Raw genomic sequence first — 57671 nt, 5'->3', positions numbered from 1 at the left:
CAACGTGTAAAGACGGTCATGACTTTCCTGCAAGACCTGACGGCTTCGCTGAGCCGTCTCACCGGTGAGCGTCGGGCCACCATCGATACGCCGACCGCAGCACCGTCACCTCTACGCCCGATCGATCTGACCGACGATGCGTCGGTCGCGGAGGTTCTGGATCTCGCGGTTCGCGTCGGCGAGGTGTTGTTGGCATCAGGCACTTCGGCGGTGGATACGGCGACGCAGGTGCAGTTCATCGCGGCGACGTACGGCCTCGCGCGCTGCGATGTCGACGTCACGTACAACTCGATCACTCTGAGTGCACATCGCGGCCCGACGCGTCCTCCGGCGTCGACGATGCGCATCGTGCATTACCGCTCGATGGACTTCACGCGTCTGGCCGAGGTGGACCGTCTCATTCGCGCGGTCCGGGTGAAGATGGTGCCGCCGAGTGCGGCGCTCGATCGACTCGACGAGATCACCAAGGCCCCGCACCCCTACAACCGCTGGATCGCGACCCTTGCCTGGTCCGGTATGGCCGCGGCCATCAGTGTGCTGCTCGGCGGTGGCCCCCTTGTGGCTGTGATCAGCTTCCTGACGACGATGGTGATCGACCGCATCGGACGAGTGCTCAACCGCGCGGGCTTGCCGTTCTTCTTTCAGCAGGTGGTCGGCGGCTTCGTGGCCGCGACACCGGCGATCACGCTGTACAACTTTCAGGATCAGCTCAACATCAACATTTCGCCGTCGCAGATCATCGCGGCCGGTGTGGTCGTGCTGCTGTCGGGTCTCTCGCTCGTCGGCTCGGTGCAAGACGCGATCACCGGTGCCCCGATCACGGCGTCGGCGAGATTCTTCGAAGTGTTGATGATGACCGGCGGCATCATTGCCGGTGTCGCTACCTCGCTGCGGATCGCGGCGCTTATCGGTAGCGATCTGCCCCAGATCAGCAACTTGGCACCGCCGGACATTCTGCAGGTCCCCACGAAAGTGCTCGCAGGCGCAGCAGCGTCGTTGTTCTATGCGCTTGCCTGCTACGCCGAGCGACGTGCGTTGACGGCCGCCTTCATGGGCGGTTTCGCAGGCTCCCTCGTCTATCTGCTGTCGCAGACGCTCAATGTGGGGCCGATCATCGCCTCGGCCATCGCCGCCGTCGTCGTCGGATTCGCCGGTGGTCTGCTGGCCCGTCGTGCGCTCATTCCGCCGTTGATCGTGGCCGTTGCCGGCATCACGCCGTTGCTGCCTGGTCTATCCCTGTACCGCGGCCTGTACGCGATCCTGAACGACCAACTACTGCTCGGAATCAGTTCGCTGTTCGCTGCGTTCGGCGTCGGCTGCGGCCTGGCCGCCGGCGTGACCCTGGGTGAATGGGGTGCCCGCACCCTGCGCCGGCCGCGCATCCTGGCGCGCACCGAGGAACTACTGCGACCGACGCTTCGCCGCAAAGAAGAACCGCGCCGACCGACGGTTCGTCGGCGGCGCGGCACGGGTACTTCGTAACGCGGAGGTCAGGCCTCGGTGCTGGGGGTTCCCTCGGCAGAGGCGCGTGCAGCAGCGTCGGCTTCCATGGCCTCACGCAGGCTACGCGGACGCATATCGGTCCAGTTCTTCTCGACGTATTCCAAGCAGGCGGCGCGGGTGTCTTCACCGAAGACGACACGCCATCCCTGGGGGACCTCGGAGAACGTCGGCCACAGCGAATGCTGGTCTTCGTCGTTGACCAGCACGAAGAAGCGTCCGTCTTCGTCATCGAACGGGTTGGTACTCATCTCGCCTCACTCGTCGCAAACGTTTGATTGGTACGTGCTGCACCGTGAAGTGCACCACGACACTAGCAACGCGGGTACCTGCCCGGTGCCGTCAGGCCTTCAGAAAGCCGAGCAATTCCGCATTGACGGCCTCGGGGCGCTCGAGATATCCGTAATGGCCGGCATCTGCAATTTCGACGTACCGGGCACCTGGAATGGCGTCGGCCAGCTCCTTGCCCAGGTAGGCGGGGATCATCCGATCGTCGGCGAACCCCACCGACAGGCACGGCACCGACACCCCTCGGTAAGCCGAAGTTCGATCGAAATCGTCCTCCATCCCCAGCTGAGCACGCACCCCGGCCGTCGGCGACGACGCCGAGAACTCGAACAAATCCAGCCAATCGCGGGCACTGCGTCCGTCACGCAACGTCGCAGGCGACAGGTTCATCACTGCCGTCACCGCCGCCGAGTACGTGCCGGGGAGCTCGACCCGCTTGTCGTAGAGGGCCCGCTCACCGTGGGCGAGGGTCTTCTGAAACTCGTCCACTCTGGCGTGCCCGGCGAGGAACACGGCCTTGCGCACCAGATCAGGCCTGGCCAACGCCAGCTCCTGCGCGACGCGTGAGCCCATCGACGTACCGACGACGAAGGCCTTCTCCTCGCCGTTGCGCACGAGTTCGATCAGGCCGGCGGTATCGGCGACCATGGATTCGATCGTGATGCCGTGAGTGCTCTCCGACGACGGCGCGATGCCGCGATTGTCGAACGTGCACACCCGGTACCCCGCCGCTGTGAGAGCGGGCACCTGATGCAGCTCCCACACACGGCCGGGGCTGCCGGTACCCATAACGAGAACCACCAGGTCTCCACTGCCTTTGACCTGGTAATTGATGTCGATGCCGTTGATCTTGGCGATAGGCATAGGTCTCCTCACTGCTGATGCGTCCGTCGGGGATCGTATCGTTCGGCACCGACACGGGGTTACTCGAACAGCCAGTGGGTACCTGCAGTTACATGACTGACGAGAACGTAGCGGGCGAAGCACGCAAGGGATTGCTCGACGGAATCAAGGGCAAAGCCAAAGAGGTCGCGGGCGCGGTGACCGGCAACGACTCGTTGACGGCAGAAGGTCAGTTGCAGGCCGCCCAAGCACGCGAACGCAAGGAGGCCCAGGCCACGGAGCGGGTAGCGGAGGCTCAGGCCACCGAGGCCGGGGAAGAACTTGCCGACGTGCGCACTGCGGCCGAGAGTCGCAGGGAGGCCGCGGAGGAAAACGCCGCGGTGACCGAGGCTCAGGCAGCTCGAGTTCGGGAGACACAGGTGGCCGCTGCCGAGCAGAACAAACGAGAGGCCGTGGCACAGGAGCGCGCTGCCGCTGAGGTCGACGCGACCGCCGAGCAGATCGAGGCCGACGAGGACCGACGCATCGAGCAGGCAGCGGCGGACTCCGACGAGATGGTGGCCGCACAGAAGCACCAGGAGGCACTTCGCCAAGCCGAAGCCGACCGCAAGAAGGCCGAAGAGCTCCGCAACCAGGCTTGACCCACTACCGCACAACAGGAGTTTCGCTACATGAGCGTTTTGGCAATACCACTGACCATCCTTCGCATTCAATACAGGATCGCTCGAATTCCGTTGCAGCTCATCGAGACCAACGTCGTCGAGAAGATGGACGCGGAAGCCCCCGCCCGCCTGGTCTACGAACACACCCTCGGCTCGCTCGACCGCGCTGTCGGAAACCTGTTGGGAGACAAGGGCCTCGCCAACCGCGGTGAGACCCTCGTCGACAGCACCGAGAATCGTGCCGAGGCCGCGCGCCTCGACGCCGAGGCGCGGGCAAAGAAGACCGCAGCGGACGACGAGTTGAAGGTGGCTCGCGAGACGGCCGAGAAGGATCGCAGGGCCGCCGACGCCGCTGCCCAGGAAGCAGCACGTGACGCCCGCCAGGAGGCAGAGCAACGCAAGCGCGAAGCTGCTCAGGATGCCGAACGCAAGGCTGCTGCGGAGAGGAAGAAGGCGGACGAGCAGGCCGCTGCCACCGCGAAGGCTGCCGAGGACCGCAAGAAGGCTCAGCAGGCACAGGTCGACAAGCAGGAGAAGCTGGCCGCCGCGCCGTCCGAGGCCCAATTGGCCGAGGCAGCAGAGCGTTCCGACGAAGCCGCTGCCAAGAAGGACGAGGCGGAGCGCATCGAGAAGCTGTTCATCGCGGAGAAGAACAAGGACTGACAGCTCGAATCAGTTCACCTTCCAATCTCTTCCAGCCCCGCGCCGTGTTCTCGGTGCGGGGCTGGGTTTTTTCCAGGGGTTCACGCGATGTGGGGGCCTGCTCGGGCATGGGATTGTCGGGGTTGTCGGTAGGGGTCCACTGATGCCGGCGGTACGAACCACGGGTGGTTGTCGGTGCCGATGAACACTTCCCAGTCGGAGTGGTGCATGAGTCGGTGGTGGAATCCGCAGAGTAGGACGAGGTTGTTCATGTCGGTGGGGCCGCCGTCGGCCCAGTGCCAGATGTGGTGGCCTTCGGTCCAGGCGGCGGGTTTTCCGCAGCCGGGGAAGGCGCAGCCGTGATCGCGGGCGGTGAGGGCTTTGCGTTGTGTGGCGGTGACGGTGCGGGCGGTGCGGGCAAGGTTCAACGGGTTACCGTTCTCGTCCATCACGATGGCAGTGAGGACACAATCGCAGGCCAACTGGCGGGAAGTATGGCGGGAGAGCGGTCCCATCCAGGGTAGCCACCCGACCGAAGTGCCGTCGCCGAACAAGTCGCGATACGCGCCACGCTCAGCGGCAGGTGGTTCATCGGATTCGGCTGCAGCGCGGGTGTTCTCGTCGTCGGTGATGTCGTCGGCATCGGCACTGTCAGCACTGTCGCGGAGGTCGGTGAGATCGCGCAGGCCGATGTGCAGGTTCAGGTGCGGGCGTTCACCGCCTTCGATGGGGCGGTTACTGGAGGCGAGGTATTGGTCGAGGATGTGTCCGAAGGCGTCGGCTCTGCGCTTGGCGGGGCTGCGGTCGTCGTGGGTGCCGTCAGCGGCGGGTCGCGGTTCGGTCAACGGTGATAGTGCGGTGAGGAGTTTCTCTCCGGTGATCGCATCGAAATCACCTTTCAACACCAGCCGCCCGTTCAACGTTGTGGAGGCGAAGAGTTCGTTGCGGTCGGTGTCCTCGGCGGGTGGTTTCTTGTTGCCGAAGCTGTCTTCGAGTCTGGTGATCGCTGCACGAATCCGGCCGGTGCGTGCTTCGGGCCCGGTGGCGGCGGCGATCAGAGCTTGACGCGCGACATCGCGACCCTCGTCCGGCAGGTTCTTCGGGGGTGTTTCGGCGAAGGTCAGGATCAATGCGGCGTGATCGATGGTCATGACGCCGGTGTTCACGGCGTCGGCGATGTCGGGGAACGCAGCCATGCCGCGGGCGAGGGCGACGATCTTGTTTGCTTTGGACGGTGACAGCAGGGTGGTGGAGGTCAACCATCCGGCGGGTCCGGGGAAGCCGAGTTTCTCGCGGCTCACGCGGGTGTCGATGTCGGCGACGAGGGCGATACGACGGGCTTCGAGGAGCTGGATCTGGTGGGAGACCGCGGTGGCGTCGGCGAGGAGTTCACTCTCGCTCAGTTGCCAGATCGCGGTGGTCATGGCAGCAAGTGTATCGAACGTGCGTTCGATGCACAAAGGTAGTCGAATCGAAAACTATTGCCCTGCATAACGATTCACAGACAGCAACTTGTCAGTAGCTTATGATAGGCGGGTCAACCGCCCACTCTGAACGTCGCCCGGTATGCGCTGGGTGAGACCCCCAATTCCGCAGCAAGCTGGTTTCTCAACGATGTGGCGGTGCCGAATCCAGTGTCGTGCGCGATGCGTTCGATGGTCAGGTCTGTATTCTCGAGTAACTCTCGCGCTCGCTGCACCCGCTGCGCCACGATCCAACGGGCCGGGGAGACACCGACTTCGGCCATGAATCGGCGAGAGAACGTCCGGACACTCATCGACTGCCGTCGCGCCAGGTCTTCCACCGACAGGGGCGCACCCAAATTGCTCAGCGCCCACTCCTGCGCGTCCGCCGTCGATGTGCCGTGCGTCTGCGGTACCGGGGTGTCGATGTACTGCGCCTGACCACCGCTGCGATGGGGTGGTACGACGGTTCCCCGGGCCACCCGGTTGGCCACCGCCGCACCGAAATCCTGACGAATCATGTACAGGCACAGATCGATTCCCGATGCTTCCCCTGCCGCAGTAAGTACGTTGCCGTCCTCGGTGTAGAGCACGTTGGGATCGAGTAGTACCTGTGGATACAGCTCGGCGAACCGGGAGGCCGACTTCCAGTGCGTGGTGGCCCGTTTGCCGTCGAGCACGCCCGCCGCAGCCAGGACGAACGACCCTGTACAGATAGACGCCAATCTCTGGGTCGACAACGTATCGAACAAGGTGGAAACAGCGCCATTCGACGTGTAGTCGGCGTCGGAGGCAGGAACGATGACGGTGTCGGCATCGGCCACGGCGTCGAGCCCGCGTTCGACGAGGATCCGAACGTCGGAGTCGGTACGAACCGGACCGGGCACGTCGGTGCAGGTGAACACGTCGTAGAGCGGATCGCCGGAATCGGATTGCGCCTGCCCGAACAGGCGATGCACGATGCCCAACTCCATGGCGAGGAGGCCGTCGCGCACATAGACAGCAATGCGATGCGTCATGGCCGAATCCTGTCACGTGCGATTTCGTCGTGCGCGTTTTGCGTATCTCCAGCTACGCAAACACGCACGAGGGAACGCAGCGAATAACCTCGACCCATGAAGGACAAGCGCACACTCTCGCCGATATTCGCGACCCTGGTGATCTTCGGCGTTCTTGCCGTCCCGCGGCTGGACTTGCCCTGGGCCGGCATCACAGGCTGGGGAATCGCCATCGTCGCTGCAGCGGCCTGGCTCTTCATGACGCTACGGCCGCAACGATCGAGCCGACGTAGTTGAACTCGGGTCGTGCGCGTTTTGCGTAGGCCTGGATACGCAAAACGCGCACGAGGGAGCGCACGAGGGAGCGCAGCGACCCTCTTGGCCGATATCTTTCACATGTTGGCTTTCAGGCCACTGGTTCCGAACAGCGACGTGGCCCACGATCGAGAGCATGAACATCCTGTGGGTCTACGCCCATCCAGACGCCCGATCACTCAACGGCTCCCTGCGCGACGCAGCCCTGAGACAACTCCACACTGACGGCCACACCGTCGAGCAATCGGATCTCTATGCAATGCAGTGGAATCCGGTTGTCCGGCCCGAGGACTACGACCACGATCCGACCGAGCGATTCCAGGTGGCAACCGCATCCAGCACCGCCCTCGCGTCCGGCACACAGACCCCGGACATCGTGGCCGAGCAACAGAAGTTACTACGTGCCGACGCCGTCGTTTTGCAGTTTCCGCTGTGGTGGTTCTCGATGCCCGCGATCATGAAGGGCTGGGTGGATCGCGTGCTCGTCGAGGGATTCGGATACGGCATCAGAACATCCGACGGCCGCTCGCGGCGCTACGGCGACGGCATGCTCGCCGGAAAGCGCGCAATGGTCGTCGTCAGCATGGGCGGCAGCGAACACACCGTCTCCCCACGCGGCATCAACGGCGATCTGGACGAGATGCTGTACCCCATCCAGCACGGCATCCTGTTCTACACCGGGATGTCCGTACTGCCGCCGGTTCTCGTGGCAAGTGCTGACCGGATGACCGAAACCGATTACGCTGCAGCAGAATCAGAGCTACTACAGCGTGTGAAGGGCCTGCCCACCGACAGGCCCATCCCCTACCGCACCCAGAACGGCGGCGACTACGACAGGCAATTCGTGCTGCGTGACGACGTCGAGCCCGAAGACACCGGAATCCGAGTACACACCATCAGTTGATCAGTCGAGGACGCGGCCGAGAAACGCAGCGACGTTGTCTTCGACTGCCGCGGTGCGGGTCTCGACATCGAAATCTTCCTTGAACTGACGACCCAACGCCGGGGTCTTCTTCTTTCGCGCGTAGAGCGAGCAGGCAAGGTCCGAGCAGATGTAGGTACCCACCGTGTTGCCGCGCCTGCCGGATTCGCCCGCCTTGGCGGCAGCCATCAGCGACACTCCGCCGTTGGCATGCGTCGTGAGGCAGATGCTGCACATCTGCGCAGTACGGGGCCCACCCGGCTTGTAGCGCAACGCGATTCCGCGCAGACCATCCCCCGAAGGAACGACGATATAGCTCCTGCCGGCGAGCTTGGGGTCGGTCCAGCCGAGAAAGTCGAGGTCGTCCCACGGCACCGCGTCGAACATCTCGGGAAGGGAGAGCCGACCGGCGTCACCCTTGGACGAGTTGACGAACGACGACCTGATGTCGCGTTCGGAGATCGGTTCCATGATCACTGCCTCCAGTGCTGTAAGAGTGTGTCGATTCCGTCGAGGATGCGTGTCCACGACTGCTGCGAGTCGGGTGCACTGTGCGCGAACGAGCCGGCCGCATCGAGGCTGGCGTAGCCGTGAAAGACACTGCCGAGCAATCGAACTGCGTGCACCTGATCCTCTTCGCCGAGGTCGTACCCTCGCAGGATCGCCTTCATCATCGCCGAATGACGCACCCCAGCGCTGTTGATCGCGGTCTGGTGATCGAGCGGAAACTGCGTCGCCGCATAGCGACCCGGGTGCTCGCGCGAGTAGTCGAGATATGCGTTCGCGACGGCCACCAATGCGTCTCTGCCCGCCCGGCCTGCGAGAGCCTCCGACACCCGGTCGGCCAGTTCCTCCAACGCCAGCAACGCGATTCCGACGTTCAACTCGTGCGAGTTCTTCAGATGCGAATACAGGCTCGCCACCTTGACGTCGAAGCGTCGCGCCAACTCGCTGGCAGTCACGCGATCGAAGCCGACCTCGTCGGCCAGATCCGCTCCTGCTGCAACGATGCGCTGCGCGGTCAATCCTGCGCGTGCCATGCCGGCCTCCTCCTCCGTTCGAGAAGACCGTAACCGAAACTAATACCTATAGGCAAATGACTAATGCCACTCCGCGCGCGCCCGGCAGCAAGGAAGCCCTGTCACACCGGTCCAGGGCTTCGGTATCAGACTCGGACCATAGGTCGGCGTGAGACTCCACGGGTCCGCCGCCTGTTCGCAACCCATAACGAAATCGGAGCACCGCTGCCCGGAGCCTTATCGAGAATTTTCCGGGCTCGTTCGCGATACTCCCCTGCCAGACGATCGAGTCGAATCGCGCGACGTTCGACCAAGTAGCCGATCGACACGATGCCGAGCAAAGCCATAGGCACCGCCACGGAAGCAGGCGACCGACCCGGATCAGCCATCCAAATGAACGAGGTTGCAATGAAACCAACAATCGGAAGCGGAATCCAACGCCCCACAATCGACAGGGAACCTGATCGATCATCGGCTGCGTCAGCGAAACGGATGGCAGCGTCCGACCGCACGATGGACTGTGGATTGACCCAATCCGGCCCAAGCTTTTTCCACATTGAACTGTCTGTGGCGCTGTCGGGCCGCCCGGAGAGAATTCCATCGACGAACAGGGGCGGTGCGCTCATCGCTCTTCTGTGTGTCTTTGACAACCCGCGCGTGCTCCGATACCCACACCACAGACCCGTAACGGTTGCGATAGCCAAAACTGAAAAGTCGACAAACCAGAAGGACTGCGTCCCCACACCCTTTGCACAGACGGCGCACACCATCAGCGATACCAACCATCCCAACGTCGAGGAACCCCACCGTGATCGGAGAGCTTCCGATGGAATTGTGGTCACGCCGACGCGCGACAGCTTCATCACCTCCAAGCTCTGCAGATACAGAAGCCACGTCAGTGTCACCACGAGCACCACCGCCGACATCGGCAAAAGTGGTCCGAAATCGAGTACTTTCTGGGCAACGTCGCTGTTACCCGTGGCCAAGATCAGCAGTACCGCTCCAACCACAAGGGTAGATCCGAAAACTCCCACCCATCCGATCAGAGTCACGAGCCACAGGGTGATGAAAGTCGACGCCGGCAAAGACAGTCTGGTCCCCGACCTTGTTTGGTACATGCTCTCCCCGTCTGTCCTGGCTCCCCGACGATTCGAGGAACTTGATCACACGAAGAGATGATGCGTTGCACCACCGACAAGTTCGGAAGCTTCGGCTCAGCGCCCCTGCCACGCCTCCCACAGCTGTGCGTACCGTCCACCGGCCGCGACCAGCTCCTCGTGCGGACCCTGCTCCAGAATTCTGCCGTGTTCGAGAACCACCACGCGATCGGCCGCAGCGGCCTGCGTCAGGCGGTGCGCGACGATCAACGTGCTGCGTCCCTTCGTGGCCGCCTCGGCGGCGGCCTCGAGATCACGTGCACCGGAACTGCCCGCTTCTGCGGTGGCCTCGTCCAGCACGGCGACGGCGGGATCGGCGAGAACCAAACGCGCCAAGGCCAATTGCTGCGATTGTGCCGCGGTCAACTGGTGGCCGCCCTCGCCGACGGCGGTATCGAGTCCGTCTTCGAGCGCCTCGACCCACCCCCACGCCCCGACGGTTCGCAACGCTGATTCGACGTCGGCGCGTTCGGCGTCCGGCGCGGCCAACCGCACGTCGTCTATCAACCGGCCGGCGAAGACGTGCACTTCCTGACTCACGATTGCGACGTGTCGCCGTAGGCCCTCACTACCGAGCGCGTCCAGCGTTGCGCCGCCGACGCGGACCGCCCCCGACGTCGACGCCATCGAACCGGCCGCGATAGCTGCGATCGTGGATTTTCCTGCGCCGGTGGATCCGACGAGTGCCACGGTCTCGCCGGCACCGACCCGCAGGTTCACGCCGTGCAGCACCTCGTGGCCGGACTCGTACTCGTGCCGCAGATCGGTGACGTCCAGGGTGGCGTCGGTGGGCACGGAACCGTCGCCGACGGGTCGCTCGTCGGGGATGTCGACGACGCCGACCAGGCGGGCCAACGACGCACCGGCAGACTGGATGTCGTCGAACGTGAACAGCAATGTTCCGATCGGATTGAACAGGCGATGAAACAGCAGGGCTGCGGCCGTCGTCTCGCCGACGGTGACGTAATCACCTCGCACGAGCAGGAATCCGGCGAGCAGGATCACCGAGAGTCCGACGCACTCGGCGCGATTGCTCCGCGATCCGAATCGGGTGAACAACCGGAACACGTCGACGCCGATGTCGCGGGCCTTGGCCGACGACCGATCGATGTCGCTCAGATGGGCAGACTCGAGTCCGTACGCGCGCACCGTCTTTGCGCCCTGCATGCTGCTGACGAACGACTGCGCACGCTCCCCCATCGCGACGCGTTCGGCCGCGTACATCGGTGCCGAACGCGGCAGATACCACCGCAGCGCAAGGATGTACATCGGCAACGCGACCAGCCCTGCGAGGCCGAGACGCCAGTCGATGCCGAGCATGGTGATCATGCTCAGGCACACGAGCAGGAATGCGCCGACGAGCTGCGGAATCACTTCACCGATCGACTTCGCCATCACTGCGATGTCATCGCCAACCCGAGAGAGCAAGTCGCCCTTGCCCACTCGCTCCAAGGTGGCCACCGGCAGATGCAGCGCACGACGAACGACCGCCTCGCGCAACGAAGCCAGGATTCCCTCGCCGAGGGTGCTGATGAGGTAGCCGCTGAAGCCGGTGACGATGCCACCGATGACTGCCGCCACCGAGATCACGACGACGACCCCGATGATCGTCGAGGTATCGGCTCCACCGCGGACGCGGTCGACCAAGACCCCGAGAACATAGACCGGCACCAACGACATCGCTGCGGCAATTGCACCGAGGAGCAGCGTCACCGCCGTCCGCGCCCGCCGTAGTTTCAGCTGTTCGAGCAGCCACCTCCCGGACCGTGCTCCGGTGGCGATCGGAAGGAGTTCGGGGGTGGTCATCGCAGCACCGTCTCCCTGTATTGCGCATCCGAGGACGCGAGATCGTGGTGTGTTCCCTCGGCAACGACGCGTCCGCCGTCGACGACGAGAACACGATGGGTCACCGACAGCAGCGCAGGGCTGGTGGTGATGAGGATGGTTGTCTGCGAGCCATTTCCGGTGTGCCGAAGTTCGGCGATACCGCGAGCGATGGCGTGTTCGGTGACGGCGTCGACAGCCGTGGTGGGGTCGTGCAACACCAGGACCGGCGCGTCGACCGACAGCGCCCGCGCCAAGGCGACTCGCTGACGTTGCCCGCCGGACAGGCTTGCTCCACGGTCGGTGACGGCGTGGTCGAGGCCGGCCTCGTGCAATTCGACGACGTCGGTGGCCGCGGATGCCTGCAGTACTCGGTCGAGTTCGGCGTCGGGCCGCTCGCGCCCGGCGGTGACGTTGCTGCGGACGGTGCCGGCGAACAGGTCGGTGAGGTGCGGCTCGACGAGGACGGTCTCGCGGGCGCGTCGGAGGTCGATCTCTCCTGTCCGGATGCCGCCGACTCGAACCGAGCCGGTGTAGTCGGACTCGGAGATCTGGCCGGACAGCAGTGCGGCGAGCGCTTCGCCGTCCTGCGGCCGGTAGGCGACCACTCCGAGCATCTCACCCGGTGCGGCCCGGAAGGCGAGGCCGTCGAGCGATCGGAACCGAACCTCGTCGACAGCGAGGTCCGTGTCGATCGGAACCGCGGACTCCGACTGCGGTAGGACGTGTTCCGCGCCGAGGACGAGGGCGAGCCGATCAGCGGATCCGCGCACCATCGCCACCACTCCGGGGATCTTCGACAACCCGGTGAGAGGTTCGATGACGAACTGGGACAAGCCGATGACGGTGATCAACTCGCCGACCGAAATGCGGCCCTGCAGCGCGAACCACCCTGCGGTCCCGGCAATTCCGACGGCAAGCAGCGCGTTGACCGCCGCAGCCAGGCCCTGATAGACGTTGTTGGCGCGGGCCAGCTTCAGCGTTGCCCCCAACGCCGTTCGGCTCGACGTCACGAATCGCTCGGTCGCGGCATTCTCGGCCCCGATACCGCGCAGGGGCCGTACTCCGCTCACCAGATCGGTGGCCATCCCCGATACCCCGGCGATCTCGGCCTGCTGCGCGGTGGCGGCACGAGTGAGCAGTGGAGCGAGGCGCTGCAGCGCGATCAGGATGACAGGGGTACCGATGACGACGGCCAGGCCGAGGGGAATGTCGATGACCAGCAACGCCACCGCCGACGCGATGACAGCCACCGCCGACGCGAACACCCGGGCGATCAGATCGAGAATCCACGACTCCTTCTCGGCATCGGAGGTCGACACCGTCAGCAGCTCCCCCGCCGACAGCTCGGTCCGCACACCCCGGGGATCGAGGACTCGTCCGGCCACCTCGACGCGCACCAGGTGCGCCTCCCGCTCGATGGCGACGACGATGATGCGAGCTCCGATGCGCCACGCGTACGACAGGGTGACGAACAGGGCCGCCAGCCCGACGAGCGAGATGATCATCGCCATGACGTCGCCGGTGTCGATGGCCCGCGAGACGATGAGACCGATGGCCACCGGGACCATCGTTTCGCACAGTTGATGTACCCCGAACAGCATCGACGAGCCGATCAAGCGGGCACGATGCCGTCGTACGGTGCGGCGGAGAATTGCGGAGCCGGTGGCCGGTGGAGGGGCCTCCACCACCGTTCGAGCATGGCGGAGCGGTACAGAATCGGTCATTTGCTGCAGCCTATGGCATCGGGAACTGGCGATGGGGTGCCACATTTACATAGAGTCGTGGCCAGGAACGCCACGTAAGTCCAGTAGAGAGTACGGAGAACACCATGCCTGCGAAGACATCGACCGACAACGACATCGCCGACGAAGACATCGTCCCACTCGAGTACGAGACGGCCAGCCAGGCTCAGCGCGTCGTCGCCGCCTACGCGACCGATGCGGACGAATGCCGCATGTTGTTGTCGATGCTGGGTATAGACCCCGTAGCGAAGACCGACTGACAGGTTTTCGCAGGGCTGTTTCCCCAGGGATCTACAAGCGGATTGGACAGTTGTGGCTGACGCCTCGCAGGGTTCGGATTTCGTCGTCGTAGCCAACAGGTTGCCGGTCGATCTGGAAAAGCTTCCGGACGGAAGCACGCGATGGAAGCGAAGCCCCGGCGGGTTGGTCACCGCCCTCGAGCCGATCCTGCGCGCCAACAAGGGTGCCTGGGTGGGATGGGTCGGTGTGTCCGATGTCGATGTCGAGCCGTTCGTCGAGGACGACCTGCAGCTGCGGCCGGTGCCGATCAGCGAGAAGGAATACACCCAGTACTACGAGGGCTTCTCCAACGCCACCCTGTGGCCGCTCTACCACGACGTCATCGTCAAACCCGAGTACGACCGCGACTGGTGGAACGCCTACGTCGAGGTGAACCGTCGCTTCGCCGAGAAGACATCCGAGGCGGCGGCACAGGGCGCGACGGTCTGGATCCAGGACTACCAGCTCCAGCTCGTCCCGAAGATGCTGCGGATGCTGCGCCCCGATCTGACCATCGGGTTCTTCCTGCACATCCCGTTCCCGCCGATCGAGCTGTTCATGCAGATGCCGTGGCGCACCGAGATCGTCGAAGGACTGCTCGGTGCCGACCTCATCGGCTTCCATCTGTCCGGCGGTGCCCAGAACTTCCTCTACCTTGCCCGACGCCTCGCCGGGGGAACCACATCTCGTGGAACCGTCGGAGTGCGGTCCAAGCTCGGCGTCGTACAGGTCGGCTTCCGGACCGTGCGCGTCGGGGCCTTCCCGATCTCCATCGACTCGGGCGACCTCGACACCAAGTCTCGCTCCAAGGCGGTCCGTGATCGCGCGAAGCAACTCCGCAAAGATCTCGGCAACCCCAAGCGCATCATGCTCGGCGTCGATCGCCTGGACTACACCAAGGGAATTGACGTCCGGCTCAACGCTTTCCGCGAATTGCTGGAAGAGGGCCGCGTCGATCCCGCCGAGAACGTCATCGTGCAATTGGCGACGCCCAGCCGTGAACGCGTCGAGAGCTATGTCGCGATGCGCGGCGAAATCGAGCAGCAGGTGGGCCGCATCAACGGCGAATACGGCCAGGTCGGCCATCCGGTGGTGCACTACCTGCATCGACCGATCCCCCGCGACGACCTGCTGGCGTACTTCGTCGCGGCCGACGTCATGCTGGTCACTCCGCTGCGCGACGGCATGAACCTCGTCGCCAAGGAGTACGTGGCCTGCCGCAGCGACCTGGGCGGCGCATTGGTACTGAGCGAATTCACCGGTGCTGCAGCCGAACTGCGCCAGGCGTACCTGTGCAACCCACACGACCTGGACAGTGTGAAGGACGCGATCATCGGCGCGTTGGAGCAGGAACCCGAGTCGGGTAAGCGGCACATGCGCGCCATGCGCAGGCAGGTTCTCGCCCACGACGTCGATCGCTGGGCCCGCTCCTTCCTGACCGCGCTCGCAGCGCCCGCGGAGGGCTCGAGCCCGACGCAGCGATAAATCGCTTTCCTTTCGGCCGTCGACGGCTGTAGCTTTGCCGTCGACGGTTTTTTCATGCATGTGAGAAGTGAGGTGGTGGGCATCGTGGCCACCTGGACGACGACACACCCGAGCCCTCGTTCCTCCTCCCCCAAGGATCTCCCATGTCTCCACTCGACCATTACGGTCTTGATCAGCACTGGCTGACCGAATACGAAAAGCATTCTCGGAACGCACTTCTCGCTCGCGTCGTACGCGTCGACCGCGGTGAGTTCGACGCCGTCACCGACAACGGCATCGTCCGATGCACCGGCAGCAAGACCTGCACCGGGGATTGGGTGACGCTGGACGAGCACTCGTTTCGGCTGATCGCCATCCTGCCCCGCCGGACGGTCATCGAACGCGCCTCCGCCGGATCCACCTCCGACACACAGATTCTCGGTGCCAACGTCGATACCGTCGTGATCACCGTCGCGTCGGACACGGCTCTCGACCTGGGTCGCGTCGAGCGCTACATCACCCTTGCCTGGGGTAGCGGCGCAGTTCCCGTTCTCGCGATCACCAAGAACGACAGCGGCAGCGTCGACGAAGAGGAAATACTGGCAGCCGCACCGGGCGTCACCGTGTGCAGCACGAGTGCGGTGTCGGACGGCGGAATCGACTCCCTGACAGAACATCTGCGCGGTACGGTCGCGCTGATCGGGCCGTCGGGATCAGGGAAGTCGACGCTCGGAAACGCACTTGTGGGTGATTCGATACTCGCTACCGGTGCCACCCGCGACGCCGACGGGAAAGGCAGGCACACGACGGTGCATCGGGAATTGGTGCCGATCCCCGGCCGAGAACTGGTGCTGCTCGATACGCCAGGTCTGCGCTCGGTGGGCGTGCAGGGTTCGGAAGACGCTGTGGCGAGCGCCTTTTCCGACATCGAAGAACTGGCCGCACTGTGCCGCTTCGGTGACTGCGCACACGAACACGAACCGGGATGTGCGGTACTCGCGGCCGTCGAATCGGGCGAGCTCACCGAAAGAAGATTGGGCAGCTACCGAAAACTGTTGCGAGAGAATGCCTGGGCAACCTCGAGGCACGACGCCCGAGCCCGCAGCGAGAAGCTACGGGAGTACAAGCAGATCTCGAAGTCGCTGCGGCAGAAGTACGCGGCCGAACGGACGGTGCGCTAGGTCAGCTCTCGTCGAACAGCGAGGGGCTGTCGCTCTCGGCCTCGGCCTGCGGGGCCGAACCCTCGCTGCTCGACGCCTTGCGCACCACCTCGACCGTGGTGGTGCGTACCGACAGCCGGTGCCCGTCGTGATGCTCGAGCAGCGCCAGACCCTGACGGATCTCGAGCACCTTCCACGGGCCGGCATGCCCGGACGCCTGAACCAGGTCGCCTGGTGCGATCTCGGAAGCCACTGTCGTTCTCCATTCAGCGAGCAATCGGGTTCGAGCAAGTCTGTGACACACACCCTATCGGGCACCTGTCGCGGCCACTCACTTGCTCGTCGAACAATTTAGGAGTACTCATGTAATAGTTGTAGATATACAAGCAATATCGCGGAGGTGAACGTGGCCGAGTTGACTCGACGACACCGGTATCTCGTGCTCGGCATCTGCTGCCTGAGCCTATTTCTCGTCAGCACCGACAACACGATCGTCAACGTTGCACTGCCGTCGATGCGCGCCGACCTGAACGCATCGGTATCGGGCCTGCAGTGGATCATCGACGCATACACGCTGGTCGTGGCGTCACTGCTGATGCTCGGCGGCTCGATGGCCGACAAGTACGGCCGCAAGCGCTTCTTCCTGATCGGCACCGGAACGTTCGTCCTCGGCTCCCTGCTGTGCAGCGTCGCACCGTCGCTCGGCTGGCTCGTCGCCTTCCGCATGCTGCAGGCCGTCGGCGGCTCGATGATGAACCCCGTCGCCATGTCGATCATCACCAACACCTTCACCGACCCGAAAGAACGGGCCGGGGCGATCGGAATGTGGGGTGCCGTCGTCGGGATCTCGATGTCGGCAGGCCCTGCCCTCGGCGGCGTCCTCGTCACCGGTGCCGGCTGGCAGTCCATCTTCTGGATCAACGTCCCCGTCGGCATCTTCGCGCTGGCGATGACGGTGAAGTTCGTCCCCGAATCCAAGGCCGAGCATGCGAGAAAGTTCGATGCAGCCGGTCAGCTCCTCATTTTCGTGTTCCTCGCGTCCCTGGTGTTCACCATCATCGAAGGCCCAGCGAAGGGCTGGGGATCGCCGCTGATCGTGCTCACCGGTGCCATCGCACTTGGCTCCCTCGTCGGCCTGCTCGTGATCGAATCGCGGATCGAGGAACCGCTGATCCAACTGAAGTTCTTCCGTAGCGCACCGTTCAGCGGAGCGACGGTGATCGCGGTGTGCGCCTTCGCCTCCCTCGGTGGATTCCTGTTCCTCAACACGCTCTACCTGCAGGACGTGCGTGGCTACTCTCCGCTGCATGCCGGTCTCTACACTCTGCCGATGGCCTTGATGACGCTGATCTTCGCGCCGATCTCCGGCCGCATCGTCGGGACCCTCGGAGCGCGCATTCCCCTGCTCGTCGCGGGAATCGGATTCGTGATCTCGGCTCTGATGCTCACCCGACTCACTCCGACGACGTCGTTCGCGTGGCTGGCGGTCGCATACGTGATCTTCGGAATATCCTTCGGCATGGTCAACGCCCCGATCACCAACACCGCGGTGTCCGGAATGCCGCGCAGCCAGGCCGGAGTGGCGTCCGCCATCGCGTCGACCAGCAGGCAGGTGGGCCAGTCGCTCGGCGTGGCCGTCGTCGGTGCCATCGTGACCGCAGGCATCGTCGGTGAGATCTCCGACGGTTTCACCGCCGCCGCGGTTCCCGCGTGGTTCGTCATCGCGGGCGCAGGAGTGGTGGTCACCGCTCTCGCAGTGGTCACCACCGGCCGCTGGGCCCGATCGACGGCCGAAAGCATCGGCCGCCCGGTGCTGGTATGAACGCCGATGCAGCGCACGTCTGGCGCGAGATGCGCGCGCTGATGCTCGAGAAACACGACACCCGACGGGCCGTCGCCGACGCCACGGGCATGAGTTTCCTGCGTGCCAAGTTGCTCACCAAGTTGCTCGCGGGTGATCGGACGGTCACCGAGCTGGCCGAAATTCTCGCGTCCGATGCGCCCTACGTATCTCTCAACGTTCGCGAGCTCGAGAAGCGCGAATTGGTGGTGCGCACGGAAGATCCCGACGATCGCCGACGCCGCATCATCGGACTCACCGATGCCGGACGACGCCTCGCCGAGAAGGCCAGAACGATCGCCGACGCCCCGCCGCCGGAATTCACGACGGTATCCGCGGACGACCTGGCGCATCTGCGACGGATTCTGCAGCTGCCCTGATCCGGCAATCAGCGGCGGATGGACTCGAGCGGGGTGCCGGTCTCGACGAGGGCGCGCACCGTCGCCGCTTCCATGCCCGGGGATCCGCACACCAGAATTTGGCGATCCGAGAACGGCTCCTGCGTGGCGACCACGTCGGCCACGCTGCCCTCCCAGCAATGCTCGGGCTCGAATAACGATGTGGTGGAACCTATTTCGGCATGGATGCGGTCGTTCCATCGATCCGACGCCCACGGCTCGTGCAGTTGGTCGACGACCGGAACGACGGTCAACCACTGCAATTCCGACGCCATCAGCCACAGCATGTCCCCGGCGTACAGATCGCGAGGCGACTTGCCGCCGACGAACAGCGTCACGTTCGGTGGCCGCTCCCAGCGCGTCAGGTCGAGCAGAATCGCGCGCAACGGAGCGAGGCCGGTGCCGCCCGCGATCATGACGACGTCGCGACCCGAGTCGTCGACATGCAGACTGCCTTTGGGATCACTGATCTGCCAGACGTCCCCTGGCCGAGTCTCGTTGACGATCGACCCGCTCACCCAGCCTGCCGGAACAGCGCGCACATGGAACTCGAGCTTGCCGTCTCGTGAAGGCGGCAACGCGGGTGAGTATCGACGCGTCAGAGCAGAGTTCTGGGGAACTGTCACCGACACCGACTGGCCGGCGCTGAACGGAACCGCATCGCCTTCGAGTCTGATGACCGCGAGGTCGTTCCGAAGGCGGTGATACTGAACGACCGTCGAACTCCACGCCTGCATGCCGACCAGGATAGGGGTCGGGGCCTGGTGTCTCGCAAACGCGCGCGAGGTTCGCTACCGCTGCCCCGCTCGAGGTCGCAAACGCGCGCGCATTTGCTGAACGCGCGCGAAATAGTGACCGAACTAGGGACGAATCTGCGCGCACCTGACAAAGGCGCGCGCATTTGCGAGGAAGTGCGCGGGAGAACCTAGCGCTGGTGCCGCGGCTTCCAGACCACCAGGGCGTTGCGTTGAATCGGCACCAGGTCCCGGCGATAGCTGGCGTGCACGGTGGCGAGCTCCTGGGCCAGCTCGGAAACCCGAGCCTGCAGTGCCTCCACCTGATTGGTGAGCTCGATGATGCGCTTGATGCCGGCGAGGTTGACACCCTCGTCCTGCGAGAGTCGCTGCACCTCACGGAGCAGTGCGACGTCACGCGGGGAGTAGCGTCGCCCACCGCCGGTGGTGCGGTGCGGGGTGACAAGTCCGAGCCGGTCGTAGGTACGCAGCGTCTGCGCGTGCATGCCCGCCAGCTGAGCCGCGACTGAGATCACGAAGATCTGCGCGTCGGGATCAGCTTGTGCGCCACCGGCGTTCGCAGACCCACCCTCGGGAGGGACCGACATCACACACCTGCCCACCCGGCCCGCGGGTCGAATCCGCTGGCCTTCTCGGCTTCCAGATAAGTCTTCAGAGCGTCGGTAGCAGCATCGTCGAGTTTCTGCGGCACGGCAACTTTGACGGTCACCATCAGATCACCGGTGCCGGATTTCTTCGGGACGCCGCGACCGCGCACGCGCAGCACTCTGCCGTCGACGGTTCCCGGTGGAACCTTCACGCCGACGCGACCGTCGAGGGTGGGTACCGACAGCGTGGTGCCGAGCACCAGTTCGCCGTAGCTCACCGGAACGGTCACCGTCAGGTCGTCGCCCGTGCGGCCGAACACCTTGTCGGGCTTGACTCGTACGGTCACGAACAGGTCGCCGGAGGGTGCACCGCGGAGTCCCGCTTCGCCCTGGCCGGCGAGTCGCACCTTCTGGCCGTCACTGATGCCGGCCGGTACGCGCACGGTGATGGTGCGAGTCCGGTTCTGCACGCCGGTGCCGCGGCAGTCGGCGCACGGGTCGTCGATGATGGATCCGGTACCGCGGCAGTCGTCGCACGGCTCACTGAAGCCGAACGCGCCTTGGTTTCGGTTGACGACGCCTTGGCCGTTGCACTTGGGGCACACGCGCGGGCTTGTTCCGGGCTTCGCGCCGCTGCCGTGGCAGGTGGTGCACGAGGACGGGCTGGTCAACTTCAAGGGAACCGTAACGCCTTGCGCCGCTTCACGGAACTGCAGCGAAGTCTCGGTCTCGACGTCGCTGCCGCGTCGCGGCCGGTTGCTCTGGGTGCGCTGCTGCGCGCCACCGCGGTTGAACAGGCCACCGAACAGGTCGCCGATTCCGCCGTCGCCACCGCCTTGGCCGAAGATGTCTCCGACGTCGAAGGTCTGGCCGCCGCCACCGAATCCGCCTGCGCCAGGCGAGAACCCACCGCCGCCGCCGCGGCTACCGAACCCGCCCGAGGCGAACAGTCGTCGCGCCTCGTCGTATTCCTTGCGCTTGGCCGGGTCGGCGAGGACGGCATGCGCCTCGCTGACCGCCTTGAACTTGTTCTCGGCCGAGGCGTTGCCGGGGTTGGCGTCGGGATGGTTGTCCCTGGCCAACTTTCGGTACGCCTTCTTGATCTCTTCTGCAGTCGCGCTGGAGGAAACGCCCAGCTCCTTGTAGAAGTCCTTCTCGATCCACTCCCGCTGGCTCACCGGGCGTTTCCTCCTCTCGCGCTACTTCTTTTTACTGCTCGTCGGACGCAGGTGCATCCGATTCTTGTGCTGCGCTGTCCACGACGCCGACCATCGCGGTCCGCAGAACGCGCTCGCCGAGCTTGTAGCCCGGACGCATCAGCGTTCCGACGACGGGACTGCTGCCGTCACCCTCGTGGGAGACGGCCTCGTGGATGGCCGGGTCGAAGGCGTCGCCCTCGGCTCCGAAGGTGGTCAGGCCGATGTTCGAGAACACCCCTGCCAGCTTGTCTGCCACTGCCTTGAGCGGTCCGGTTTCGAGGTCGCCGTGCTGGCGAGCTCGCTCGAGGTCGTCGAGAACCGGAAGGAGCTGCGAGACGACGGACGCCTTCGCGTTCTCCGCTCCGGTCTGCTTCTCACGGTCGGTACGACGCCGGTAGTTGGCGTACTCCGCCGACACGCGCTGCAGATCTGCGGTGAGTTCGGCGACCTGTGTGTCACGCGGGTCTTCCACGACGTCTCCGTCGACCGTCCCTTCGTCCACCGAGTCGGGCCGGTCCGCAGCCCCGGTGCCCACGAGGGGCTCCGGAACTGCGTCACCTTCCCGTACTTCACCGGTCTCGGGATCGATCTTTCGCTTGTCCACGAAAGTGACCGGTTCTTGCTCGGTGTTCTCCGACGTCACTTCTTGTCCGTGTCGTCGGCGGGCTCGTCGACAACCTCTGCGTCGACGACACCGTCGTCAGCGGCCTGCGCGCCACCCTCTGCGCCGCCCTGCTCCTTGGCCTGAGCCTCGTAGATGGCGGTGCCGAGAGCCTGCGACTCGGTCGAGAGCTTCTCCACGGCGGTCTTGACTGCCGAGATGTCGCTGCCCGCGAGAGCCGTCTTGGCGTCGGCGATAGCGGTTTCGACGCGTCCCTTGAGCTCGGCGTCGACCTTGTCCTCGTTGTCCTTGACGAACTTCTCCGTCTGGTGGACGAGGGACTCGGCCTGGTTGCGGACCTCGGCCTCTTCGCGACGAGCCTTGTCCTCGTCTGCGTGAGCTTCCGCGTCGGCGACCATGCGGTCGATCTCTTCCTTGGACAAGCCGGAGCCGTCCTGGATCTTGATCGTGTTCTCCTTGCCGGTGCCCTTGTCCTTGGCCGTGACGTGCACGATGCCGTTGGCGTCGATGTCGAAGGTGACCTCGATCTGCGGGACGCCGCGAGGAGCCGGGGGCAGCTCGGTCAGCTCGAAGGAGCCCAGGAGCTTGTTGTGCGAGGCGATCTCGCGCTCACCCTGGAAGACCTGGATCTGCACCGAGGGCTGATTGTCGTCAGCGGTGGTGAAGGTCTCGGAACGCTTCGTCGGGATGGTGGTGTTGCGCTCGATGAGCTTGGTCATGACGCCACCCTTGGTTTCGATACCGAGGGACAGCGGCGTGACGTCGAGGAGCAGAACGTCCTTGACCTCACCCTTGAGCACACCGGCCTGCAGTGCAGCACCGACGGCCACGACCTCGTCCGGGTTGACGCCCTTGTTGGGCTCACGTCCACCGGAGAGTTCCTTGACCAGCTCGGACACGGCGGGCATACGCGTCGAACCACCGACGAGCACGACGTGGTCGATGTCCTTGACGGCGATGCCGGAGTCCTTGACCACTGCCTGGAACGGCGCACGGGTGCGGTCGAGCAGGTCGGAGGTGATCTTCTGGAACTCCGAGCGGCTGAGCTGCTCGTCGAGGAAGAGCGGGTTCTTGTCGCCGTCGACCGTGATGTACGGGAGGTTGATCGAGGTGCTCTGCCCGGAGGACAGTTCGATCTTCGCCTTCTCGGCAGCCTCACGCAGACGCTGCAGCGCCATCTTGTCCTTGGTCAGATCGATGCCGTTCTGCGCCTTGAACTTGTCGACGAGCCAGGTCACGATGCGCTCGTCCCAGTCGTCGCCACCGAGGTGGTTGTCGCCGGACGTCGCACGAACCTCGACGACGCCGTCGCCGATTTCGAGCAGCGAGACGTCGAACGTGCCGCCACCGAGGTCGAACACGAGAATGGTCTGCTCGCTGTCGCCCTTGTCCAGGCCGTATGCGAGGGCTGCCGCGGTGGGCTCGTTGACGATGCGCAGGACGTTGAGGCCGGCGATCTGGCCGGCTTCCTTCGTGGCCTGACGCTGTGCGTCCTCGAAGTACGCGGGAACGGTGATGACCGCGTCGGTGATTTCCTCACCCAGGTAGGCCTCGGCGTCGCGCTTGAGCTTCTGCAGCGTGCGCGCGGAGATTTCCTGAGGGGTGTACTTCTTACCGTCGATCTCCACGGTCCAGTCCGTGCCGACGTGGCGCTTCACGGAACGAATCGTGCGATCGACGTTGGTGACCGCCTGGTTCTTCGCGGGCTGGCCGACCAGCACTTCACCGTTCTTGGCGAAAGCGACGATCGACGGGGTGGTGCGTGATCCCTCGGAGTTGGCGACGACAACCGGTTCGCCGCCCTCGAGGACGGACACGACCGAGTTGGTGGTCCCGAGGTCGATACCGACCGCACGAGCCATAATGTTTCCTCCTGTTATTGCGTGGATTCAGTCCCTGGGTGAGCGAACTCCACTCAAGTTTGCATAACGCGATCTGTTGCGTCAACTTCCAACTTGAGCCTCATCCACTCAAGGCTGCTGACCTGCACAACGGAGGGTGTGGCGAATTTGTTCCCCAGGGAGCGCTGCGCGCATGTGAGCGAAAACTCGACCCCTGCTACGAGGTTCCGTGCACGTGGGGCGAAGCCCCTCCACAGCAGTACGCCGCGACGATCAGCGGGGATCGTCGCGGCGCAGCGGGGAGAAAGTTAAGCGGACGAGAATTACTCGGCAGGCTCCTCGGCCGGCGCGGGGATGCAGTTGTGACTGAGCAGTCCGGCGGTGATGTTGTTCATGAAGTCGGCATCGAGCGCGCTGGCGAAGGCCGCGGCACCTGCGGGACGGGCGACCCATTCACGATCGACGGACGGCACGGTGTACGTGGCTGCCTCGCCTGCCTTGATGGTCGTCTCGGTGTTCTGGCCCTGGACGCCTGGCAGTGCGCCGTAGTTGACGTTGACGTTCGACGCGTCGTCCTTGCCCTTGTTGTCGACCTTCACCTGCAGTGCCACGACGCCGCCCTCGGGGGCGTCCTTCACCGTGGTGTCGCAGACAGCGGCCATGGTGACCACCAGGTCGGGGCTTTCGAGGACTGCTGAGCCGAGGGGCATCGCAGGCTCGGTCTCGGGCTCGGCCGAGGCCATGGGCACGAGGACGACCGCACCGATGCCGGCGGCCAGGGCGGCCGTCGAGGCCAGGATCGATGTGCGGGCAAGACGTCGCATGGACAACTCCTGTAGCTGAGGGGATGTGACCCGTGAGTCAGATGTGACTGGTGGGGCAGTTGGTACTTGACTCACTATGGCCTATCGGAATCAGACATTCCACACCAGGCGGTCTCGATTCGATGACGTTCGCATATCGAAGGAAACCGCCCCGACGAATGACATCCCTGTAGTTCGGCGTAGGTTTCACCGGTCGGCGAGCGAGGTTTCACTCGCCGACGATCAGGGGAACCACAACCCTGCGGATCGGCCGCGCCCTACGTAGGGTTGAGGAAAAGCGAGGCTACGGAGGCACATGGATCCCGAAGTGCAGCACGAACCGAGCGAGATCACCTACGACGAGAAGTTCTATCCGGCTCGGCCGAAACCACTTCGACCTTCCGTACGTCGCGCAAATCGAAGCAACAGTCCCACTCCGGACAGCGAGCCGGTTGCCTCGAACCCCGAGTACGTGGACTGGCTCACCGAACAGTCGATGCTGCGCGACGCCAAGCTGATCGCCGAGCAACTTTCGGGCAAGGGCAGCATGTGGCAGAACCCGTACGCCGATCCCGATCCCCGTGCCGCCGTCGAGCGCGCTCCGGTGTGGTTCACCGCCTACCCCATCTCGGTGATCAACGCTCCACAGACGAGCTTTCTGAGCACCCTCGGCGATGAGAAGCTGTGGCAGGCCTTCTCCGAAATCGGTGTCACCGCAGTACATACCGGCCCGGTGAAGGTGGCGGGCGGCATCCACGGCTGGCGGCCGACTCCCTCGGTCGACGGCCACTTCGACCGCATCGGTATGCAGATCGACCCCGCATTCGGATCGGAAGAAGAGTTCCGACGCCTGTGCGTGGTGGCCTCGGCATACGACGGCATCGTCATCGACGACATCGTGCCCGGACACACCGGCAAGGGTGCGGACTTCCGACTCGCCGAGATGGCCGTGGCCGACTACCCCGGCATCTACCACATGGTCGAGATCGAACCGCAGGACTGGCATCTGCTCCCCCGAGTGCGCGCCGGTGCCGACTCCCAGAACATCGACGCCGAGGCCGAGGCCAATCTCGCTCGTGCCGGCTACATCATCGGCCAGCTGCAGCGCGTGATCTTCTACGAGCTCGGTGTGAAGGAAACCAACTGGAGCGCAACACCTCCCGTTGTCGGCATCGATGGCGTCGAACGCCGCTGGGTGTACCTGCACTACTTCAAGGCCGGTCAGCCGTCGATCAACTGGCTCGATCCTTCCTTCGCCGGCATGCGTCTGGTGATCGGCGACGCCTGCCACTCCATCGCGGACCTGGGCGCAGGCGCACTACGCTTGGACGCCAACGGTTTTCTCGGCGTCGAACGTCGAGCAGAAGGCCCGGGCTGGTCCGAGGGCCATCCCCTGTCCGAGGCCGCGAACCACCTGATCGCGAGCGTGGTGCGCAAGATGGGCGGGTTCACCTTCCAGGAGTTGAACCTGACGATCGACGACATCAAGGCCATGGGTACCAACGGTGCCGACCTGTCGTACGACTTCATCAACCGCCCCGCCTACCAGCACGCGCTCGTCATGGGCAACACCGAATTCCTCAGGCTCACGATGACTTTGGCGCGTGATCATGGCGTCGACACGGCATCGTTGGTGCATGCGCTGCAGAACCACGACGAGATGACGTTCGAGCTCATCCACTTCGCCACCCTGCATGCGGAGGACGAGTTCTCGTACGGAGGCGAGACGGTCAGGGGCTCCGACCTGGGTGATCGCATTCGCGGCGAGCTCACCGATCGACTCACCGGACGGTGGGCACCCTATAACCGGACGTTCACGACCAACGGAATCGCTTGCACCACAGCAAGTGTCATCACCGCATCCCTCGGTATCCGCGATCTCGACCGAATGGACGAGGCAGACATCGAGACGGTCAAGCGTGCCCACCTTCTGTTGGCCATGTACAACGCCTTGCAGCCGGGCGTATTCGCCCTGTCGGGCTGGGATCTGCTGGGCATCTTGCCCATCGATGCCGCGGAGGTCGACGACCTCATTCGGGAAGGTGACACCCGCTGGCTCAACCGCGGCGCACACGATCTCATGGGGTACTTCCCCGAGGCCGTGCGCTCGGAATCCGGAATCCCCCGCGGGCGCAGCCTCTACGGCTCTCTTCCGGAGCAGCTGGCCGACCCGCAGTCGTTCGCCCGCCAACTGGCGCGAATCATCGAGCTGCGCAAGCGGTTCGGTATCGCTACCGCCCAGCAGATCGACATTCCCACGGTCTCGCACAAGGGTCTGCTGGTGATGGTGCACGAGCTCAGCCAGGGGACCATTCAGGCCACCGTGCTCAACTTCTCGTCCGAGGAGATCAGCGCAACCATTCAGTCCAAGCACCTGGTGCCCGGCACGTGCGCCATCGACGTGTACGACGACAACGAGATTGCAACCGTGGACGAGCTGAACAGCTTCCCGATGACACTGCGTCCGTACGAGGGCGTGGCGGTGGTGCTGCGCTGAGTCGGCCGCCCATCACCCAGGCCCGATAGACTTCTGCACCGTGGCCGAAGAACCGAACGATCCGACCTCGCACAGACCTCGGCCTGCGCGTCCGCAACCACCGCGGCCGGATGTTGTCGTCGAGCCCCTTCGGCCACGGCAAGAGACCGTGCCCTCGATTCTTCCGAAGATCGCCACCGGACTGTGGGCAGTGACGACCGTAATCGTCCTGGTGTTGGCAGCGGTCATCGCCCTGAATTGGGAACCCGTGCTTTCCGGCGTCGAAAGTGCGGTCTCGCAGCAGGACTCGACGGCGAGTGCGACCGATGTTCGCAACACCGCCTCGGCCACGCTGCTGTCCAGTGGTGCCGCATCGGCGGTACTCGTTTTGCTCGGATTCGTCGCGCTGAACCTGCTGCGCGGCGCGGCGACGTCGTCCAAGGTCCTGATGGGCGCGGTAGGGATCCTGACCGTCGGCGCGGCCGTCACGTTCTCGACCTTCGTCTCCGACGCACCCGCGCTGTTCGGCGGCGTCCTGCAGTGGGGACCGTTCGTCGTGGCAGCTACTGCGGCCGTTGCGACCATCGTCGCTCTGCTGCCCCGGCGATCCTCACGCCAGTGATGCGAGAATCCCTTCGGCACTACGCGCAGCCAGGGCGCACGAGGTCGACGTGAACTGATCCAGCAGTGGGTGCTCGGACAGTCCTCGCCACCGGTGCACCGCCGCCAACGCAGTGTCTCGCTGTTGCGTGCGTCCGGCATCGGGCGGCAGATTCAGGCGTTCCGTGGCGGCGATGCCGAAACCACCGATGATGCGCTGCAGGTCCAGCAAGGCGCCCTCGGGGAGTTTCGGAGTGGTCGAACGCAATCGGCCGAGCAGACGCAGTTCGGCGAAACCGTGCACGTCGGCGAGCATTCGCCCGGCTTCGGTGCGCAACGCATGCGATTCCGGCCGAAACTCCAGGATCCGTTGCAGAGCAACGAGAGCCGAATGTAGCTTCAACTGATCGGCGCGTTGGCCGAATTGCACGTCGATCACCGATCTGAGCTCGGTCAGACCGCTCCGCTCCACCAGGTCGGCAGCAAGCGTCGGCGAATCGCGTACCCCGAGCCGAATCAGTGTGACCGCCATACGGATACCGAACAAGCCGAAGCGATCGACGATGCTGGCGCGCAGCGCAGCATCGACCGGCAACGTGCTCTGCGGCCGCACGAATCGATCGGCCGAGAGCATTGCCAGCTGCAGATCCTCGGTCGGCACCGTCGCCAACATCTCGAACGCAGCGAATTCGTTCTGCCGCATTGTTTCCGCACCGAGCGCGAGCAATCCCGCCACCGGAACCACTGCCTGACACAATCCCGTGGCCTCGAGCTCGGACGCGAACCGAGCAGCGACCTCCTTGGCCGACATCATCGCGTCCATCCGACCCGAACCGACCTCGTCGGCCCGCGAGACCACCCCGATCACGCCGAGTGGCCCCGAATCGCCGCCCACGTGCGCACCGATCTGTCCGAGGAACGACACGTCCGACGCGTTGAGAGTGCGCAGCAGATACACGACGGCATCGGCACCCGAGGACGAGTTCTCGGGGGTGAGCATGGCCAGAGTTCGGGCCGAGACATCGCGCGAGAGCGATGAGGTACCAGGGGTGTCGATGATCGTGGTCTGCGCCAGGGCACTCGCCGGCCATTCGACGTCCAGGCGATCGACCTGCGCCGCCGTCAACGACCCCAGATCGAAGGTCAACCGGCCGTCCCGCCGCTGCACCGGCACGTTCGCCGCCCGGTCGCCGTCGTACCAGGCCGTGACGGCGGGGGTGACGCCGTTGCGGTACCACGTGACGACCTTGGTGCACTCCGTGGCGTCGGTCGGCGCAATGTCCTGTCCAACAAGCGAATTGAGTAGCGTCGACTTCCCTGCCTTGAGCGATCCGGCCAGAGCCACCCGTAGCGGCTCGTCCAAGCGGTACAGGCATTCGTCGAGCATCCACGACGCCTCGGCATCCCCCGCGTAGGTCGACCGGGCCGCCGAGATCAGATCACGCGCTCGGGCCAGAGCCGTCTGGCTCATACTGCGACGTCCTTGACGAGACCGAGTGCGCGAGAATTCAATTCGGCGGTCACTCGCATGTCGTTCTCCAAGCGCGCGATACGGGCGGCGCGATCGGTGTTGTCGGCCGCGGCGGCTTCCTGCGCCGAGCGCAGCGACTCGTTCAGCGACCGCAGCGTCTGCTCGGCGATCGAGGTGAAATGATCGCGCAGGACCCGCTGAATCTGACGCAGCCGGTCCTTGGACTCCTTGCCCACCTGAAAGCTCACATCGTCGGTGAACCGGCGGATCGCCATCTTGGCCTCGGACCTTCGCGCTTTGACGCGGTTCTCCTTGTCCTCCTTGTACGCCTTGGTGCCGAGCAGCACTCCGGCTCCGATGGAGATCGGATTGAGCAGGCTCAGCCCGACGAACGTGGTGATCAGGCCGAACATCAATACGCCGCCGTAGGATCCGCGCATTCCCACGAGAACCTTCTGCGTGATGCCGACCCGACCGGATTCCAGATCTGCCAACGACGCGACGGGTTCGAGGACGTTATCCAAGTCGCCGAGATCGAGATCGGGCAGTGCCGCCGCCCCGGAGGACGCGAAATGCTCGGCCACCAACTCCGAGAGCCACAGTGCTCGCTCGTGAGCCCACACGAAGTTGTCGCCCACCGACGCGGCGATCTGCTCCTCGAGCCATTCGCCCAGTTGCGGCCAGTCCTTGCCCGGATCCCCCTCGTCGACGGTCTCCTCCGCCTCCCGAGTGACGCGACGCAACCGGTCTCGTAGATCGTGATCGATGTCGGACGCAAGATCGGCAATCCCGTCCCCGAGCGTCTGCTGCCACTGCGACGAGCGCTTGTGCAGATCCTCGGCAGCGGACTTGGCGCGCTGCAGCCCGGCGACGGCAGCGGCCGCCCGCTCCGGATCCTTCAGCGCCGCAAGCTCACTGCCGAACGACAGGGACAGGTGCTCGGTGACCGATCGGACATCGAGCGAGACCGACGCACGAGCCAACACGTCCGCGCGCGCCACCACATCGTCGCGCAGAAACGCGTAGAGCTGCTGAAAGCCGGACTCGGCGTTGAGTTCCTCGTCGTTCAGACGCACGGCGTGCGAACGCAACAGAGACGACACCGGCAGCATCTGCACATCGATGCCCGCGCGGTCGAGGTGTCCACGGTTGGCCTCGACGATCTGCCGCCAGTGCGGATACAGATCGGTCTTGGTGATCAGCACGGCCACAGCCGGGCACAGGCCCTGCACCTGTCGAAGAAAGGACAGTTCGGGCTCGGTGAATTCACGGGAGGCATCGGACACCACGAGTACGGCGTCGGCCGACGGAATCAGACCCAATGTGCCTGCAGCGTGCGGGTTTCCGTGTCCGCCGACGCCGGGGGTATCGACCAGCACCAGACCGTCGGCGAGCAGTGGACTCGACACCCCGATGTCGAGCCGCAACACCTCCCGGCCCTGCGCACGGGGACTCGCCGGGGTAACCGTCGTGATCTCTTCGAGCGGAACGTCGACGCGGATGGGCTCGTTGCCCGGATCCGCGAGTACGAGCTGTGCGGAGAAGCTTTCGGCGTTGGAGACCACCGTCGGAATGGCCGTGGTCTCGTCGTCGCCGACCGAGCACACGGTCAGATTGAGCAACGAATTCACGAACTGACTCTTGCCCTGCTTCAGCGGCCCCACCACGATGATGCGCCGGCGTGGATCCAGGACCCGCGACTTCGCCGCCTCGACACGATCCACCAGATCGGATCTACCCGCCGAGGTCGCCACCGCCGCGGTGCGACTCAGCAGCTCGGCCAGCTCCGTAGTTTGCCCGTCCATACTCTTGCTTCACTACCGTTCTCGTCGACGTCCCTGGACAGAACTCTATCCACGCCTCGGCCCCGAGTGTGACGAACACACTCGGGGCCGCGCGCTGTGTGTCGCTGACGGAATCAGGGGTGCAGCGGGTCGATATCGTGATCGACGGTCACATGGCCGAGGGAATCGGCTGCCGAGTCCACCGATCCGTGCAGGCTGCCGTCACTGAACAGGCTCGACTCGCTCTCACCCTGACCGAAGACGTCGGAGTCGACGCTGGACCAGCCGGTGCCGGATGCGGCTGCGCTGGAGTCGAAGGTACTCGAGTGCTCGAACGATCCCGACGCGGCACCGGACACCGCGGAGGAGAGTCCGCCGCCTGCATGAGCCAGTCCGTCGGCACCGGACTGCAGACCGCCGGTGAGGCTGCCTGCCGCCTGACCACCGATGTCGGCAGCGGAATCAAACCCGCCGCCCGCGGAAGCCGCAGCGTCCGCACCAGCATCCAAACCCGCACCCACCGTGGATGCGACGTCGCCTCCGAGCGAAGCACCGGTGTCGAGTCCCGCACCGACGTTCGACGCGATCTCGCCGCCCACCGACGTTCCCGCGTCGACCACTCCGCCTGCCGCACCTTCGAGGCCGCCTGCGACGGATCCTGCCGCGTTCGCAGCTCCCTCGAGACCTGCGCCTGCGGATGCTGCCGCATCGATTCCGGCACTGACGCCACCGGTCACGGCTCCTTCGAGTCCGGCCCCGGCCTGAGCTGCGGCATCGACGCCGCCTGCTACTCCGCCTGCGATGCCGCCACCGAGGCTGCCCAGACCTGCGAGTCCACCGGTCAGGCCGGCACCGGCGTCACCCAGGCCCGCGAGTCCACCGGTCAGGCCCGCTCCTGCATTGCCGACAGTCGCGAGGCCACCGGTCACATCTGCACCCACGGTGCCGACGGCTCCGAGGCCACCGGTCACATCTGCGCCGACCTGGCCGAGTCCGGCAAGTCCCCCGGTGAGGCCTGCACCGACTCCACCGAGTCCGGCAAGACCACCGGTCAGGCCTGCACCGACTCCGCCGAGTCCGGCCAAGCCGCCCGACAGATCCGCGCCGACTCCGCCCACTCCGGCGAGTGCCGCGTCGACTGTTCCGGTGAGATCGGCTCCGGCTGCCACTGCGGTGTCGACCGCACCGGACAGTCCTGCGCTCAGGTCCGCGCCTGCACCGAGTACGGCTCCGAGGTCGAGGGCTGCGCTGGTGTCGAGCACTGTCTCGAGGGCGGTGCCGAGCTGAGCTCCTGCTGTGCCGCCGACGCCGAATGCCGCTCCGAGTAGACCTTCCAGGTTTCCGGCAACCCCACCGGCACCGGCAACCCCACCGGCCAGTCCGCCTGCAAGTCCGCCTGCGATGTCGCCGCCGATGCCTGCACCTGCGCCGAGGACTCCCTCGACTGCGGTGTCGAGGGCAGCGGTCAGGCCGCCGATCGCGCTGGTGTCGAGGTCCAGTGCCGTTCCGAGTGCGCCGCCGACGACCGCGCCGACGCTGCCGCCAGCGGCAAGCAGGGCGTCGACGTCGAGGTCCGCGAGCACACCGGCGTCCAGGACGGCGCCGAGTGCGGTTCCGATGGATCCTGCGATGGCACCGTCGGCTGCGAAGAGACCGCCGAGGCTCGCGCCGACGCCGCCGGCGAGGTCGCCGACCAATGCTCCACCGGCTCCGAGTGCTCCGTCCAGTGCAGCTCCGACATCGGTGGTGAGATCGGCACCGACGGTGCCGAGGCCTGCGAGCGCGCCGCCGATTCCTGCGGTCAGTGCGCCGCCGAGGTCACCCACGATGTCCAGTCCGGCTCCGGCGTCGAGTACTGCTCCGAGGGCTCCGCCGAGGGCCGCGCCGAGCTCTGCTCCGACGGTTCCACCGACTCCGAAGATCGCGCCGAGCGCGCCGCTCAGTCCACCCTGGATGTCGGCCAGTGCTCCGAGGTCGACGGCACCGGTCGCACCGAGCGCGGCGTCGAGGGCTGCCTGCAACTGCGCGGTGATGTCGCCGCCGATCTCCCCGCCGATGCCTGCGCCGGCTCCGAGAAGTCCGGTCAACGCAGCGCCGAGTCCGACGGTTCCGCCGAGCAGACCGTCCAGGTCCAGATCCAGACCGGCACCGAGGCCGCCCCCGATGCCTGCACCCGCGCCGATCAAGGCGTCGAGGGCACCACCGAATGCGGCACCGAGCTCGACACCGATCTGACCGCCGACCGCCAGCGCGGCGGCGAGTGCTGCCTGCAGGGATGCCGCGATCTCACCCGTGACATCGATGCCGCCGGTCAGGCTGCCACCCGCGGCGAGTCCGCCGCCGGCGACCGCGCCTGCGGCCAGACCGAGTCCGGCAGACAATCCGCCGCCGAGGCTCGCTCCTCCGGCGAGTGCGCCCTCGAGGCCGGCCGATGCGCCGGCGCCCAAGATGGCCGACAGCTGGCTGCCCGCTCCGGCGAACAGTCCCGACTCGGCAACCAGCGGAGCCACCGCGACGATGTCCGCATGGGTCACGTCGCCGAGGCCCGCAGCGGCCAGCGTCATCTCGGGGTTGGCGCAGTATGCGGCGGCGGCCTGGTCGTCGCGCAGCAGGCTGAGGATGAAATCGAGTACGGCGTTGGTAGCCATCTGGGTCTCCTTGACGAGTGGTGCTTCGTGGTTGATCACAAAGCTATGCACCGGAGGGCCCCCGCCCAACGGGGCCGATCCCCGTACTCCCCCGAAGGTCGCCAGGGGGATTTCGTTAGGGGATCTGGGCGCTTTAGGGGATTTCACTCGTTGTGCGCTCTAACCTGCTGTGAGACGTAACGAACATGCGGCGCGAGCCGACAGTGCGGGTGACGGCAGTACTACTGACGGCGAGACGAAGGCGGCGACACGACAATGAACGCAGGGCTCGGCATACGTATCGGTTCGGTGACAGCGGTGGCTGCGCTCGATACCGATCCGGTCACCTCGGTGGTCAAGAGATCGGCACTCGATCTTCGTCCGGGTGCGGCCCCGAGCTTGGCCGAGCTGTGGGATCGATCGGCTCGGCACCTGATCAGCGGATTCGCCGACCGAGTGGGCGACCCGGTGGAACTGATCGACGACGACGGCCGCAGTCACCGTGCCGAGGATCTGTATGCCACCGCCGCCCGCGCTCTCGTGGCCGAGGTGTCCGCCGGAGCCGATTCCGCCCCGACGGTCGTCGTCACCCACCCCACCCGCTGGACGGCGTACACGGCCGAGGTCCTCGGCGAGGCATTGGACCGCGCCGGGCTGGCCGACGTCACGCTGGTCCCCGAGTCCGTCGCCACCATGCGGTGGCTCGAGGTGACTCGCGGACCCCAGTCCGACGGCCTCGCCGTGATCTACGACCTGGGCGCGAGCGCTCTCGACGTGACCCTGATGCGAACCGGCTCGGACGTGGGCGTCGTCGGCACCGGCGACCACTCGCAGGAGTTCGGCGGCGCTCAGTTCGATCACGCGATCATGCAGTACGTCCTCGATACCGTCTCGGGAAGTCAGTCGTTCGAGTTCGACCCCTTCGACCCCGACACCGTCGGGGCGCTGGTAGAACTGCGAGCACGCTGCGGCCAGGCGAAAGAACAGCTCTCGTACGACACGTCCACGTCGCTGACCGTCGACCTGCCCGGGCTGCACACAGAGGTTCGCCTGGTCCGCTCCGAGATCGAAGAGCTCGTACGAGCATCGCTGCTGGCGTCGGTCGGAGTCGTTCGTGACGCCGTCGCCGCCGCAGGGCTCGAAGTCACCGACATCGACCAGGTGGTGCTCGTCGGCGGCAGCACGGCCATTCCACTCGTGGCCGAGCTCATCTCGTCCGAACTGCGGGCGCCCGTGGTTGCCGGCCCCCGTCCCGAACTGACCGTCGCCGTGGGTGCCGCGATACTGGGCAGCGACATCGCCGACGCCACCGCGGCCGACGACGCAGCGTCCCTCGCCGCAGCCCCGACGGCGGCCGTGGCGAGCGCCGCGGCAGCCGCCCCGATGCCGCGCCCCACCCCGAGGCCCGCCCCGACGCCCACCGCGGTCGAATCCGATGCAGGCATGTCCGGCCGCAAGAAGGCCGGTCTCGTCGCCGGATCGGTCGTCGTTCTTGCACTGCTCGCCGGCGGAGGTCTGTCGGTGGGTACGGCACTGACGTCCGACAACACCACCCCGGCCGAGTCGAACTCTCAGACCTCGATCTCGGAAACCGGGACACCGGGGACCACCGCGGCGGTGGCGGAGGCCGAGACCACCACCGCGACCACCGGCGAGAACGGTTCTGCGGCAGCCGGATCCGAGGGCTCTCCCACCACGGTCGTCAACGCCGACGGCACGGTGACGCAGATCGACCCGGCAACCGGGGCTCCCGTCGCCGGATCCCCCGCCCCCGCCGCGGCACCTGCCGACAACGGCGCGGCGACGGTGCCGACCATCCCGTCGGTCGCGGCTCCGACGGTTCCCAGCTACCAACCGCCTGCCGTGCAGGTTCCCAACGTGCAGGTCCCCAGCTACCAGGCCCCCACCTTCACCAATCCCCTTCCCAACACGGCCAACAGCGTTGACAAAACCCTCGGCGGGGTGGTTGGCATTGTCCCGAAAATCCTAGATCCGATAACCGGCCAATAGTCGACCGTGAACAGCATCCGACCATCCCTCGTCGGCGTCGAACGCGCCGATCGCTTCGTCCGTGATGCGCTCGACACCAGAGGATTTCACGTCGTCGTCGGGGTGAACGGCTCCGGCCGCTCCGCTGTTCTCGATGTTGTCACAGCATCGGTGGACGTGTACCGGGCCGGCATCGCCGATGCGCCGTCCGGCTCGACGGTTGTCGTCGACGATGCACATGCGTTGTCGGAGCAACGGTTGGACGAGATCGCGGCGGCGGCAACACGATCCGATATCACGCTGATCGTGGCGACCGCACCGCGCGAGTTCGATTCGCGCATCGAGAAATTGATCGCGTCCGCCGGTTCGGCCCGTTTGACGCTGGTTCCGCTGGACAAGACGGCGATCTCCGCGCGTGCGGCCGCCACCGCTCGACCCATCTCCGCCCCACTGGCCAACGCCATCGCCAAGTCAACCGGGGGAGTTCTCGCCGCCGTCGATGCAGCCCTCGTCGCGCTCGGTCGTGACCGCTCCGACCCCAGCCCCTTGCGCGTCGTCTCCGAAGCCGTTGCTGCACAACATCGTCGGATGTTGCTCGACACCACCGACGACACTCGGGCCCTTCTGCTCGCAGCTCGATTCGGGATCGCGCCCGAGCCCGGCACCGCCGCACAGATCGTCGCGCGCACGAGCGAGGTGGAGTCCCTCGTCGACCTCGCCTGCACCTCGGGCCTACTCGACGCCACCGGCGTGACGGTTCCGTCCGTCGAGGTGCCACTGATCGAGCTGATCGGCGATCGGCGTTGCCGCCGGTTGCTCGATTCCATCACCGACGTCGCTCTCCGATCCCGCCTGCTCGACGCCACCGCCGCACGTGCGTTGACAGAGCGGGGCGTCGTCCATGTCGGTTTGGCCGATTTTCTCGTGCAGCAAGCCGATTCGGCATCGGTCGAGACAGCCGGTGCGCTGTACGACGCAGCTGTCGACGCGGGGTTCGATCCGGCGGCGGCTGCTGCCAGGAGAGCCGAAGTTGCGGCCGCAACCGGCGATCTCGATGCCGCGGGCCGCTGTGCCGACGTGGTACTCGACAACGCCGCCGTCTGCACTCCCACGGATCTACGGACGGCGGTGCGTGTATCGGCCTCGATCGCGGCGCAGCGCGGGATGGTCGCGCGCAGCACGCAACTGTTCACCTGGCTCGGTGCGGATCGGCTCGGACCCGATGCGGTGTGGGCGGCCCTGTCGGCCGCTGCAGCCGGTGACCGCAGCGCCGCAGACCTGTCGATGACCGCCGTGTCCGCTCTCGCACCGACGTCGAGTACCGCGTCGGGCACGCTGCTCGCGGCCGGGGTCCTCGGATCGATCGATTCGCGCACCGCAGCTGCCTCGAGCGCTGCCGCGAACTCGTTGATGCGCGCGATGACGTTGACGGGCACCGTGTCCGATCGCTCGTGCCTGCCCGACACCGCAGCGGCCGTCGCGGCCGTGCATGCCGTCCACTGCGGAGACCTCGCCCGCGTCGATTCCATTCTGGCGCGAGCGCTTCCAGAACAGCGTCCGGGATCCGAGGCACACACCAGGCTGAGCCTCATCGGAGCCTGGACGTCGATGCTGCGTGGAGATGCAGCCGATGCCGGCTTCGCGCTCGACGCACTCCGGGTTCCGGTGTCGCATGTGCGCAATCAGCTCTTCCTGCACGCGATTCGGGTGGGCCTGGCCCGTAGATCCGGTGATGCCGGATCGCTGATCACGGCATGGACGGGAGCGCAGAACGTGATCGCCGAGTACTCCACCGATCTGTTCGGCCTTCTGCCCCTGGGCGAATTGCTCTTGGCAGCAACCCGGCTCGGTCAAGTCGACCGCATCGAACATCTCGTGGCGCAGGCCACCGATCTGCTCGCGGCGCTCGGTGATCCGCCCGTGTGGTCGGCGGCGTTGCACTGGTATCAGGTTCAGGCGGCCATCGTGGCCCAGACACCCGACGCACTGGTGCCACACGCCAAGGCCCTGGCTGCAGCCGCGCCGACCCACCCGTACAGCGCCGCGCTCGCGGCCGCCGGGCGCGCCTGGCTGGAAGTGTTGCAGGGCCGACCCGACGCGACCGACGTGGAGAACTCGGCGCGCACGCTGACCGCGCTCGGACTGCCCTGGGACGGAGCCCGATTGGCGAGCGAGGCCGCGCTGGCCGTCACCGACACCGCGACCGCAACCGCCCTGCTGCACATCGCCAGATCGCTGCGCCAGCCCAGCTCGAGTCAACGCGACAGTCCGGGATCGACGCCGCAGCCGACGGGTTCACTGAGCGAACGCGAGGCCGAGGTCGCCGAGTTGCTCGTCCTCGGAGTCACGTACCGCGAGGTGGGCAGCCGCCTGTACATCTCCCCGAAGACCGTCGAGCATCATGTGGCGCGGATCCGGCGCAGGCTCGGGGCCGAATCCCGTTCGGAACTGATCTCCATGCTGCGCGCCATGGGGTACGGGGCCTCGACCAGCGCGGGGGTGGCAACTGTAACCGAGTGAGTACTCGGAGCGACATAACGACCGAGCACCAGCCCCGAATCGAGAACAGGTAGCATCTCATGACCGAGCAGCCCGGCAGTGTGAGCCTCGGCGCACCGGACGTCGGCCTCCACCTGGACGACGAACGCGCCGTCGCGGCCGTGTCGCATCCCATCGCTCCCGGACCATCGCTGCACCTGGCCTCGCTGCACTCGACCGTGCTCAACGCCCATTCCGACGGCACCGTCTCTCTCGGCGATACCACCGACGACGAGTCGGAGGCGTTCACCCACTTTCTCGACTCCCTCGCCGACGGTGTGGGAGTCACCGGCAGCAAGGGAACCGTCTTTCCTGCCGAGCAGCTGACGTCGATGGCCCTGCTGTGCTTGCTCACCGAGGTGGCGTCGTCGATCGGTCTGCAGCCCGGCGATCTCGCTGCGGCCGCCACCTATCCGGCGAGTTGGACGGCCGAGCAGCTGTTCGCACTGCGCTCGACGATGAACGAGCACGGTCTCGCGCACGTGTCACTGGTGGCCGAAGCAGAAGCGCTCGCTGCATGGAACGCATCGGTCCGCGCGACACTGCAGAAGAACGACCAGGCCGTCGCGGCCGCTCGTGGTGCCGCCATTCTGGCCGCGGAATACCCGGTCGACGCCGTCACCGAGCGATTCGCAGTTTTCCGGGCCCCGGCGAGGTCCGACCGCCGACCGTTGTTCGCAGCAGCAGCTTTCGCCGCGGCACTGACGGTCGGCGCGGCGTTGATCGCTCTGCAACTGGGCACGTCCAGCGACACCACCGTTCCCACCATCGGCAATGCTCAGCTGGTGCCGCCGACGACGTCGTCCGGCACCGCTCGGGGTGGACCGATCGACTTTCCCACCGTCGTCGTCGAGCCGGCGGCCGAGATCGCTCCGGTTGCTCCTGGTCCGGTCGCGACGACGGACCAGACGACGGAAGAGACGAGCCCGACCGACACCACCGACAACCCGCGCGCCGAGCCGGACGCAACCGAGATCGACACCCGTCCCGCGATCGAGACACCCGACGACAGCACCCCCGTGAAGCCGCCGAGCACGGTCGATCCGGCCCCGGAGCTTCCCGTCGAGGAGCCCACCGAGGACCCCGTCGACACCCCCGACGCGGAGCCGACCGACGGTCGGCTCGCACCCGGGACGGATCCGGTTGCGCGCAACGACTCGCCTGCCGCCCGAGCGCTGACGGACCGACCGACGGAGCAAACTCCATGAGCGATGCAGGACATCTCGGAATCACCGTCGGCAACACCAGGTCGGTGGCGGTCCACCGCGTCCACGCCGACGACGAACCGACGATCGTCGTGGTACCGACGACCCTGCGATTCGACGAGGACGGCCGGGCACACCTCGGCGAGTCCCCCGACACCGCGCCCTTCACCCGGTTCGTCGATCTGGTCGGCCGCCAGGAAGACGCAGCACCCGACGCCGATGCGTTCCGCGCCGAGGATCTGATGGCCAACTCCGCCAACTGCCTCGTCGCCATGGTGTCCGCATCGGCGGAGTCCGGGGACATGCCCGTCACGACGATGACGTACCCGGCGCGGTGGCCTCGGGAGAGCGTCGCACTGCTCCGAGACGCCCTCGATCACGCCGGCCTCACCGCGGTCGCGCTGGCACCCGATGCGAAAGCCGCCAGCGCATTCGCTCAGCGCAACCCAGGGACGGCCGCCACCGTGATCGACATCGGTGCCACCGGTACCGACATCTCGACCTACCCCGGAGGCGGAACCGTCCGCACCGCCGCCGTCAGCGGCGACGCATTCACCGATGCACTGTTCGATCACGTGGTGACCGATCGAGAGAACATCGATCTGTCCGACGCGGCGGTACGGGCCGCCCTCGCAGGGGTCGTCGCCTCGTGCGAGGCCGCCAAACACACGCTGAGCACGGCCGACAGCGCCACCGTTTCGGTCGAACTACCGGGACTGTCGCAGACCACGACGGTGACGCGAGCCGAGTTCGCCGCCCTGATAGCGCCGACGGTCCGCACCCTCGACGTGCCGCGGACGGGCACCGTGGTGCTCACCGGCGGCAGTGCTGCCCTCGAGCCGGTGGCGACCGCGATAGCCGAACGGTCGTCGGGCCGACTGCTCGTCGAGCCACTCGCCGCGACCCGAGGGGCGCTGATGCTCGCGGAGATCGAGGACGTCGACGGCAACTCCCTCGTGACCGGTGCCGCGCCGGTCGTCACCCGTAACGACGGCACCGATTCTCTGGACACCGACGCCATTCCTGTGGTCCCGCCCGAAAAGTCCCTCGCGTTCTCCGAGGCGATTCCCGCGGTCGCACCGACATTCGAGCCGTCCGAGTTCCGGTCCCACCCGATCGAACCGGCCGAGGACAACGTCAGGAACACCGGTGCAGTGGGAGCGGTTCCGGTAGCGGCCGTGGCGTCGACCGGCGCGAAGAAGGAACGCAGCGAACGCTCGCGAACCATCACGACGATCATCGCCGGCGCTGCTGCGGGTGTGGTCATCGTTCTCGCGATTGCGGCACTGAGTGGAGTGTTCGGTCAAGCGCCCGCTGCGACACCCCCGACCGTCACCGACGCCGGCTCGCCGATCGTCACCTCGACTCGCACACCGTCGACCACGACCGTGACCCCTGCCCCTCAGGTCATCGCGCCCGAGGTGGTCGACGAACCGACCTACGAGCCGTACACCCCGCCCCAACCTGCGCCCATTCCTGCGCCTCCGCCGGCACCGATCCCTACACCCCCGCCCGTGGTCACCACCACAGTGCCGGTGCCCACCACGACCCCGATGACGACCACGCCGGCCGCGACGACCACAACCGCCACGACCGCCACGACGACGACGCCGAGTAAGCCGTCGGACGCCCCACCTGCTCAGCCCTGAGCTGCGCAAACACTGGTTCAGCGACCGATGCCCTAGGGTGGGTCGCTGATACCAAGCACCCGATGAAGGGATTTCATGCGTAACACCGGGGCTCTGCGTGCTGCAGTGCTGTGTTCGACGGCTTTCGTACTTCTCGCTTCGTTCTCGGGGACAGCGGCCGCCGAACCTGTCGTCCAATCTCCCGCGGACAAGCTTCCCGCCGAGCTCGTCGATGCCGTCCAGCGCGATCTGAGGATCTCCCCGCAGGAGTATCTCGATCGCGCCGCCCGCGCTCAGGAACTGTCCGCCTACGCATCGGACTTCCGTGCCAGCCGTCCCGCCGATTTCGCCGGGGCCTGGATCGGACCCGACGGCAACGCCGTCGTCGCCGTCACCTCCCCTGCCGCGGCCCAGGCCGTCGCCAAGGACGGGTTCGCCACTGCTCAGTCGCCGGTGTCGGCGGACGGCCTGGAGAAGTCGCTGGCAGACCTCAACAGCTGGGTCGCCGGTCTTCCCCGTGAGATCTCTCAGCAGATCAACGGAACAGCCATCGACTTCATCGACAATCAGATCGTCATCGACCTGGCCAACGGTCCGATCGGTCGCGCGCTCAACCTGCCGACGCTGCTCGCCAACATCAAGGTCATTCTGTCTCCCGGCGGAAACAAGCCGGTCGACCCGACTCCCATGGGCGGCGATACCTACATCACGACCGCCGGGCCGATCGCCGACGCTCCCACAACCGACATCAGCATCTGCTCGTTCGGCTTCAATGCTGTCGACGCCTCCGGTGCCGCCGTCAATCTCACTGCCGGACACTGCAATCCAAACAAGGCCACCGGGGCGGGCGGCGCGCCCGTCTACCTTCCCGATCCGGCGGACGTCGCGCGCAGCCAGCAGATCGGGTCGTTCGATCGATCGAGCCTGGGTGCCCAGGACGGCCTCGACTGGTCGGTGATCGGCCTGAACGACACCGGCGTCGCGTCGGGCCTGGATCGTCCTACGGTTCGAGGAGCCAACGGCAGCACCGTCACGATCACCGGAACCGCGGCTCCCGTGATCGGAGCGCCGGTCTGCAAATCCGGCCAGTCGTCGTCGTTCACGTGCGGAGTGGTTGCTGCCGATCGTGTGGAGACGCAGCTCTACATGGAAGACGGCACGTCCCGCACCGTTCGCGGATTCGCCAGCACCGCATGCACTCTGGCGGGTGACAGCGGTGGTGCCATCGTGACGGGAACGCTCGCGCTCGGAATCACCAGCGGATCCAACAGCGGTGGCGCACCCGATTGCAACCAGGCGAACCTGGCGCTCGCGCAGTACGGCGGCACAGCGAGCCTTGGTATTCCCATCGATCAGGTCATCCGCGCAACCGGAGCCACCCTGCGAACCGAATGAGCCGGTAGGTCGGCACCCGAATACCCCCTATAGTCAGTGAACGGCATCACATAAGCGGATGCCTCGGGGGAGGGGTTTCATGCGTCGCCGTGGGCTGGGGTTGTCGATGGTTGCTGTGTCCAGCGTGATGGCGATGCTTGCGCCCGCCGCCGCCGCAGCAGCAGCACCAGCAGTGGGTACAGATTCGGTACTGGGTGCACATCCGGTACTGCCACCCGAGCTGGCCGACGCCGTGGCCCGCGACCTCGGGCTGGACCCGCAACAATTCCTCGATCGAGCCGACGCGGCTCGCCGGTTGGCGGAATTCGCTGCCGCCGTAGGTCCAGAGATGGTCACGGGGACATGGCTCGGCGATGACGGTCGGCCAGTGGTCGCGATCGCCGACGGCCCCAATTACGGCGAGGTAGCCGACGCCGCGTCGGCCAACGGATTTGCGACCGTGGCCTCCGCGGCAGAGATTCCGGAGGCAGTGCGCAGCGCCGTCCAACCACTGCTGGAGCTGCTGCCGTTCGACCCATCCTTCACCGCGGGTCCGATCCGTGCGAGTTCGTATCTGGGCGGAGACAGCTTCCTCGCCGGCACACCGGCCGGCCTCGGTCTTCGGTGCTCCCTCGGCTTCAATGCCGTCGACCCGACGCACGGGCCGGTCAACATCACTGCGGGCCACTGCAATCCGAGTACGGCTAACACCGGTTCGGCAGCGTCGACAGGCGCGTATCCGATGTACGGCAGTCTCGTCGGTTCCAAATTCGGCTCGTTCTACCGAACCAGCCGGTCCCACAACGACTATGCATTGATCGACATCGACGATGCCAACGTCGGAGAATTCGAGAGCAACGCGGTGCGAGTTCCCGGCGCGGGCCCACTGCACGTCACCGGTACGGTGGATCCCATCGTGGGCGCACCGGTGTGCAAATCCGGTTCCAGAACCGGATTCAGTTGCGGCACAATACTTTCCACTGGTCGCAGCGTCGCCATGGGCGAGGCCGTACTCGACCGCAGCTTCGCCACGTCCATCTGCGCCCTACGCGGCGACAGTGGTGGGCCGATCGTCAGCGGCACGCTCGCCGTGGGCATCGCCAATGCATCCAATGTGGGCGATCAACCCTCATGCGAAGTCGCGACCGTCGTCAGCATGATGCAGGGTCAGCGACCGGAATTGTTCGCCACACCCATCAACGATGTGCTCGCCGAGAACCCAGGTCTGACGATCCGAACGTCGTAGGCCCTATCAGTACACGAAAAACCCGCACCCTCGTCCGAGAGTGCGGGTTTGCCTGTGATGCTCGAGGGCTACTTGGCCCAGACCGTGGTGCCCGGTGCCGCGTTCAGCGTGTTGATCAAATCGATGCCAGCAACGACAAGGGTGGGTCCGCCGGCGGTGATCGTGCCGATGACTCCGCCAACTCCTGCGCCCGTCACCAATCCCGGGAGGCATCCTGCTGTCAAGGTCACGACGCAACCGATCGCCGCACCGATCGCTGTTCCGGTAAGCCCACCGATCGCGGTCGCGATTCCGAGCTGCGAGGAGAAGTTCTGCTGAGCCGCCAGGTTCTCCTCTGGGGAGGCAACGGTGGTTGCGCCGATGCTTCGCGAGTTGGCCGACGCCTTGGTGAAGTCCAGGTTCGGAACCAGACGCAGCGTCTTGCCGTCGTTGTCGACGTTCTGCTCGTACGGGAAGTTCAGTCCACCAAGGTTGAACGAGAGCGGGAGCGTGACGAGGGTCTTGTCGGCTGCGTCGAGAACGTCGACCGTCTTTCCATCGTCGGCGATCTTGAAGACGCCTGCATCGATGGTGGTGACGATCGTGCGATCTTCGAGATCGACGGTGTAATTGGTGTCGCCGGGAACCGTCTCATCGACGGGCTGCGCGTACGCGGTTCCGCTGGCCAGGCCCATCGCGACCGCAACGAGGGCCGATGTGACGACCAGTTTGCTGAGTTTCATGGAGAGTTCTGTTCCGTTTCTGTGATGTGCACACTCGGCAGTCCACTAGGTCCTGTTCGAGTTCAAAGCCACCCCGATGACCCTTTTGCGACGTTCGATGCGATCGAAGTGTAGCGCACGAATCGGACCGTTCGTTGTCCTTTCGCAACAGCTCCGACACCTATCGGTTACCAACTGTCACAAACAATTTCGATTTCGGCAGCACAGAGGCGCGCGTTGCATCATCGTGTCGCCGAAAATGTCGTTCGTTCGGTCGAATCTCAGATGGAAAGCGGCCGGGTTCCCACCTGCATCGGGCCACGCTTACGGCAGGTAAGGACTGCCTTCTCGACAGCACCTGCACGGCCTACGCCTAACGTGATCTGCGAGACAACCTACTGACGAGTTCAGCCTGCCCGTCGGATGGCCTCATTTCGACGCCCACCAGCGTCGCTTGCCGGAACGATGTTATGTTACCCATCAGTAACGGTAGCCTTGCTACTGGTGAGTAACATAGACCGTCATATGCTCGACGGGCTGAACCCGCGGTAGCCCTCCAGCTGCCACTTGAACGAAAGGCCGCGACATGAATGCCGTGACGCTCTCACTCGGCTTCGTAGGTGCCGTCATCAGCATCTACTGCTGGTACATCTTCGTCCGCGGTGGAATTCGGATGTTCAGCATCGTCAGGCTCGGCCAGCCCGCTCCCGATCGCTGGCGACCGATAGTGCCTCGCTTCAAGCAAATGGTCGTCGAGTTCGTGGCCCACACCAAGATGGTCAAATTTCGCACCGTCGGTTGGGCGCATTGGCTGGTCATGTGGGGTTTCCTCGGCGGCGCAGTGGTCGCGATGGAAGCCAACATTCAGACGTTCAATCCCGAGGGACACTGGCCGATATTCGGCGACTGGGCCGTTTACCACCTGATGGACGAAGTCCTCGGCATTGCCACAGTCATCGGAATCCTCGCACTCATCGTCATTCGGCAGCTCAACCACCCGCGTAATCCCGACCGGCAGTCACGGTTCGCCGGATCGAACTTCAAGGCCGCTTACTTCGTCGAAGCCATTGTCCTCATCGAGGGCTTGGGCATGATCTTGGTCAAGGCCGGCAAGATCGCGACCTACGGACACTCGAACCCCTACACCGACTTCTTCACGATGCGCGTGGCGGAACTGCTTCCGGCCAGTCCTGAAATGGTGTCGGCGTTCGCGTTCGTCAAGCTCATGTCAGCAATGGTGTGGGTGTACGTGGTCGGTTCTCGCATCAACTGGGGCGTCGCGTGGCACCGCTTCACGGCATTTCCCAACATCTACTTCAAGCGCATGGACGACGGCACCGTGGCCCTCGGCCCGGCCAAGCCGATGATGTCCGGCGGCAAGGTCCTCGAGATGGAAGAGGCCGACCCCGACGTCGACGCGTTCGGTGCAGGCAAGATCGAAGATTTCAGCTGGAAGGGCTGGCTCGACTTCACCACGTGCACCGAGTGCGGCCGCTGCCAGTCGCAGTGCCCCGCCTGGAACACCGGCAAGCCCCTCTCCCCCAAGCTGCTGATCATGTCGCTGCGCGACCACAGCCACGCCAAGGCTCCGTACCTGCTGGCCGGCGGCAAGAAGGACATGGCTGGTGACGAGGTTGGACTCGTCGACTCCGAGGGCAACGTCGATCAGAAGAAGCTCGACGCGATTCCGCAGGCCGCCCGTGACGAGGCCGACCGCAAACTCGTCGCCGACGCCATCGAAGGCGGCATCATCGATCCCGAGGTGCTGTGGAGCTGCACCACGTGTGGTGCGTGCGTCGAGCAGTGCCCGGTGGACATCGAGCACGTCGACCACATCATCGACATGCGCCGCTACCAGGTGCTCATCGAATCGGAGTTCCCTTCCGAGCTCGCCGGCTTGTTCAAGAACCTCGAGAACAAGGGCAACCCCTGGGGCCAGAACTCCAAGGACCGGCTCAACTGGATCAACGAGATGGACTTCGACATCCCGGTCTTCGGCCAGGACGCCGATTCGTTCCAGGACTACGAATACCTCTTCTGGGTCGGCTGTGCCGGTGCATACGAGGATCGCGCGAAGAAGACCACCAAGGCCGTCGCCGAACTGCTCGCCACTGCAGGCGTGAAGTTCATGGTGCTCGGAGCCGACGAGACCTGCACCGGCGACTCCGCTCGCCGCGCGGGCAACGAGTTCCTGTTCCAGCAGCTCGCGATGCAGAACATCGAAACACTGAACAGTGTGTTCGACGGCGTCGAGCACAGCAAGCGCAAGATCGTCGTCACCTGCGCTCACTGCTTCAACGCGCTGGGCAACGAGTACCCGCAGGTCGGCGGTGACTACGAGGTGGTGCACCATACACAGCTCCTCAACCGTCTCGTGCGACAGAAAAAGCTGATCCCGGTGGCCTCGGTCAGCCAGGACATCACTTACCACGACCCGTGCTACCTCGGCCGTCACAACAAGGTGTACGACGCTCCGCGTGAGCTCATGGCCGCGTCGGGCTCCAACCTCAAGGAAATGCCGCGCCACGGTGAGCGGTCGATGTGCTGTGGCGCCGGTGGCGCGCGCATGTGGATGGAAGAGAACATCGGCAAGCGCATCAACATCGACCGGGTCGACGAGGCACTCGCCACCAACCCGAAGAAGATCGCCACTGGTTGCCCGTTCTGCCGCGTCATGCTCACCGACGGTGTCACTGCACGGCAGGAAGGCGGTGCGCACGAGGGCGTCGAGGTCGTCGATGTCGCGCAGCTGATGCTCGAGTCGATCACCCGCGTCGAGTCCTCGGTGTTGGCCGAGAACATCAAGGTCATCCCCCGTGAGCGCACTCCGCAGGAGGAGCTGGCCACCGAGAACGCTGCCGAGGTCGAAGAGGCCGAACGCATCGCACCCGTCGAGGAACCGGCCGAGGCGAAGTCCGCCCCGGCAGCTCCGGCTCCCAAGGCAGGCGGCGGACTGAAGATGAAGGGTCTGGCCAAGGCACCGGGAGCGAAGGCACCCGGTTCTGCCACCAAGGCCGAAGAATCCACGGAGGAAGCCGCACCAGCAGCCAAGCCCAAGGGTCTCGGAATGGCCGGCGGCAAGGCACCCGGCGGCAAGGGCCTGCAGATGAAGGGCAAGGCCCCCGGCGCGAAGGCGGCCGCACCTGCGCCCGCCGATGCTCCCGCTGCGACCGAAGCACCTGCTACCACGGAAACCTCGGAGTCGACTCCGTCGGTCAAGCCCAAGGGCCTGGCTGTGAAGTCCGGCTTCAAGAAGCCGGGCGCGAAGGCACCGGGCAAGCCTGCCGAGGCCACTGCGGCGTCGTCACCCGCCCCGGAAGCCGCTGGCGAATCTGCTTCTGCTGCAACCGAATCCAAGCCGACCGTCCAGCCCAAGGGCCTGGCCGTGAAGTCCGGATTCAAGAAGCCGGGTGCCAAGACTGCGAGTGCCCCTGCTGCAGCAGCTCCGGCTGCCGAGGCACCTGCCAGCGAGACACCCGCCACCGAGGCTGCTGCAACGGAGTCCGTTGCAGCAGAATCCAAGCCGACCGTCCAGCCCAAGGGTCTGGCCGTGAAGTCCGGATTCAAGAAGCCGGGCGCGCGCACACCGGGTGCGGCCGCTGCACCTGCCGCAACACCGGCCGAGCCGGAGAAAGCAGAGCCCGAGAAGGCCGAGCCGACTCCGGAGGCCGAGACATCGGTCGCTGACGCACCGGCAACCGAGGCAGAGGCACCGAAGGCAGAAGCGTCGGACACTGCGGGTGACGCGGCGTCCAACGGTTCGGATGATCGGACTCCGCCCAAGCCGAAGGCCGGTGGACTCGGATTCGCTCCGGGGGCAAAGGTTCCCGGTCGCCGGAAGTAACCTCACACCCGTTTTACCGACTGCGCGCCCCTGCTCACTTCAGAGCAGGGGCGCGCAGTCGTCAGTCATGTTGCTGCTTCACCTGGATTACACCCCGCAGCTGCAGGTACCGATCACCGTCAGGTGGTGCGCATCGCCTGGTCGGATCTCGATCGCCCCGAGCTCGTCGATCGGATGATCCGCGATGCTGCCGACAGAGCCGGGGGAGGCAACCGAGCGACCTCTCTACCGACCGCGCACCCCTTGTCGCGTCGAAATACCGGCATGCACCCTGCACAAGCAGTGTGAGTTTCCCGCGGACCCCCTCGGAAGTGGCGGAATCGGACACCGTGAGTATGGTCGGAATCGCACGGCGTACCCGAGAAGTAGGAGCAGGCATGACCGACGACGCGGACAAGCTCTGGCGACGCTACGACGAGTGGTGGTCGGCGTTGACCCTCGACGACCGAGCGCACGTCGAGAAGTGTTGCGAGTCCGGCCGCACCGACGAGCTCCTGTGTACCCTCATCCGCGAACACAACGGCCCATCGAAGGCAGCGTTCGAGGCAGGCAGCAAGTTGTCCGAAGGCAACAGCAAGTACTGCGCGATCCCCAGCGCGCTACTCGAGTTTCTGGAAGCGAAGCGCGCGCGCCCACCAGTCAGCTAGTGGGACGCCACAGCTGCAGCTCGGGGATTCCCGGGCGGCGTGAATCCCATGACCTGGCCGTAGAAGGACAGTTCGGACTCTCGCGCGTTCACCTGCGTCTCCAGTTTGCGGAATCCGTGCGATTCTCCGGCGTAGGCCAGGTAGGCGTGCGGAATTCCCTTCTGCATCATGGCGTCCCTGAATCGTTCGGCCTGTGACGGCGGCACGATCGGATCGTCGAGCCCTTGCAGCAACAGCACCGGACACGAGAGTCCGTCGACATTGTTGACCGGCGCGCGGGTGCGGTACAGGTCGATGGCCTCGGGCAACGGTCCGATGAGTCCGTCGATGTAGCGGGACTCGAAGTCGTGAGTCTCGGCGACGAACAGCTCCAGCTCGGCAACACCGAAATATGATGCGCCGCAGGCGAACACGTCAGAAGACGTCAGCGCAGCCAGTACCGTCCACCCACCTGCGGAGCCGCCCTCGATGGCCAAACGGCGCGGGTCGGCGAGGCCGCTGTCGGCCAGCCCCTGCACTGCGGCGATGGTGTCTTCGACGTCGACGACGCCCCACTGCCCACGTAGCCGGTTGCGGTACTCGCGGCCGTATCCACTCGACCCGCCGTAGTTCACGTCGACGACGCCGATTCCGCGGCTGGTGAAGTACGCGAACAACGGGTTCAGCGCGGGTGCCACGTGTGCGGTCGGGCCGCCGTGCACGAAGGCGACATACGGCGGCAGTTCCCCGTCCAGCCCTTCGTAGGACGGGTTGCGCGGCGCGTAGGCGATGGCGTGCACTTCACGGTCGGGGCCGTGGAACGTCACCTGACGCCCTTCGGGCAGGAAGGCATCGTCGGGGACGGACTCGAAACCCGAACGCACAGAGTTCAGTTCGCGCGAGCCGAGGTCGAGAGCGAACAGCCCACCGGCCACCTGCGCTCCGCCGCCCTTGATCAACACGGTCGACCCCGAATGCCCACCGAGACCGACCGACGTGACGCCGTCGAGCGCGATGTCGTCCAGGGCCCCGGACACGGGATCGAGTACCGCCAACGTGTCGGTGCCGAAGGTCCGTACGGTCAGCAGCTTTCCGTCGCCCAGCACCGAATACCAACTCGACCCCAACCGCCACAGCGGAGCCCCGAAGTCGGCGTCGAGTGTCGACAGCGGGGTGACCGTCCCGTCGAGCATGACCGAATACAGGTTCCACCAACCACTTCGGTCACTGATGACGTACAACGACTCGTCGTCGATCCATTCCGGCTGCATCACCGATTCCTCGGTCGAGCCGAGCAGCACCGTCCAGTTCTCCGGATCCGCCAGCGATGCCACACGCAGTTCGGTTCCGTCCCAGGGCATCTGCGGATGATTCCATGCGATCCAGGCGATGCGGGTGCCGTCGGGCGAGAGTCGTGGGAACGCCAGGAAGTCCGAGCCCGACACCAGCGAACGCACTCCGTTACCGCCGAGATCGATGGCCACGATGTCTCTGGACACCGCGCCGGCGTCGTGCGTCTCGCGGACCGCAATCGCGTCCGTGCCGACCACCGACAGTTCGGCATACCGAATGCTCGACGCCACAGCCGGTTTCGGCGTCAGAGCTATCGGTACGCCGCCGGGGGTGAGACGGTAGACGCGCTGATCGGAGAACTCTGCGAACACCAGGTCGCCCTCGGGGGTGGCAGTCCAGGCTCCTCCGCCGTACTCGTGGACGCGGGTTCGGGCATTGAACGGCGCGGGCAGTATTGCCTGCACTTCACCGTCGACAAAGCGACAGATCGCGGTGCGACCCTCTTCGGCGGGCCGCAGTTCGGACCACCAGATCTCGCTACCGACAAAGCGACCACCCTCGACAGGGTGGCCCGCCGACGACAGGTCGGCTGCAGAGATGGGTGAGGGCCAGGATCCGTATGCGAGTGCGGTCACGCCATCCACCCTAGTGAACTGACGTGCCCGTAACGCGTTGTTCACCGGCCCTTCAACCGTGACCCGGATGATGGGTGACAAGCAGCACTAGGGGGAACATCATGCGCCGGACCACTACCCACTCGGTGGACCACGAGATTCTGACATTCGGCCGAACGTGGCGGGGCTACGGTGGCGGCAGCGACGAAGACATCTACGTGGCCTTCGGCGTCGATGGACGCACGTACTTCCAGCGACTGCGTCGCATTCTCGATTCGCCGGTTGCCGAGGATCTGTCCCCCGACGAGCGGGCCGCCATTCTCGACATCTGCCGAACGAGACTCACCTGATCGCTACACCGGCGTCAACAGCTCCGGGCTGTTGTTCTTCACGCTGTTCACCGCGGTGCTCACTTCGTAGGGCTCGAGCCGCGGCTCGGGAATCGCCGCGAGCAGGTCCTGCACCGCACCGAGGTCCGTCAGGCCGGGATCGAGCCAGCTCGAGCGCAGATCCGGCGGGAGCACGACCGGCGAGCGATCGTGGATGTGTCCGAGCGCGTCGGCGGCGGGTGACGTGAGCACGGTGACCGACCAGACCCACCTGTCCTCGTCGTCGTCGGCCTTGGTGGGGTCCCGCCAGAGTTCGTACAGGCCTGCCATCGCCAAGACGCCCCCAGGAGTGGAGCCTGCGGAACGACCTGTGTCACCTTCGTGCAAGAAGTACGGCACTTTGGCACCGTCTCGCTTCTCCCACTCGTAGTACCCGTCGGCAGGGACGATGCATCGTCGACGGCTTGCTGCCTTCTTGAACGACGGCTTCTCGGTGATGGTCTCGGACCTGGCGTTGATCAGCCGGGAACCGATTTTCGCGTCCTTCGCCCACGAGGGGATCAGACCCCAGCGCACCGACCGCAGCTGCCGCACGGCGTCGGACTCGGGTTCATCCTTGGGCGAGCGTTCGAGCACCGTCCGCACGGTCTGTGTCGGGGCCACGTTGTACGACGGCGGCACCTCGTCGCCCACGGTCTCGGCGATATCGAACACCGCCTGCAGGTCACTGTCACTCCGGGTACTGGCATACCGTCCGCACATGGGAGGGATTGTTCCACCAACCACCGACAGCCCGCGAGAAACAAGCGCGCAAACAACCTTGTGGAAACCGATACCGCCCGCCTGGCACGATATGACGGGTGACCACTCCGCAGATCCACTCCCAGCCGCGTTACCGCACGTTGCAGCAGTCGACCAAGCTGCAGAACGTGCTGTACGAGATCCGCGGACCGGTACACGCCCACGCCGCCCGGCTCGAAGCCGAGGGTCACCGCATCCTCAAGCTCAACATCGGCAATCCGGCACCGTTCGGTTTCGAGGCCCCCGATGTGATCGTGCGCGACATGATCGCCGCGTTGCCGGTTGCCCAGGGGTACTCCGAGTCGAAGGGCATTCTGTCGGCTCGGCGGGCCATCGTCACGCGCTACGAGCTCGAACCGGGGTTCCCCGAGCTCGACGTCGACGACATCTATCTCGGCAACGGAGTCTCCGAGCTCATCACGATGACGATGCAGGCGCTGCTCGACGACGGTGACGAGGTACTGATCCCGGCCCCGGACTACCCCCTGTGGACAGCGATGACGACGCTGTCCGGCGGCAAAGCCGTGCACTACATGTGCGACGAGGAGAACGGCTGGAATCCCGATCTCGCCGATATCGAGTCGAAGATCACTCCCAAGACCGTCGCGCTACTCGTGATCAACCCCAACAACCCGACCGGCGCGGTGTACTCGAAGGAAGTTCTGCAGGGCATCGTCGATCTGGCACGCAAGTACCAACTGCTGCTGCTCGCGGACGAGATCTACGACCGGATCCTCTACGACGACGCACAGCACACCTCGCTGGCGAGCTTGGCTCCCGATCTGCTGTGCCTGACGTACAACGGACTGTCCAAGGCATATCGGGTGGCCGGATACCGCGCGGGGTGGCTCGCGATCACCGGCCCGAAGAAGCACGCCGCGGGTTTCATCGAGGGCATCGACCTTCTCGCATCGACCCGACTGTGTCCCAATGTGCCTGCGCAGCATGCCATTCAGGTTGCACTCGGCGGCTATCAGAGCATCGAGGACCTGATCCTGCCCGGCGGACGGTTGCTCGAGCAGCGCGACGTCGCGTGGGAGAAACTCAACGCGATTCACGGTGTCTCGTGCGTCAAGCCGCGGGGTGCGCTGTATGCGTTTCCGTGGCTCGATCCCGAGGTGCACGAGATCTACGACGACGAGAAGCTCGTCCAGGATCTGCTGTTGCAGGAGAAGATCCTGGTGGTTCAGGGCACCGGATTCAACTGGCCCGGCCACGATCACGTCCGGATCGTGACGCTGCCGTGGGCACGAGATCTGGCCGTTGCGATCGAGAGGTTCGGTAACTTCCTCGCGTCGTACAAGCAATGACACGCAAAGTTACTTCGCAGTAGTAGAAAGTGATGCACAAAACATCGGCGTGACCCCGCCGGGGCGGCGAATGATCTGTACATTGGCGGACGGCACTTCGGTGCCCGCGAGCCCTGGTCGTCCCCTCCCCCCCGGGTCGGTCAGGTGGTGGCGGGGGACGCCCCCCCTGCTCCCCGCCACCGAGCTCCTCGCATCGGCCGCCGACCCGGCCCCGTACTAGCCTTGCACCGTGGCACCACACGGTAATCCTCCCGACGGCACCAAGCCGGGGCTCGACTCCCACGCCGGTCACGGCCACGGCCACAGCGATACCCCGGCTCCGTTGGGGCCGGTGGCAGCCAAGGTCGTCGTCGGGCTGTTGGTTGCCATCGCCGTCGCCGTCATCGCCGGTGCAATTGCACTGTGGCCGAGCCAGCAGAGCGTCGACATCCCGTTGCCCTTCCAGACCTCCGGCGGAGGCGCGGTGTCCACGGAAGCGGGCACCATCACCTCGCAGAGCATCGGACCCTGCGGCAGTCCCGACGCCGGCAGAGCGTTCACCGGCAACCCGACGCCTGCGGTCAACGACTCGTACGAATGTCAGCGCAGCATCGTCGACATCACCACAGGCGAGGACGCGGGCAAACGGACGGTACTCGAGATCGCGCCGGGACCCGGCCAACCGACCCTGAGCGCCGGCGAGGACATCCGGATGGTGCTGCAGGCCGATCCGTCCGGTGGAGTCCGATACTCCTTCAACGACTACTCCCGCGGCCTACCGTTGGCGCTGATCGTCGGCGTGTTCGCCGTGGTCATCTGCGTCGTCGCCCGCTGGCGAGGATTTCGCGCACTGGTCGGCCTGCTCATCGCGTTCGCCGTGCTGGTGGTCTTCATGCTGCCCGCCCTGCTCGACGGCGCACCAGCCATTCCGGTCGCCCTCGTCGCCGGTGCGGTGATCCTCTATGCCGTGCTGTATCTGGCGCACGGAGTGAACCTGCGCACCAGCTCGGCGCTGCTGGGCACTCTCACGTCGATGGCATTGGCGGCAGTGCTGTCCTATGTCGCCATCCGGATGACCCACCTGACCGGGTTGTCCGAGGAACAGAACACTGCCGTGCAGACCTACATCGGCAACGTCAGTGTCACCGGCCTGCTGTTGGCGGGCTTCATCATCGGCTCGCTGGGTGTGCTCAACGACGTGACGATCACTCAGGCGTCGGCGGCCTTCGAGCTCGCCTCGGTCGATGAGACGGCGTCGCGACGGGAGATCTTCACCGCCGCGATGCGGGTGGGCCGCGATCACATCGCCAGTACCGTCTACACCCTCGTGCTCGCCTACGCCGGTGGTGCGCTGCCGCTGCTACTGCTCTTCAGCGTCGCCGACCGGTCCATCCAGGATGTACTCACCGGCGATTCGGTGGCCATCGAGATCGTCCGATCTGCTGTCGGCGGTGTTGCCCTCGCCCTGTCCGTACCGCTGACCACGGCGATTGCCGTTCTCTTGGCCCGGCCGCTCACCTCGACGCGTTCGAGCGCACCGTCCCGGACGCCCAAGCCCGCTCGATCGCGGGGCTCGGGTCGCCACAGCGCGTAGAGCGGCTTCGCCGCAGGTGAGTAGAACTTCGTAGTGGACTACGAGGTTTCGTGCACGTGCGGCGGAGCCGCTCCGGTCAGGCGAATGCAGCCGCAACCGTCTCCGACAGCAGGGCACCGTTGTGTGTGCTCAGGCCGGCCTTCAGTCCCGAGTCCGCCTCGCAGGCAGCTTCCCAACCCTTGTCGGCAAGTGCGACGACGTACGGCAGCGTGGCATTGGTGAGCGCGTAGGTGGAGGTGCGCGGAACCGCACCGGGCATGTTGGCGACGCAGTAGAACACGGACTCGTGCACCTTGTACGTGGGATCGGCGTGAGTGGTGGCGTGCGAGTCCTCGAAGCAGCCGCCCTGATCGATAGCGATGTCGACCAGAACCGAACCGGGCTTCATGCGCTGAACCAGGCTGTTGGACACCAACTTCGGAGCCTTTGCGCCGGGCACCAGTACTGCACCGATGACGAGATCCGCCGCAAGGACGGCCTGTTCGAGCTCGTAGGCGTTCGACACCAGCGTCTTGACGGCACCGCGGTACTGATCATCGATGGCGCGTAGCGCTTTCACATCGAGATCGAGGACGGTGACGTCGGCATGCATGCCGAAAGCGATTGCAGTGGCATTCTTTCCGGATACGCCGGCTCCGATGACGACGACGTTGGCGGGACGCACTCCGGGTACGCCGCCCATCAGAACTCCGCGTCCACCTTCGCTGGACATCAGGTGGTAGGCGCCGGCCTGGGGCGCGAGGCGTCCGGCAACTTCACTCATCGGTGCGAGCAATGGCAGGGAACCGTCTGCGGCAGTAACCGTTTCGTAGGCAATGGCCGTGGTACCCAACTCCAGCAGCGCATCGGTGCACGCCTTCGAGGCGGCCAGGTGCAGGTAGGTGAACAGCACCTGTCCCTTGCGCAAGCGTGAATACTCTTCGGCGATGGGCTCTTTGACCTTCAGCAGCAGATCGGCCTTCTCCCAGACCTCGGCGACGTCGGTGAGGATCTGTGCACCGGCGGCCTTGTAGTCGGTGTCGGTGAACGACGACCCGGCTCCTGCCTCGGTTTCGATGATCACTTCGTGTCCTCGCGAGACCAGTTCGTGCACGCCTGCCGGGGTGATGGCCACCCGGTATTCGTGGTTCTTGATCTCGCGTGGAATTCCGATCTTCATGGCGGCCTCCTCGGCGGTGGGTGACGTGAAGCCGTGGCTCCATCCGTGTAGGCCAACTATGAATTATCTACGGAATAGCCGCAACGGAAGTGAATATAATTCTGTACACTCCCGGAATGGTGAGCAATAGTTCTTTCCAGACGGGCGGCACGGGGTCTCAGTCGAACGATGTTCGGCCGATCCCGCTGGACCGAATCGACCACATCCTGCTCGACGAGCTCCGCCGCGACGCCCGTACCCCCAACAACGCACTCGCTGCGGCGGCCGGTGTCGCTCCGTCCACCGCACTCGCCCGGGTTCGTGCCCTCGTCGAACGCGGTGTCATCCGCGGATTCCACGCCGACATCGACCCCGAGGCCCTCGGCCAGGGCATCCAGGCCATGATCTCGGTCCGGCTCCAAGCAGATGCTCGACGACGCATCAGCGAATTCGGATCGAAGATTGCCTCACGCGCAGAGACGCTGAACATCTACTTCATCGCCGGCGCCGACGACTTCCTCGTGCACGTGGCGACCGTCGACACCGCCACCCTGCGAGACTTCGTCGTCGAGAACCTCAGTGCCGACCCCGCCGTCGCCGCAACCGAGACGATTCTGATCTTCGAGCACATCAGGCCGCGAAACACTCACGCGGACAGGTGAAGCCGTTCAGGGGGCGGGAGGCGCGATCGGCGGGAACCCGGGCAACGTGAAGTCCGGGAATCCCGGGATCAGTGGCGGCGGCTGCTGCGTCGTCGGAGGAACGGACTCGACGGGCGGCGGCGGTGCCGGCTCGGCCGTGGTGGTCGTCGGCTCCGGCGTCCAAGGCTCCTCGTACACTTCGGTCTCCGGCGGCACGGTCGTCGGTTCGACGGTGGTCTCCGGTGCGGGCGGCGGCAGCACCGGCGCAGGCACCACCGATGTGGGTGCCGTCGTGGTGACCGCCGGAACCTCGGCCTGGGTGCGACTGACCGAGGTGTCGACCACCTGCGGCGTGTTCTGCTGGGTGAGCATGAACCCGGACACGGCTACCACCGCAGCAAGACCGAGCGCGAGCACACCACCGGTGCGAAGCCTACGACGAGCGCGGGTGCGATCGTCCTCACCGTCGTCGTCGTCGTAATCGGCATCGAGCCAGTAGACGTTCTTCAGTTGGAACGGAACCGGCTTGCCGTCGTCGACAACCGAGGCGTCGGTCTCGGGCACATTCGAAACAGCGCCTGCAACAACAGCTTCGGACGCTACGGAATCGGTTGCCGCAACCTCGTCGATCGAACCCTCGACAGTCTGCTCCCCCGAATTCGTGCTCAACGCGACGACCTCCCCGTCGACCCGCGCCCCCTGCACGTGATCGTCGAGAACATCATCTACTACAGCCGACGTCGATGCCGGTACGACTGCGACGGAATCGGAAGAATCTACAACGGGATCGGTGAATCTCGAGGATTCGAAACCAGCGGTCGTGTCCGCGGTCTCGCGTGGAGCCTCGGTGGCTGTGCCGTCGATCGGAGCCGCCGCGATCCACGGACGGGCCGGAACAGGACGAGACGCTGCGGGCTCGGGAGCCGGAACCGACGGGGCGGCATGCAGTGATTCGTTTCGAGCCGGCACCGGTCGGACCGGCGCGGGCAGTGGCGGACGCGGCCGCGCGGAACGGGGCGGTAGAGCACTGGGCACCGAGGGTGCCGATTCCACCCGCGGCGCGCTCTCGACCGACGCCTCGGTGTCGACCGACACCGCCGGATGCACCGCACCCACTGCCGGCCCGATCGCGTCGGGAGCCGGGCGCGCGCCGTTTCGAGTGCGCGAATGCGGCCGAGCGGCCAGTGCCGCTCCCCGTGCCGCGACGGTCTCGGGCTCGGTCGGAACGATCGACGGCAGCTCCAGCAGCGGTCCGACACGGTTCTGCACGATCGGCATGCGCGCGCCGCCGCCGATCAGCACCACGGCGTCGATCGGGGCGTTCGCACCGATCATCACTCCGCGCGCGAATTCGATGGCTTCGTCGAGCAGATCGGTGATGAGCAGCTCGAAGTTCTCGCGTGAGAGCAGGATCATTCCGCTCGCATCGGGCAGACACACTGCGTCCTGGGTGGACAGACGTTCCTTGGCGATACGGCAGCGCTTCTCGAACAGCGCCATGTCGGGGTCGGTCGAACTCTTGCCGAGGCGCTGGAGC

Annotated in this window: 47 protein-coding genes and 1 pseudogene (1 of these 48 running past the window's edge); 24 read left to right on the top strand and 24 right to left on the bottom strand. The window is 65.5% G+C overall.

Features of this window, described 5'->3' with window-relative positions; translation table 11 throughout:
- Nucleotides 1–18 precede the first annotated feature (18 nt).
- Entirely contained in the window at nucleotides 19–1482 is a 1464-nt protein-coding gene (locus tag CH275_RS18965) for a threonine/serine ThrE exporter family protein (protein WP_094679832.1), read from the top strand.
- Nucleotides 1483–1490: 8 nt separating this feature from the next.
- Here CH275_RS18965 and CH275_RS18960 read toward each other — a convergent pair whose 3' ends face one another.
- Both CH275_RS18960 and CH275_RS18955 read right to left on the bottom strand, forming a co-directional pair.
- On the bottom strand, nucleotides 1491–1751 hold the full coding sequence (locus CH275_RS18960; protein WP_008710007.1) for an MbtH family protein: 261 nt from the start codon (nucleotides 1749–1751) through the stop codon (nucleotides 1491–1493).
- 91 nt (nucleotides 1752–1842) lie between these two features.
- On the bottom strand, nucleotides 1843–2652 hold the full coding sequence (locus CH275_RS18955) for an alpha/beta fold hydrolase (protein ID WP_094679831.1): 810 nt from the start codon (nucleotides 2650–2652) through the stop codon (nucleotides 1843–1845).
- 92 nt (nucleotides 2653–2744) lie between these two features.
- Between CH275_RS18955 and CH275_RS18950 the strand changes: the two genes are divergently transcribed.
- Together CH275_RS18950 and CH275_RS18945 are read left to right on the top strand one after the other, a co-directional pair.
- Nucleotides 2745–3272: a general stress protein CsbD gene (locus tag CH275_RS18950; RefSeq protein WP_094679830.1), complete on the top strand. Its 528-nt coding sequence runs from the start codon at nucleotides 2745–2747 to the stop codon at nucleotides 3270–3272.
- Between the two features lie 30 nt (nucleotides 3273–3302).
- On the top strand, nucleotides 3303–3956 hold the full coding sequence (locus CH275_RS18945; RefSeq protein ID WP_094679829.1) for a hypothetical protein: 654 nt from the start codon (nucleotides 3303–3305) through the stop codon (nucleotides 3954–3956).
- An 80-nt stretch (nucleotides 3957–4036) separates the two neighbouring features.
- On the opposite strand, the gene CH275_RS18940 is transcribed toward CH275_RS18945, so the two are convergent.
- Together CH275_RS18940 and CH275_RS18935 are read right to left on the bottom strand one after the other, a co-directional pair.
- Nucleotides 4037–5359, bottom strand: coding sequence for an HNH endonuclease signature motif containing protein (locus tag CH275_RS18940; protein WP_094679828.1), 1323 nt, complete (start codon nucleotides 5357–5359; stop codon nucleotides 4037–4039).
- Between the two features lie 113 nt (nucleotides 5360–5472).
- On the bottom strand, nucleotides 5473–6417 hold the full coding sequence (locus tag CH275_RS18935; protein ID WP_179276221.1) for a GlxA family transcriptional regulator: 945 nt from the start codon (nucleotides 6415–6417) through the stop codon (nucleotides 5473–5475).
- A gap of 96 nt (nucleotides 6418–6513) precedes the next feature.
- On the opposite strand from CH275_RS18935, the gene CH275_RS18930 reads away from it, so the two are divergent.
- Nucleotides 6514–6693, top strand: a complete 180-nt coding sequence (locus CH275_RS18930; protein WP_094679827.1) for a hypothetical protein — start codon at nucleotides 6514–6516, stop codon at nucleotides 6691–6693.
- Nucleotides 6694–6847: 154 nt separating this feature from the next.
- Nucleotides 6848–7615 (top strand): NAD(P)H-dependent oxidoreductase, encoded by a 768-nt coding sequence (locus CH275_RS18925; RefSeq protein WP_094679826.1) that lies wholly within the window; start codon nucleotides 6848–6850, stop codon nucleotides 7613–7615.
- Here the strand turns inward: CH275_RS18925 and CH275_RS18920 are convergent, their stop codons facing one another.
- The 5 genes from CH275_RS18920 to CH275_RS18900 form a co-directional block, all read right to left on the bottom strand.
- Nucleotides 7616–8104: an FBP domain-containing protein gene (locus CH275_RS18920; protein ID WP_094679825.1), complete on the bottom strand. Its 489-nt coding sequence runs from the start codon at nucleotides 8102–8104 to the stop codon at nucleotides 7616–7618. It abuts the gene before it with no gap.
- Between the two features lie 2 nt (nucleotides 8105–8106).
- Entirely contained in the window at nucleotides 8107–8673 is a 567-nt protein-coding gene (locus CH275_RS18915) for a TetR/AcrR family transcriptional regulator (protein WP_094679824.1), read from the bottom strand.
- Nucleotides 8674–8798: 125 nt separating this feature from the next.
- Nucleotides 8799–9704: a hypothetical protein gene (locus tag CH275_RS18910; RefSeq protein ID WP_143546824.1), complete on the bottom strand. Its 906-nt coding sequence runs from the start codon at nucleotides 9702–9704 to the stop codon at nucleotides 8799–8801.
- 162 nt (nucleotides 9705–9866) lie between these two features.
- A complete protein-coding gene (locus CH275_RS18905) occupies nucleotides 9867–11615 on the bottom strand; it encodes an ABC transporter ATP-binding protein (protein WP_094679822.1) in 1749 nt (582 codons plus the stop codon).
- Nucleotides 11612–13360 (bottom strand): ABC transporter ATP-binding protein, encoded by a 1749-nt coding sequence (locus tag CH275_RS18900; protein WP_179276220.1) that lies wholly within the window; start codon nucleotides 13358–13360, stop codon nucleotides 11612–11614. The genes CH275_RS18905 and CH275_RS18900 overlap by 4 nt, the downstream gene beginning before the upstream one ends.
- 104 nt (nucleotides 13361–13464) lie before the next feature.
- Here CH275_RS18900 and CH275_RS29570 point away from each other — a divergent pair, with 104 nt between their 5' ends.
- From CH275_RS29570 to rsgA, 3 genes are all read left to right on the top strand, one after another.
- On the top strand, nucleotides 13465–13638 hold the full coding sequence (locus CH275_RS29570; protein WP_008710019.1) for a hypothetical protein: 174 nt from the start codon (nucleotides 13465–13467) through the stop codon (nucleotides 13636–13638).
- A 52-nt stretch (nucleotides 13639–13690) separates the two neighbouring features.
- Complete coding sequence (locus tag CH275_RS18895) at nucleotides 13691–15142, top strand: alpha,alpha-trehalose-phosphate synthase (UDP-forming) (RefSeq protein WP_094679821.1); 1452 nt, start codon at nucleotides 13691–13693, stop codon at nucleotides 15140–15142.
- Nucleotides 15143–15285: 143 nt separating this feature from the next.
- A complete protein-coding gene (gene rsgA / locus CH275_RS18890; protein WP_094679820.1) occupies nucleotides 15286–16302 on the top strand; it encodes a ribosome small subunit-dependent GTPase A in 1017 nt (338 codons plus the stop codon).
- A 1-nt stretch (nucleotide 16303) separates the two neighbouring features.
- On the opposite strand, the gene CH275_RS18885 is transcribed toward rsgA, so the two are convergent.
- Entirely contained in the window at nucleotides 16304–16534 is a 231-nt protein-coding gene (locus tag CH275_RS18885; protein WP_094679819.1) for a hypothetical protein, read from the bottom strand.
- Nucleotides 16535–16687: 153 nt separating this feature from the next.
- Between CH275_RS18885 and CH275_RS18880 the strand changes: the two genes are divergently transcribed.
- Both CH275_RS18880 and CH275_RS18875 read left to right on the top strand, forming a co-directional pair.
- Nucleotides 16688–18103 carry an MFS transporter gene (locus CH275_RS18880; RefSeq protein WP_094679857.1) on the top strand — a complete coding sequence of 472 codons (1416 nt, stop codon included), beginning with the start codon at nucleotides 16688–16690 and terminating at the stop codon, nucleotides 18101–18103.
- Nucleotides 18100–18501 (top strand): MarR family winged helix-turn-helix transcriptional regulator, encoded by a 402-nt coding sequence (locus tag CH275_RS18875; RefSeq protein ID WP_094679818.1) that lies wholly within the window; start codon nucleotides 18100–18102, stop codon nucleotides 18499–18501. The genes CH275_RS18880 and CH275_RS18875 overlap by 4 nt, the downstream gene beginning before the upstream one ends.
- Before the next feature lie 8 nt (nucleotides 18502–18509).
- On the opposite strand, the gene CH275_RS18870 is transcribed toward CH275_RS18875, so the two are convergent.
- From CH275_RS18870 to CH275_RS18845, 6 genes are all read right to left on the bottom strand, one after another.
- A complete protein-coding gene (locus tag CH275_RS18870) occupies nucleotides 18510–19256 on the bottom strand; it encodes an FAD-binding oxidoreductase (RefSeq protein ID WP_094679817.1) in 747 nt (248 codons plus the stop codon).
- 188 nt (nucleotides 19257–19444) lie between these two features.
- A complete protein-coding gene (locus CH275_RS18865) occupies nucleotides 19445–19861 on the bottom strand; it encodes a heat shock protein transcriptional repressor HspR (protein ID WP_094679816.1) in 417 nt (138 codons plus the stop codon).
- Nucleotides 19861–21039, bottom strand: coding sequence for a molecular chaperone DnaJ (gene dnaJ / locus CH275_RS18860; protein WP_094679815.1), 1179 nt, complete (start codon nucleotides 21037–21039; stop codon nucleotides 19861–19863). Before dnaJ ends, CH275_RS18865 begins: the two co-directional genes overlap by 1 nt.
- A gap of 31 nt (nucleotides 21040–21070) precedes the next feature.
- Entirely contained in the window at nucleotides 21071–21703 is a 633-nt protein-coding gene (gene grpE, locus CH275_RS18855; protein ID WP_094679814.1) for a nucleotide exchange factor GrpE, read from the bottom strand.
- The gene (gene dnaK, locus CH275_RS18850; protein WP_032376212.1) at nucleotides 21700–23544 is read right to left on the bottom strand and encodes a molecular chaperone DnaK; all 1845 of its coding nucleotides are present in this window, start codon (nucleotides 23542–23544) and stop codon (nucleotides 21700–21702) included. Before dnaK ends, grpE begins: the two co-directional genes overlap by 4 nt.
- A 302-nt stretch (nucleotides 23545–23846) precedes the next feature.
- On the bottom strand, nucleotides 23847–24347 hold the full coding sequence (locus tag CH275_RS18845; RefSeq protein WP_094679813.1) for a Pro-kumamolisin, activation domain family protein: 501 nt from the start codon (nucleotides 24345–24347) through the stop codon (nucleotides 23847–23849).
- A 295-nt stretch (nucleotides 24348–24642) separates the two neighbouring features.
- Here CH275_RS18845 and treS point away from each other — a divergent pair, with 295 nt between their 5' ends.
- Together treS and CH275_RS18835 are read left to right on the top strand one after the other, a co-directional pair.
- Nucleotides 24643–26823: a maltose alpha-D-glucosyltransferase gene (gene treS / locus CH275_RS18840; RefSeq protein WP_094679812.1), complete on the top strand. Its 2181-nt coding sequence runs from the start codon at nucleotides 24643–24645 to the stop codon at nucleotides 26821–26823.
- Nucleotides 26824–26863: 40 nt separating this feature from the next.
- Nucleotides 26864–27424 carry a hypothetical protein gene (locus tag CH275_RS18835; protein WP_143546823.1) on the top strand — a complete coding sequence of 187 codons (561 nt, stop codon included), beginning with the start codon at nucleotides 26864–26866 and terminating at the stop codon, nucleotides 27422–27424.
- Here CH275_RS18835 and CH275_RS18830 read toward each other — a convergent pair.
- From CH275_RS18830 to CH275_RS18820, 3 genes are all read right to left on the bottom strand, one after another.
- The gene (locus tag CH275_RS18830; RefSeq protein ID WP_094679810.1) at nucleotides 27413–28873 is read right to left on the bottom strand and encodes a dynamin family protein; all 1461 of its coding nucleotides are present in this window, start codon (nucleotides 28871–28873) and stop codon (nucleotides 27413–27415) included. The genes CH275_RS18835 and CH275_RS18830 overlap by 12 nt on opposite strands.
- Nucleotides 28870–30678 carry a dynamin family protein gene (locus tag CH275_RS18825; RefSeq protein WP_094679809.1) on the bottom strand — a complete coding sequence of 603 codons (1809 nt, stop codon included), beginning with the start codon at nucleotides 30676–30678 and terminating at the stop codon, nucleotides 28870–28872. Before CH275_RS18825 ends, CH275_RS18830 begins: the two co-directional genes overlap by 4 nt.
- Before the next feature lie 113 nt (nucleotides 30679–30791).
- Nucleotides 30792–33305 carry an IniB N-terminal domain-containing protein gene (locus CH275_RS18820; RefSeq protein ID WP_094679856.1) on the bottom strand — a complete coding sequence of 838 codons (2514 nt, stop codon included), beginning with the start codon at nucleotides 33303–33305 and terminating at the stop codon, nucleotides 30792–30794.
- Nucleotides 33306–33560: 255 nt separating this feature from the next.
- Between CH275_RS18820 and CH275_RS18815 the strand changes: the two genes are divergently transcribed.
- The 6 genes from CH275_RS18815 to CH275_RS18790 all read left to right on the top strand — a co-directional run bounded on the left by CH275_RS18815 (nucleotide 33561) and on the right by CH275_RS18790 (nucleotide 43264).
- Nucleotides 33561–35294, top strand: coding sequence for an Hsp70 family protein (locus CH275_RS18815; protein WP_094679808.1), 1734 nt, complete (start codon nucleotides 33561–33563; stop codon nucleotides 35292–35294).
- Between the two features lie 6 nt (nucleotides 35295–35300).
- Nucleotides 35301–37793: a helix-turn-helix transcriptional regulator gene (locus CH275_RS18810; protein WP_094679807.1), complete on the top strand. Its 2493-nt coding sequence runs from the start codon at nucleotides 35301–35303 to the stop codon at nucleotides 37791–37793.
- A 59-nt stretch (nucleotides 37794–37852) separates the two neighbouring features.
- Nucleotides 37853–39019 (top strand): hypothetical protein, encoded by a 1167-nt coding sequence (locus CH275_RS29565; protein WP_094679806.1) that lies wholly within the window; start codon nucleotides 37853–37855, stop codon nucleotides 39017–39019.
- Nucleotides 39016–40665 (top strand): Hsp70 family protein, encoded by a 1650-nt coding sequence (locus CH275_RS18800; protein ID WP_094679805.1) that lies wholly within the window; start codon nucleotides 39016–39018, stop codon nucleotides 40663–40665. Before CH275_RS29565 ends, CH275_RS18800 begins: the two co-directional genes overlap by 4 nt.
- Nucleotides 40666–40740: 75 nt before the next feature.
- Nucleotides 40741–42039: a S1 family peptidase gene (locus tag CH275_RS18795; protein WP_179276219.1), complete on the top strand. Its 1299-nt coding sequence runs from the start codon at nucleotides 40741–40743 to the stop codon at nucleotides 42037–42039.
- Between the two features lie 79 nt (nucleotides 42040–42118).
- Nucleotides 42119–43264, top strand: coding sequence for a S1 family peptidase (locus tag CH275_RS18790; protein WP_179276218.1), 1146 nt, complete (start codon nucleotides 42119–42121; stop codon nucleotides 43262–43264).
- A 68-nt stretch (nucleotides 43265–43332) separates the two neighbouring features.
- Here CH275_RS18790 and CH275_RS18785 read toward each other — a convergent pair whose 3' ends face one another.
- The gene (locus CH275_RS18785) at nucleotides 43333–43986 is read right to left on the bottom strand and encodes a hypothetical protein (RefSeq protein ID WP_094679803.1); all 654 of its coding nucleotides are present in this window, start codon (nucleotides 43984–43986) and stop codon (nucleotides 43333–43335) included.
- A gap of 565 nt (nucleotides 43987–44551) precedes the next feature.
- Between CH275_RS18785 and CH275_RS18780 the strand changes: the two genes are divergently transcribed.
- Both CH275_RS18780 and CH275_RS18775 read left to right on the top strand, forming a co-directional pair.
- A complete protein-coding gene (locus CH275_RS18780; protein ID WP_094679802.1) occupies nucleotides 44552–47809 on the top strand; it encodes a (Fe-S)-binding protein in 3258 nt (1085 codons plus the stop codon).
- A gap of 377 nt (nucleotides 47810–48186) precedes the next feature.
- Nucleotides 48187–48456, top strand: a complete 270-nt coding sequence (locus CH275_RS18775) for a hypothetical protein (protein ID WP_143546820.1) — start codon at nucleotides 48187–48189, stop codon at nucleotides 48454–48456.
- Here CH275_RS18775 and CH275_RS18770 read toward each other — a convergent pair.
- Nucleotides 48449–50363 (bottom strand): annotated as a pseudogene (locus tag CH275_RS18770) (dipeptidyl-peptidase 5). The gene CH275_RS18775 and the pseudogene CH275_RS18770 overlap by 8 nt on opposite strands.
- A 101-nt stretch (nucleotides 50364–50464) precedes the next feature.
- Between CH275_RS18770 and CH275_RS18765 the strand changes: the two are divergent.
- Nucleotides 50465–50692: a DUF3263 domain-containing protein gene (locus CH275_RS18765; protein ID WP_094679800.1), complete on the top strand. Its 228-nt coding sequence runs from the start codon at nucleotides 50465–50467 to the stop codon at nucleotides 50690–50692.
- A 3-nt stretch (nucleotides 50693–50695) separates the two neighbouring features.
- On the opposite strand, the gene CH275_RS18760 is transcribed toward CH275_RS18765, so the two are convergent.
- The gene (locus tag CH275_RS18760; protein ID WP_094679799.1) at nucleotides 50696–51433 is read right to left on the bottom strand and encodes an SOS response-associated peptidase; all 738 of its coding nucleotides are present in this window, start codon (nucleotides 51431–51433) and stop codon (nucleotides 50696–50698) included.
- A 98-nt stretch (nucleotides 51434–51531) separates the two neighbouring features.
- On the opposite strand from CH275_RS18760, the gene CH275_RS18755 reads away from it, so the two are divergent.
- On the top strand, nucleotides 51532–52782 hold the full coding sequence (locus tag CH275_RS18755) for a pyridoxal phosphate-dependent aminotransferase (protein ID WP_094679798.1): 1251 nt from the start codon (nucleotides 51532–51534) through the stop codon (nucleotides 52780–52782).
- A gap of 229 nt (nucleotides 52783–53011) precedes the next feature.
- Entirely contained in the window at nucleotides 53012–54355 is a 1344-nt protein-coding gene (locus CH275_RS18750) for a YibE/F family protein (protein WP_094679797.1), read from the top strand.
- A 76-nt stretch (nucleotides 54356–54431) separates the two neighbouring features.
- On the opposite strand, the gene ald is transcribed toward CH275_RS18750, so the two are convergent.
- Nucleotides 54432–55514, bottom strand: coding sequence for an alanine dehydrogenase (gene ald / locus CH275_RS18745; RefSeq protein ID WP_094679796.1), 1083 nt, complete (start codon nucleotides 55512–55514; stop codon nucleotides 54432–54434).
- Nucleotides 55515–55630: 116 nt separating this feature from the next.
- On the opposite strand from ald, the gene CH275_RS18740 reads away from it, so the two are divergent.
- Nucleotides 55631–56155 carry an Lrp/AsnC family transcriptional regulator gene (locus tag CH275_RS18740; RefSeq protein ID WP_179276217.1) on the top strand — a complete coding sequence of 175 codons (525 nt, stop codon included), beginning with the start codon at nucleotides 55631–55633 and terminating at the stop codon, nucleotides 56153–56155.
- 6 nt (nucleotides 56156–56161) lie between these two features.
- Here CH275_RS18740 and CH275_RS18735 read toward each other — a convergent pair whose 3' ends face one another.
- Nucleotides 56162–57671: the 3' portion of an Hsp70 family protein gene (locus CH275_RS18735; RefSeq protein ID WP_094679794.1), read on the bottom strand. The gene runs 509 nt beyond the window's last position; 1510 of the gene's 2019 nt are visible here — the last part of the coding sequence; its start codon lies beyond the right edge, outside the window; the stop codon is at nucleotides 56162–56164.

Origin of the sequence: Rhodococcus sp. 06-235-1A, from assembly GCF_002258785.1 — a bacterium.
GTDB lineage: Bacteria > Actinomycetota > Actinomycetes > Mycobacteriales > Mycobacteriaceae > Rhodococcoides.
The sequence above is the reverse complement of the archived record's forward strand: the minus strand, read 5'-3'. Positions and strand labels throughout refer to the sequence as shown.

Coding starts and splice junctions, on each gene's coding strand:
- CH275_RS18940 (WP_094679828.1), bottom strand. CDS start 5,359: ATGACCACCGCGATCTGGCAACTGAGCGAGAGTGAACTCCTCGCCGAC.
- CH275_RS18965 (WP_094679832.1), top strand. CDS start 19: ATGACTTTCCTGCAAGACCTGACGGCTTCGCTGAGCCGTCTCACCGGT.
- CH275_RS18875 (WP_094679818.1), top strand. CDS start 18,100: ATGAACGCCGATGCAGCGCACGTCTGGCGCGAGATGCGCGCGCTGATG.
- treS (WP_094679812.1), top strand. CDS start 24,643: ATGGATCCCGAAGTGCAGCACGAACCGAGCGAGATCACCTACGACGAG.
- CH275_RS18780 (WP_094679802.1), top strand. CDS start 44,552: ATGAATGCCGTGACGCTCTCACTCGGCTTCGTAGGTGCCGTCATCAGC.
- CH275_RS18950 (WP_094679830.1), top strand. CDS start 2,745: ATGACTGACGAGAACGTAGCGGGCGAAGCACGCAAGGGATTGCTCGAC.
- CH275_RS18775 (WP_143546820.1), top strand. CDS start 48,187: ATGACCGACGACGCGGACAAGCTCTGGCGACGCTACGACGAGTGGTGG.
- CH275_RS18790 (WP_179276218.1), top strand. CDS start 42,119: ATGCGTCGCCGTGGGCTGGGGTTGTCGATGGTTGCTGTGTCCAGCGTG.
- CH275_RS18845 (WP_094679813.1), bottom strand. CDS start 24,347: ATGCGACGTCTTGCCCGCACATCGATCCTGGCCTCGACGGCCGCCCTG.
- CH275_RS18865 (WP_094679816.1), bottom strand. CDS start 19,861: ATGTCGGTCCCTCCCGAGGGTGGGTCTGCGAACGCCGGTGGCGCACAA.
- CH275_RS18785 (WP_094679803.1), bottom strand. CDS start 43,986: ATGAAACTCAGCAAACTGGTCGTCACATCGGCCCTCGTTGCGGTCGCG.
- CH275_RS18955 (WP_094679831.1), bottom strand. CDS start 2,652: ATGCCTATCGCCAAGATCAACGGCATCGACATCAATTACCAGGTCAAA.
- CH275_RS18945 (WP_094679829.1), top strand. CDS start 3,303: ATGAGCGTTTTGGCAATACCACTGACCATCCTTCGCATTCAATACAGG.
- CH275_RS18960 (WP_008710007.1), bottom strand. CDS start 1,751: ATGAGTACCAACCCGTTCGATGACGAAGACGGACGCTTCTTCGTGCTG.
- CH275_RS18905 (WP_094679822.1), bottom strand. CDS start 11,615: ATGACCACCCCCGAACTCCTTCCGATCGCCACCGGAGCACGGTCCGGG.
- CH275_RS29570 (WP_008710019.1), top strand. CDS start 13,465: ATGCCTGCGAAGACATCGACCGACAACGACATCGCCGACGAAGACATC.
- CH275_RS18900 (WP_179276220.1), bottom strand. CDS start 13,360: ATGACCGATTCTGTACCGCTCCGCCATGCTCGAACGGTGGTGGAGGCC.
- CH275_RS18815 (WP_094679808.1), top strand. CDS start 33,561: ATGAACGCAGGGCTCGGCATACGTATCGGTTCGGTGACAGCGGTGGCT.
- CH275_RS18830 (WP_094679810.1), bottom strand. CDS start 28,873: ATGAGCCAGACGGCTCTGGCCCGAGCGCGTGATCTGATCTCGGCGGCC.
- CH275_RS18920 (WP_094679825.1), bottom strand. CDS start 8,104: ATGGAACCGATCTCCGAACGCGACATCAGGTCGTCGTTCGTCAACTCG.
- CH275_RS18935 (WP_179276221.1), bottom strand. CDS start 6,417: ATGACGCATCGCATTGCTGTCTATGTGCGCGACGGCCTCCTCGCCATG.
- CH275_RS18925 (WP_094679826.1), top strand. CDS start 6,848: ATGAACATCCTGTGGGTCTACGCCCATCCAGACGCCCGATCACTCAAC.
- CH275_RS29565 (WP_094679806.1), top strand. CDS start 37,853: ATGACCGAGCAGCCCGGCAGTGTGAGCCTCGGCGCACCGGACGTCGGC.
- CH275_RS18765 (WP_094679800.1), top strand. CDS start 50,465: ATGCGCCGGACCACTACCCACTCGGTGGACCACGAGATTCTGACATTC.
- CH275_RS18930 (WP_094679827.1), top strand. CDS start 6,514: ATGAAGGACAAGCGCACACTCTCGCCGATATTCGCGACCCTGGTGATC.
- CH275_RS18820 (WP_094679856.1), bottom strand. CDS start 33,305: ATGGCTACCAACGCCGTACTCGATTTCATCCTCAGCCTGCTGCGCGAC.
- CH275_RS18915 (WP_094679824.1), bottom strand. CDS start 8,673: ATGGCACGCGCAGGATTGACCGCGCAGCGCATCGTTGCAGCAGGAGCG.
- CH275_RS18825 (WP_094679809.1), bottom strand. CDS start 30,678: ATGGACGGGCAAACTACGGAGCTGGCCGAGCTGCTGAGTCGCACCGCG.
- CH275_RS18760 (WP_094679799.1), bottom strand. CDS start 51,433: ATGTGCGGACGGTATGCCAGTACCCGGAGTGACAGTGACCTGCAGGCG.
- ald (WP_094679796.1), bottom strand. CDS start 55,514: ATGAAGATCGGAATTCCACGCGAGATCAAGAACCACGAATACCGGGTG.
- dnaK (WP_032376212.1), bottom strand. CDS start 23,544: ATGGCTCGTGCGGTCGGTATCGACCTCGGGACCACCAACTCGGTCGTG.
- rsgA (WP_094679820.1), top strand. CDS start 15,286: ATGTCTCCACTCGACCATTACGGTCTTGATCAGCACTGGCTGACCGAA.
- CH275_RS18795 (WP_179276219.1), top strand. CDS start 40,741: ATGCGTAACACCGGGGCTCTGCGTGCTGCAGTGCTGTGTTCGACGGCT.
- CH275_RS18740 (WP_179276217.1), top strand. CDS start 55,631: ATGGTGAGCAATAGTTCTTTCCAGACGGGCGGCACGGGGTCTCAGTCG.
- CH275_RS18870 (WP_094679817.1), bottom strand. CDS start 19,256: ATGCAGGCGTGGAGTTCGACGGTCGTTCAGTATCACCGCCTTCGGAAC.
- CH275_RS18800 (WP_094679805.1), top strand. CDS start 39,016: ATGAGCGATGCAGGACATCTCGGAATCACCGTCGGCAACACCAGGTCG.